The sequence below is a fragment of the Cohnella laeviribosi DSM 21336 genome (assembly GCF_000378425.1).
Classification (GTDB): Bacteria; Bacillota; Bacilli; order Paenibacillales; family Paenibacillaceae; genus Cohnella; species Cohnella laeviribosi.
The window spans coordinates 58,440-116,110 of the sequence record NZ_KB899815.1 but is presented as its reverse complement, the minus strand read 5'-3'; the positions used below and the strand labels follow the sequence as shown (position 1 = coordinate 116,110).

Below are 57,671 nucleotides of genomic sequence, written 5' to 3'. Positions count from 1 at the left end.
GCGCGACGAGAATCCCCGCGCCGGTGGCGACGGTCATAAACAGCGTGTTGAGCGCGTTGAACAGCTGATTGGCAAAGCCGACGACCGCCACGGCGTCGTCCGATATGCGGCTGACCATCACGGTGTCGACGGTGCCCAGCAGCGTTTGCAGCAGCAGCTCGATAAAGACGGGCCACGCCAGCGCCCACAGCGAATATTTAGGATTCACAAATGAAACCCCCTGACTGAACTTGTTGTCTAACCGCGATTGCGCCAGACAGCACGTTATATCCACAACAGATTATAGATGGTATACTGGCGGCGAAGGTTCATTTTTTAAACGGAAACATTCAATTTTGAAACCTGATTGGAAAGGAAGCGCTCCCATGAACCTGCTGGAGTTCACCGTGCCTCCGATGCCGCATTACATCGCAAGCGGGCATGCGGTTTTCGCACCGGGCGACCGGCACATGAGCCGGCGCCATATCCGGGTGTTCGATTTGCTGTTCGTCCAGAAAGGCTGCCTGTATGTCGGGGAAGAAGAGCGCCGCTACGAAGTGTCGTCGGGCTGCGCCCTTATTCTTCGGCCGGACTGCTTCCATTACGGCACGGAAGGCTGCAGGGAACGGACAGAATATTACTGGCTGCATTTTCAGGCGACCGGCTCATGGTCCGTAGCCGACAAGCCTTCCGAGCGATGCTGCGAACCTGAAGGCGTTCAAGCCGTCGACCCGTACGACGTGCGGCCGTTTTCCATCGCGCTGCCGCAATTCGTCAAGCTGGCTCAACCCGGGAAGGCCGAAGAGCTGCTTCAGCAGATCGGCCATCTGAATCCGAGCGCCCATTTGCCTCTCTCGCGTCTCAAGCAGCAGGCGCTGTTCCAGGAACTCGTTCACCAGCTTGCCGCATCGCAAAAGTCGAGCCGGACCTCCCCGGGAAGGGAATGCGCCGAGCAGGCCGCCGCTTATTTGCGCAGCCGCTATCGCGAGGACATCACCGTCCGCGAGTTGGGAGAGAAGCTGAACTTTCACCCGGTCTACATCGCGCGCTGCATGCAGAGGGAGTACGGCTGCACGCCGATGGAATACCTGCTCCGCTACCGGATCGAACAGGCGAAGCTGCTGCTGATGCAAACCGACTGGACGATCGCGCGCATCGCCGAGGAGGTCGGGTTCAACCAGGCGCCTTATTTCAGCTCCTGCTTTTCCCGGCTGGAGGGTTTGTCCCCGCGCCGGTTCCGCCAGCGGTTCCATCAAGGAACGGAATAAGGGAAAAACGCGAAGCCCTCGGCATACCGGACCCATCGATTGGCGACGGCCTGTGCGGCTTGTTGACAGGTTTGCCGCCTTGGGCTATGATCAAATAGTAAATTTTACGTAGAGTGAATCGATCATCCGCTTGAAGGCTTGCGCCTAGTCGGGGAAAGAAGGGATAGCGGTGTCCGAACAAGACCGGAACAACAGCCACGATCGCGATCATTCTCACGACCGCAAGGACGGCGGCGACAAAGTCCGGGAAATGATCGGGATCATGTCGCGCAACGGGTGGCGCATTACGGAGCAGCGCAGGACGCTGGCGCAAATTTTTTCCGCGACCGACGGTTACTTGTCTCCCAAGGACGTTTACGACCAGCTCGCGGTCAAATATCCGAGCGTCAGCTTCGATACCGTCTACCGCAATCTGCGCATGTTGAGCGAAATGGGCGTGTTGGAGCAGTTTTACTTTTTGGAGGGCGGGCTGAAATTCAAGGCTTCCTGCCTGAACCATCACCATCATCACCTCATTTGCACGAATTGCGAGAAGACGGAAACGTTCGAATATTGCCCGATGAACGATAAGCTGAATTTGCCGGGGAATTACCGAATTTTGAGCCACCGGTTCGAAATTTACGGCCTTTGCGAGCAATGCCGGCACGAAATGGCGAACGATCAGGCGTAATCCGGTGCGCGAATGCGGACGGCGGAATCCGCATTTGTTCGCTTGTTTATTAAGTGTAAAATTTACGAATATATGGAACGGATACTGGACGGGCTTGGCGGCAGGCTGAGAAAAAGCGCCATCGTTACGGGAGCGCATACCGTCCGGAGCCGTCTTCGCATGATGCAAAAAGTTGAGGTGAAGCAGGTGCAATTGGCAACGATGCGGGAGGTCATGTTCGGGTACGCGGATGTCCCGTGTCTGGAGGATGTGACCGTCGATATTCGATTCGGCGAATTTGTGGCCGTGACCGGCCCGAACGGCGCGGCGAAGACGACGCTGCTGAAGCTGATGCTCGGCCTCCTCAGGCCCTGGTCGGGCGAAGTCCGGCTTGCGGCCAAGGGGACGGACGGCCGAAAGCTGGTCGTCGGCTACGTTCCGCAGCAGATCGCCGCCTTCAACAGCGGCTTTCCGAGCAAGGTGCTGGAGTTCGTCCTGTCCGGACGTTTCGCCCAAGGCTCGTGGCTGCGCAGGCTGCGGGCGGAGGACAGGGAGCAGGCGGAACGCGCGCTGCGTCAGGTCGGGATGTGGGAATGGCGCAACCGCCGGATCGGCGAGCTGTCGGGCGGGCAGAAGCAGCGGATCTGCATCGCCCGCGTGCTGGCAATGGAGCCCGATCTGCTCGTCTTGGACGAACCGACGACAGGCATGGACAAGGACAGCCGGCTCGGATTTTACGAGCTGATGAGCCGTCAGGTCCGGGAGCACGGCCGGACCGTCGTGATGGTGACGCACGGACTGGCGGAAGCGGCTCCGTATCTGGACCGGGTTATCGAATTGCGGCGGAAGGAGGACGGAGGATGGAAATGCTGCACTACGACTTCATGCAGAGGGCATTTTTCGCCGGCGCTCTGATCGCGCTGATCGCCTCGGTGCTGGGCGTCTATTTGCTGCTCCGCCGGCAGGCGCTGATGGCGGATATGCTGTCGCACGTGTCGCTGGCCGGCATCGCCGCAGGCGCGCTGCTGCATTGGAATCCGACGGCGACCGGATTCGCGGTCGCGCTGGCGGGGTCCGTCGCCGTGGAATGGGTACGCCGCACGTACAAAACGTACAGCGAAATCTCGATCGCCATCATCATGATCGGCGGCTTGTCCTCGGCCGCGATTCTGATGAGCCGGAGCAATGCCTTGAACAAAAGCTTTTCTTCCTATTTGTTCGGCTCGGTCGTCGCGGTCAACCGGACGGAATTGATCCTCATGGCCGCCGCAGCCGCGGTCGGCGCCGTCTTTTTCCTTCTGCTGCGCCGTCCGCTCTATCAATTGACTTTCGACGAGGATACGGCGAAGACCGCCGGACTTCCGGTCAAATGGCTTTCCATGGGCTTTAGCGTCTTGACCGGCATGATCGTGTCGGCGGCGATGCCGATCGTGGGCGTGCTGCTCGTCTCGTCGCTTATCGTGCTGCCCGCGTCATTGGCGATCCGCATCGCGCCGAGCTTTGCGGCGGCCGTCTGGATCGCGATGACCGTCGCGCTTGGCGGCGTCTTTGCCGGCTTGACGGCTTCTTACGCCTTCAGCATGCCTCCGGGAGCCAGCATCGCGATGACGCTGCTGCTGATCCTGCTGGCCGGCATTGGGGCGCAGAAGGCGTTCGTCAAGCTCGGCAAGCGGATCCATCGACCCCGTGATCGATCGGAGAAGGAGAGTCCGTCTCGAATTCCCCGTTTATCAAATAAATACTCGTATATGCAGTCGGGAGGAGAAGAGAAATGAGCAAAAAGCCGATTACGCTGTCGCTGCTGCTCGCCTTGTTCGCATGGGCTTTGGCGGGCTGCGGGGGAGGAGGTACGAACGCAGAGGCGAGTCCGTCCGGTTCCGCAGGCGGGTCTTCGGCATCCGAGGCGTCCGCCGGTGCCGCCGCGGAGCGAGAAGGCAAGCTGAAGGTGGTGACGACCTTCTATCCGATGTACGAATTCGCCCGTCAGGTGGCGGGGGAGCATGCGGAGGTCGTCGCGCTAATCCCGGCAGGGGCCGAGCCGCATGACTGGGAGCCGTCCGCGAAGGATATGGCGCAAATCAGCAATGCCGACGTGTTCGTCTATAACGGGATCGTCGAAGGATGGGTCGACAGCGCGCTGAAGAGCGCGGCCAGCGCCGACCGCATCGTCGTCAAGGCGAGCGAAGGCATCGAGCTGCAGGAAGGCGAAGCCGACCATCATCACGGCGAAGACGGCGGCGGGCAAACGCATGAAGAGGAGCATGCGGGCGAAGAAGCGCATGCCGGCGAAGATGAACACGGACACGAAGAAGAGCAGCTCGATCCGCACGTATGGCTGGACCCGGTGCTCGCCCAGCAGGAAGTCCGGAACATCGAGGCGGCGCTGGCGCAAGCCGATCCGGCGTACAAAGACGACTACAAAGCCAACGCGGACGCCTATATCGCGAAGCTGCAGGAGCTGGATCAAGCGTTCCGCGACGCTCTCCAAAACGCCAAACGCAAGGAATTCGTCACGCAGCACGCGGCATTCGGCTATTTGGCCAAACGCTACGGCTTGACCCAGATTCCCATCTCCGGCTTGTCGCCCGATCAGGAGCCTTCTCCGGAACAAATGGCGCAAGTCGTCGAATTGGCGAAGGAGCACGAGGTCAAAACGATTTTCTTCGAAACGCTGGTCGACCCGAAAGTGGCGCAGACGATTGCGGATGAAGTCGGAGCCGCGACGGACGTCTTGAACCCGCTGGAAGGGCTGACGAAAGAAGAACTGGACCGACATCTCGATTATCTCTCCGTCATGCGCAACAACCTGGAAGCGTTGAAGAAAGCGTTGAACGGATGACCGCAGCTCACCCGAACGGCCCTACCGCCTAACTTTCCGATCTGCGTAACAAACGCAGCGATCAAGGCGGGTGTTCGGGATTTTTGTTCCGATAAAATAGTAAAAATTACGATAAAGGAGGCGCGCAACTTGGCGCAAACCAAAATTCCGGTGACGGTGTTAAGCGGATACTTGGGGGCGGGCAAGACCACGATCCTGAATCACGTTTTGAACAACCGCAACGGGTTAAAAGTCGCCGTCATCGTCAACGATTTGAGCGAGGTCAACATCGACGCCGATTTGATTCGCGACGGAGGAGGTCTGTCGCGCACGGAGGAAAAGCTGGTCGAAATGTCCAACGGCTGCATCTGCTGCACGCTGCGCGAGGATTTGCTGCGCGAAGTCGAGCGGCTTGCGAAGGAGGGGCGCTTCGACTATATCCTGATCGAATCGACCGGCATTTCCGAGCCGGTGCCCGTCGCTCAAACGTTCAGCTACGTCGACGAGTAGATGGGGATCGATCTGACCCGGTTCTGCCGGCTCGATACGATGGTGACCGTCGTGGACGCCTACCGGTTCTGGCATGATTTCGCTTCCGGAGAAACGCTGCTGGAACGCAAGCAGGCGGCCGGGGAAGACGACACGCGGGAAGTCGTCGATCTGCTGATCGACCAGATCGAGTTTTGCGACGTGCTCGTGCTGAACAAGTGCGATAAAGTGGAGCCGGACAAGCTGGACGAACTGGAACGGCTGCTGCGCAAGCTGCAGCCCCGCGCACGCTTCATTCGCAGCGTGCAGGGCCGGATCGATCCGGCCGAGATTTTGAACACCGGGCTGTTCGACTTCGAGGAAGCGAGCCGGTCCGCGGGCTGGATTCGGGAGCTGGAAGCGCCGGCGCATACGCCGGAGACGGAAGAATACGGGATCGGTTCGTTCGTATACGAACGCGTCCGTCCGTTTCATCCGGAGCGCCTCATGCGCTGGATCAACGAATGGCCGGAATCCGTCGTCCGGGCCAAAGGGGTGATGTGGCTGGCGACCCGCAACGATATCGCCCAAAGCTTCAGCCAGGCGGGGCCGTCGATCCAAATGGGGCCCGCCGGATATTGGGTCGCCGCCCTGCCGAAAGCGGAGCAGGCGGCCATCCTGCGGGAAGAGGCCGATCTTGCCGGCTCGTGGCATCCGGTCTACGGAGACCGGATCACCAAAGTCGTGTTTATCGGCATCGGGCTTGACCGGGACCGCATCGAAGCCGGACTGGACGATTGCCTGCTGACGGAGGAAGAAATGGCCGGCGATTGGAGCAGGCTTTCCGACCCCTTTCCGCAAGCGCCCGGCGAATGGGCCGAACCGGCATCCGCAAGCCGCCCGCAGTAACCTTTCAAAACCGAAAAAAAGCTGCCTGCAAGGCGACGGACGCCTTGCCGGGCAGCTTTTCCATTTTATTCGAGGTTCGCGTGTCTGGCGAACATGGCGGAAGCGTCGATCGACCGGATCTCCATCAGCATCAGGACGACGGCATCGAGCGTAACCAGCAGGCTCTGCTCGAAGAGGGACCCCATCGGCTGAACGCTGGGGGAGGAGACGGTTTGCTCCTTCGCGGCGGCGGGAATCGGTACGATCACATCCGCGATCCGGCCGATGGGGGAATCGGCGGCGGTCGTCAGCAAGGCGATGCCCGCCCCAAGCCGCTTCGCCTTCTCGGCCATGCCGAGCAGGCTTTGCGTCGATCCCGAGCCGGAGCCGATGATGAGCAGATCGCGCTCCCGAATCCCCGGCGTGACGGTTTCGCCGACGACGTACGTCTCGATGCCCAGGTGCATGAGCCGCATGGCCAGCCCCCGCATGACAAGTCCCGATCGGCCGGCGCCCGCCGTGTAGACGCGCTTGGCCTGCAGGATGCGTTCGGCCAGACTCGCAAGCGCTTCGTCGGGTACGGCGGAAGCCGTGCGGGACAGTTCGCGGAGGATGAGCTCGGCGTAATGGCCCGGTTTCGAATCAAGTCGGTTCGCCATAAGCTTTACCCTTGCCGGATGATCCGCTGCATTTCGGCCGCCGTCGCCGCTTTGTCCGCTTGCCCGGTAATGCCGCCGCCGACAATGACCAGATCGGGCTTAGCCGCCACGACTTCCGGCAGCGTGCCGAGCTTGATGCCGCCGGCGATGGCGGTTTTCGCGTTTTTGACCACCCGCTTGATGGCGGCCAAATCCGCGAACGAGTTCAGCCCTGCCGCCTGATGATCGTAGCCCGAATGCACGGCGATGTAATCCACGCCGAATCCGTCGATTTCCCGCGCCCGCTCTTCCAGGTTTTTGACGTTGATCATGTCGACCATAATCTTTTTATTCCGCTTCTTGGCTTCTTGGACCGCTCCGGTAATGGTCGAGTTGTCCGATACGCCCAGGACGGTAATGATATCCGCGCCCGCCTCGGACGCTTTCTGCACCTCGTATCCGCCCGCGTCCATAATTTTCAGGTCGGCCAGCACCGTCAAATTCGGGAACGCTTCTTTTACCGCCTTGACCGCATGAAGCCCCTCGTTGATGATGACCGGCGTGCCGATTTCGACGATATCGATAAACGGTTCGACCTCCCGAACCAGCTCGATCGCTTCCGGAATGCCTACCAAATCCAGCGCCAATTGCAGCTGCATGTTCCTTTCCTCCATTTCGGTTATTGTGTTGTTCGATTTCAGGAGTTATTCTAATCTCATAGTTTCGATTTCGGAAGAACGCACTTTGCCGTAATGTAGTTACCTTCAGGATACTATTGGACCAATCAAGCTTAAAGAAAGGATGGGTGAACCATGGCCACCGTATTGAAAGAACGGATCAACTTGAAGGAAATCAACTGCGAAAAAGAACTGACGCTCGCGGTGATCGGAGGCAAGTGGAAGCTGATCATTTTGTGGCATCTCGGGCTTGGGGGGACGAAGCGGTTCAGCGAGCTCAAGCGGCTGATTCCGTCCATTACGCAGAAGATGCTGACGAACCAGCTCCGCGAATTGGAGGACGACGGCCTCGTGCACCGCAAAGTGTACGCCGAAGTCCCGCCCAGGGTGGAATATTCGCTTACGGAATACGGCGAAAAGCTGATGCCGATCTTGAAGCTCATGTACCAGTGGGGCAAAGAGTACGGCGAGAAATTCGTATGGAAATAACATGAACAAGGGGATTAGGACGATGAAGATAGACGCAATCCAGCCGTACGCCAAACAGTCCGACGGCGTGTTTCGGTCCGTCTGCTCGCTCGATTGTCCGGACCAATGCGGGCTGCTCGTGCACAAAAAGGACGGGAAAATCGTCAAAATCGAAGGCGACCCGTCCCATCCCGTCACGCAGGGGGCGATCTGCAACAAGGTCCGCCATTTGGCGGAGCGCATCTACGATCCGAAGCGGCTGCGCTATCCGTTGAAGCGGGTCGGTCCGAAGGGAGAGGGCAAGTTCGAGCGCATCTCCTGGGACGAAGCGCTGGCCACGATCGCCGGCCGCTGGAAGCGGCTTATCGCCGAGTACGGGCCGGAATCGATTATGCCGTACAGCTTTTACGGGAATATGGGCCGGATCGGCACGGAAGGGATGGACCGGCGTTTCTTCAACCGTCTAGGAGCGACGGAGCTCGAGCAGACGATCTGCGAGGCGGCGGGCTCGGAAGGCTACAAATATACGATGGGCGGCAGCTTCGGCACCGATCCGGAGGACACCGTTCACGCCAAGCTGATCGTCATGTGGGGCATCAATGCCGTGAGCACGAACATGCACCAGGTCGCCATCGCGGAGAAAGCCCGCAAAAACGGGGCGACCGTCGTGGCGATCGACGTGCACCGCAACCGCACCGCACGCTGGGCGGACTGGTTCATTCCGATTCGGCCGGGCACGGACGCGGCGCTCGCGCTCGGGATGATGCACGTGCTGTTTGCGGAAGGGATGGAGAACGAAGCCTTTTTGCGCGAATACACGGTCGGCCACGAGGAGCTGCGCGCGCACGTGCGGCAGTACGATCCGGTTACGGTATCGGGCATTACGGGCGTTCCCGCCGAGGATATCGTGCGCCTCGCCCGGATGTACGGCAGCGTGACGCCCGCTTTTATCCGCATCGGCAACGGGCTGCAGCATCATGACAACGGGGGCATGTGCGTCCGCACGATCGCCTGCCTGCCCGCCATAACGGGGCAATGGCTGCTCAAGGGCGGCGGGGCGATCAAGGGCAACGGCGGACACGTGTCGCATAACGCCGCGGCGCTGACGCGGCCGGATTTGCGCCGGGGGAAGGCGCGGTCGGTCAACATGAACCGGCTGGGACGCGCGTTGCTGGAGCTCGACCCGCCGATTCGCTCGCTGTACGTATACAACTCGAATCCCGCGGTCGTGGCGCCGGAGACGAACAAGGTCCGCGCGGGGCTGGCGCGGGAGGATCTGTTCACCGTCGTTCACGATCTGTTCCTGACCGAGACGGCGGCGTATGCGGATATCGTGCTGCCCGCGACCTCCTCATTGGAGAACACCGATTTTTATCATTCCTACTGGCATCATTATCTGCAAATTCAGGAGCCGGTCATCGAACCGTACGGGGAAAGCAAGTCCAACGTCGAGACGTTCCGGCTGCTGGCCGAAGCGATGGGCTTCGAAGAGCAGGCGTTTAAGGATACCGAGGAGGACCTGATCCGGCAGGCGCTGGATTATCCGGACAATCCGGCGTACGAGGGCATAACGCTGGAGGAGCTGCGGGAAAAGTCGTACGTCAAGGCGAAGGTGAAGCCGCTGTTTCCCGGCAAGCTCCGCACGCCGAGCGGCAAGATCGAGCTCTACTCCAAGGCGATGGAGCGCAAGGGGCTGCCGCCGCTGCCGACCTACACGCCGCTTAAGGACGACGGGGATTTGCCGTTTTTGTTTATTCCGGGGCCGAACCATAACTTTCTGAATTCGACTTTCTCGAACAACGAAAAGCACGTGAAGCTGGAAAAAGAGCCCAAGCTGTTCCTGAACGCCGACGACGCGGCACGGCTCGGGATCGAAGACGGTGACACCGTGCGGGTATGGAACGAGCGGGGCGAATGCGAGCTGACCGCTTCGGTCGGCCGGGACGTTCTGCCCGGCGTCGCCGTCAGCCAAGGGCTGTGGGCGGACGCTCCCGGGACGAAGCGCTCCGTCAATGCGCTTACGCCCGACCGGCTTGCCGACATGGGCGGGGGAGCGGTGTTTTTCTCCGGCCGGGTCGGCGTGGAGAAGAAGGCTGCAAGCGCAGCCGGAAAGAAGGAGACGGCATTATGAGCGGAAACGGGCAAAGACCGGGCGGCCGGGAGGTTCAGCTTCCCGCCCGCTGCGGTTTTATTTACGCGCATCCCGACGACGAGACGTTCCTGAGCGGGGCGCTCATCCGCCGTCTCGCGGACGACGGGGGCAAGCCGGTGCTTCTGCTCGCCACGCGCGGAGACGCCGGCCGCAAAAACGGGGATTACGCCCACCTGTCCAACGAAGAGCTGGGCGCCCTCCGCGAACGGGAGATGGAGCGGGCCGCCTCCGTGCTGGGGCTTGCTGCGGTCGAACAGCTGGGGTACCCGGACGGCAGGCTGAAGGAGGCCGAGGAGCGCGAAGCGGTGGAAGCGATCGTCCGTTTCGTGAACAAGCACAGGTTGGAGGCGGTGTTCACCTTCCCCGAGGACGGCGGCAACGGCCACCCGGATCATGTCGCCATTTCGCGCCTGGCGACGGTGGCCGTCCGCACCGGGCGCTGCCCGACGGTCCGCGCGCTGTACTATGCGGCGCCGGATGTGTCTTCGGCGCCGATTCGGATCGACGCGCAGCCGTATTGGCCGGTCAAAGCGGAGGCTCTGCGCGCACACGAATCGCAAAAGTACGCGATCGCGCGCTATTTCGGCCCGTTGGACGCCTGTCCGCCGAACCGGCGGTTCGAGTGCTTTGTTCCGGCCTGGGAGGCTGACCCGGTTCATTGACAAAACGGAAACTTTAATATAAATTTTAGACTAAGTATAATTATCAAAAAGGGGGGCAGTCCAATGACCCGAAAAGGCTTGACTGCGCCGCGCAAGCTTGTGTTCGATATCGTGAACAATTCGCACGACCACCCGACCGCCGCCGATATCATCGATCGCCTGAAGGCGGAGGGGCGCAGCGTCGCATATGCTACGGTTTACAATTCGCTTCGGTATTTGACCGAAGAAGGTTATATCCGCGAGCTGAAGCTGGAGGGGGATGCGAGCCGTTACGATTCGCGGACGGAGGACCATCACCACATCGTCTGCACGTCCTGCGGACGCGTGGACGAAGTGATGACCGGCACGCCTTCGGATTGGCTCGAGCGCATCGCCGCCGAGACCGGGTATGCCATAACCGAAGAACAGTTATTGTTCAAGGGGGTGTGCTCCGCATGCAGAACGTCCAAGGGATCGAACAAGTAAGCGCGCCTTACGGCGCTTATTGCGAAACCACGCGCCGCATCGTGATTATCAGTCCGTTCCCGGCGCGGCTGCAGGAGCTCGTTTCCGAGCTTACGCTCAAGTGCTATGACGTCCTGGTGTTCCATCACGAAAGCGAGCCGCTTCTGGCCAGCCTTCACCGCGATTTGATGATTATCGACCGGACGATGGCTCCCGCCTATCCGGAATCGCAGGAGGCGCCGCTATCGGCCGGGGCCGTCTTGTACCTCGTCTCCGATCCCGCGGACGCTCCCGCAGGCGCGGAGCACATCCAGATTTGGCCCGGACCGATGCGGGAGACGGTCGAGCGCATCGGCGAGCTGGTCGAGCGGAGCGAGCCGATCTCCGCGGAAGCTGCGGATATGCTGCTGTTCCGGGATATCCGCATGGATTTGAAAAAGATGACCGTCCACAAAGGAAGCCAAAAAATCGAGCTCACCCGCATGGAATACGATCTCCTGAAGGCGCTTCTGAAAGCGGACGGCGTCATGTCGCGGCAGGAGCTGATGGAAGCGATCTGGGGTGAAACCTATTTCGGGGGCAGCAACTCGATCGACGTCCATATCAAAAGCCTGCGCAAAAAGCTCGGGGACGATCCGCGCAATCCCGGTTATATTCTAACCGTAAGAGGGATCGGATACCGGATGGCGGACTGAATCGCATATTCGGAATACGTACGGCATATCGCCGCCTTGGCCAACGGTTCATGAAACCTTCATGATGTCTTCATTTCATCTTCATGCAACCCGGCCGGGCGGATGGTATGCTATTTTTGTAAGAAATATTTGAACTTATTCTAAATACAAAAAGGAAGGAGCGACCGCCATGCGCAAAACGATTATTATCGGCACGGGTCCCGCCGGACTGACGGCCGCCATTTATCTGGCCCGGGCCAACCTGAACCCGCTGGTGATCGAAGGGCCGGAACCCGGCGGACAACTGACGACGACAACGGAAGTCGAGAACTTCCCCGGCTTTCCAGAGGGAATACTGGGGCCCGAATTGATGGACAATATGCGGAAACAGGCAGAGCGATTCGGCGCCGAATTCATCCGGGGCTGGGTGACGAAAGTCGATTTGTCCAAACGTCCGTTTACCTTGACGGTAGAGGGGACGGGCGAGCTTAAGGCGGAGAGCGTCATCGTTTCCACCGGCGCTTCCGCGAAATACTTGGGCATTCCCGGAGAAAAGGAAAACGTGGGCCGCGGCGTCAGCACATGCGCGACATGCGACGGATTTTTCTATCGCGGCAAAAAGATCATCGTAGTGGGCGGCGGGGATTCCGCCATGGAGGAAGCGAATTTCCTGACCCGCTTCGCGTCGGAAGTCGTTCTGGTGCATCGCCGCAACGAGCTCCGCGCCTCCAAAATCATGCAGGACAGAGCGCGCGCCAACGAAAAGATCAGCTGGAGCCTGAACCGCACGCCGCTTGAAGTCGTCGCCGACGAAACCGGCGTCAAAGGGCTCAAAGTCCGCAACAACGAGACGGGACAGGAAGAGCTGATCGAGGCCCAAGGCGTCTTCGTCGCGATCGGGCATACTCCGAACACGAAGTTTCTCGACGGGCAGCTGGAGACGGACGAAGCCGGCTACCTGGTCGTAAAGCCGGGCTCGACGGAAACCAGCGTTCCGGGCGTGTTCGCCTGCGGCGACGTTCAGGACACCAAGTACCGCCAGGCGATCAGCGCCGCGGGAACCGGCTGCATGGCCGCTCTCGATTGCGAGAGATTTCTGGAAGCCGCGGAGCAAGCTGCGGTAACTTCGCGTTAAAGGAGGAGAAACGAGTGTCTGCTGCGCCCGTTATCATCTACACCAGCACGCATTGCGTGTTCTGCAAAAAAGTAAAGTCGTTTCTGGCCGAGCAAAACGTAGCTTACGAGGAACGCAACATCGATCTGGATGAGAAATATGCGGAAGAGCTGTGGAATTCCGGCATGCGTTCGGTTCCGGTCACGGTGATCGGGGAACGCAAAATTTTGGGCTTCAACCAGGCCGAGCTGTCCCGCGCTCTCGAAGCATATCAATCCTAACCCCAATCATAAGGAGGCAACCTACATGACGGTACAAAACGTTCAATATCCGTTCGCCAAAGTCGGCCTGCCGGCCCCTTCCTTCAAACTGCTGTCCACCAAAAACCTGGAAACGCTCGAAGAAACGGTCGCCCTGGAAGATTACCGCGGCAAATGGCTCGTCTTCTTCTTCTGGCCGTACGACTTCACCTTCGTCTGCCCGACCGAAATCATCGGCTTCAGCGACGCCTACGATCAATTCAAGGCGCTGAACTGCGAAATCGTCGGCGCTTCGGTCGACAGCGTCTACACCCACCGCGCCTGGATCCAGACGCCGCGCGACAGCGGCGGCATCGGCGACATCCGCTTCCCGATCGCATCCGACTTTACCAAGGAAGTCGCCCACGTTTACGGCATTCTGGACGACGCGTCCGGAGCGGCGCACCGCGGCCTGTTCATCATCGATCCCGAAGGCATTTTGCGCTACCAGGTCGTAACCGACATGAACGTCGGACGCAGCGTGGACGAGACCTTGCGCATTTTGCAGGCGCTGCAATCCGGCGGTCTGTGCCCGGTGAACTGGAAGCCCGGACAAAAGACGCTGTAAGCGCCCCGGCGCCCGGCGCCGCGTCCAATCGTTTCGATCCGAAGGACTCGCCTTCGGACTTCACATAAACGGAGGGAAGCCGAGTCTTCCCTCGGGCGGGGGCTGCCCCATAAGCGGATCCATCTGCTGAGGGGGCGGCCCTCTATTTGCCGGATCGCGGAGGTTTACCGCTTTGCCGATTTGCCTGCCTCTCGTTTATCCCGCGTACAACGCTTATCCCGCTTCTATCGCCGGTTCCACTTACCTCATTTATCCCGCTTTTTCCTCTTAGGTCGCTTATTCCGTCTGCCTTACTTCCCCAGCTTTTTCCGTTTATCTCCCCCAAAAAAGCTGCGAAAGCAGTTGCGCAAACAGCAACTGCATGGCTCGTTCACCATATTTTCGCGTAGGCAGTTGCTTTTTTAGCAATTGGAAGGTCCGCCTTCGCGAACGGCGATGTGAAACGGGGAACCGCATCCGGAAAAAGTAAATCGTTTAGTAAGCTGACCGGCACGGTCGTTGCGGATGCGGGATACGGCGGCAAAGAAACCCGCGCTGATTCGAAGGGGCAGCAATTTGCCGCTTGGGCGAAGTATGGTACATATCGCAAAAAAACGTCGGCGTTCTGGCAGAAGGATAGCGGGAATGGAGACCGTCCCCAAAGCGGCAGCCGGCGAAAAAACGAAATGGGATGAGCAGAGAAAATCTTCTGCACGATCCCATTTGGGTTGGTTTGGCTGGCTTCATTCGGTTGACTTTACCGCCTCTGCGGCTGAATGTCACCGCTTGGGAACGGTTGTTCAGGGCAGCCTCTTGAATCAGCCGTTTCAGTCATCCTTCCTGAACCAACATACCTGAACCAACTTTCTTGAACAACTTTTCTTGAATCATCCTTCATAGAGCCTCTCTCTTTGGAAGACAGCTCTTTTGGAACATTCCACTTGAATCATTTCGCTTGAAACATTTCGCTTGAATCATTCCACTTGAATCATTTCGCTTGAAACATTTTCGCTTGGAACATTCCTCTTGAGACAGCCCCTGCACGGCGGGAACGCGGGGCCATTGCCGCGTTCAAGCTCTGCCTGCGACGGACGGCTCTTGCTCCGGCTTGCGCCGCTCCTTGCTCCGCAGTCTGTGCAGGTACAGCTTGAGCAGCGGGGATACGACCAGGAAAATGAAGAGCACGCGGAACAACTGGTACCCGGCCACGATCGTCATGTTTCCTCCGACTTCATGCGCAATCAGGCTCATCTGGTCGAGTCCGCCCGGCATCAGGCTAAGAAAGCTCGTCTGCGGAGACAGCGGATGGAGCCGCCTGAGCAGCCAGCTCAATCCCCCGGCCGCGGCGATGAGCGCGGCGCCGCTGGCGACGGCCAGGCCGAGCGTCCGCAGCGTTTTGCGCGTGAGGCTGTCCGGCTTCAGCAGCAGGCCGACATAACCGCCGATCAGAAACTGGGCGGCGTTCAGTACGGGGTACGGCAGAGCCGGCGCTTCGAAGCCTGACAGATGCACCGCAGCCACGCCGATCAACGGCCCCAGCATCATGGCCGTCGGCAGCTTGATTCGTTGCCCGATCCAAGCGCTGGCAACGGCCACGGCGGCGAATGCGAAAATATTCGGAAACAGCCCGCTCCATTCGGCTGCGCGTGCGGCGGCGGCCGTACCCGCACCCGACGCGGCGTCGGGCGCGACGCCGGCCGGATGAAACAGCGGGCTGAACACGAGCAGCGGCACGCACAGCACGATCATCATGAGCCGGGTGATTTGAAGGAGCGACACCACGGTCAAGTCGGTATCCTTCGTTTCCTCGGCGAGCACGATCATTTGCGACAAGCCGCCGGGAATGCAGCCCGTCAGCGCGGTCGGAAACGAGATGCCGGCAAGGCGCGACAGGATGACGGCAAAAATCAGGCAAACCAGCAGCAGAAGAACGCTCATCAGCAGCATGGTCGGCAGCTGTCTGGCCATCTCGGCCAGGAGCGGATACGTAAACGACATCCCGATCGAATAGCCGACGACGATCATGCCCGCATTGCGCAGCGCTCCGGGCCAGCGAAGCGGCGCCCGGACCAGCTTGGAAGCGGCGAACAAAGCCAGCATCGGGCCGAGCAGCCACGGGATCGGCAGGCGGACGATCGTGCAAACGAGTCCTCCCGCGAGCGCAATGGCCAAGGCCGTACTGACAGCGGCTGCCGGATGGCGGCGGTCCGGGCGCGGCGAGAAGGCGGTTATCTCGGTCTGGCTCACGCTTCGGAAGCCAGTTCGGCAATGCGTTCGTTTGCGTTCTCCCGGTACCAGCCGCCATGGTAGCAGATGACGCTTTGAATATCGAATGAGGCCAGCTTGCGCAGCGACCTTAGCGCGGAGTTCATGTCCGGCGTGACCGCAGGATTCGGACCGAGCAGGCGGCCGCCGTTTACGATCATCGCGTCTCCCGCGATAAGAGTTTTGCTGCGGTGATGATAAAGGCAAATATGTCCCGGCGTGTGGCCGGGCGTATGGATAACGGTCAGGCCGCCGTCCACGTTCAACTGATCCCCGTCCTCCAAAATCCGGGTTACATTCGGGCGCGCCGACGGAGAGAACGCTCGCTCGAAACGGAGCCGTTCTTCTGCCGACAGGCCCTGCATGAACGCGGACAGCCGCTCGGCATTCAGCTTGATCAGCGGTTTGACGCCGTCGATATACGGCTTGTCGGCGGGATGCGCCCGCACTTCGACCGCGGTTTTGGCCTCGTGAAGCAGCTCGGGCAAGCCCCCGATATGGTCGATGTCCTGGTGCGTCAACACAATATGGCTCAGCCGCTCAAGCGGTACCCCGGCTTTCTCGAACTGTTCGCGAAGCTTGTGCGTCGGGCCCGGCATGCCGGTATCGACAAGTACGACCGTTTTCTCGTCCCAAACAAGCGTCGGATGAATCGAAATCGGCTTCCCCGGCGCGCTCATGTCCAATTCCAGTTTTACAAGAGGCATCGCATCCACGCTTTCGTTTAGTTTATTGGTAAGATAATTATAGCATAATCAATTCGGGCGAATGAAGCCACAGTTATCGGTCATCGCGGAATAAGGAGGATAACCGGGCGGTAAGAGGAGAGGGGTTGGACCGGAGGGATGAAGCGAGGGTTAAAGAGAGGGATTTCCGCTTGCCGTTAGCGTTCTTGCCAAATTGCTTGGAACGGACGCCCGAAAAACCAAACGCGCGCCCAAAGGCGCGCGCGGTCTTGCAGCCCGGCAACCGGGACGCCCCCCCGGACTGCATGCCGGGCCCCCGGTCAAGCCGTCCGGGCTTATTCGGCGTTTCCTCCGAGAGGCTCCAGAGGCTTGTGGTTGCCGTACGTCGGATACTCGCGGCCGGTCGGGGCCGCCCATTTGACGGCATTGCGGATGACCGTCCGCACCTGCTCGTTGTAATACGTCGGATACGTTTCGTGACCCGGACGGAAATAGAAAATTTTCCCCTGGCCGCGATGGAACGTGCAGCCGCTGCGGAACACCTCGCCGCCTTGGAACCAGCTCACAAAGACGAGTTCGTCCGGCTGCGGAATATCGAAATGCTCCCCGTACATTTCCTCCTGGGGCAGCTCGATGTATTCGCCGATGCCTTCGGCGATCGGATGGCCGGGCGACACGACCCACAGCCGCTCCTTCTCGTCCGCTTCCCGCCATTTCAAGTCGCAGGAGGTGCCCATGAGCGTCTTGAAAATTTTGGAGAAGTGGCCCGAGTGCAGCACGATGAGCCCCATGCCCCGCAGCACCCGCTGCTTGACGCGCTCCACGATCTCGTCCTTCACCTCGTCGTGGGCCGTATGCCCCCACCAGATCAGGACGTCCGTCTCCGCCAGCCGGGCTTCGGACAGGCCGTGCTCCGCATCCTGATCGAGCGTGGCGTACGCGACGTCCGCAATTCCGCCGAGCCCTTCGCCGATGGCGGCGTGAATGCCGTTCGGGTAGATGCTGCGGACTTTCTCGTTCTCGTTTTCGTGCCGGAATTCGTTCCAAATGGTCACTTTTAGCCGTTTCGTCATCCGGAATTCTCCTTTCTCTCCAATCGATTCGCGTGTTCCATGCGCCTCTGAACAAGGGCTTGCGGTCAGCTTCGTTCCCAGTATAGAAAATCGTCCGGAAATTCGATATGTCCAAATTGAACGCTTTTTTATTCAAAAGTGGTATACTTGCTTTTGCATCGAATCACGCAGTTGGAAAGGTGGGGTCCGCATGCCGCATCCGCAACCTCCCGCCGATACGTTGGTCCAAGCCGTCAACGAACAGGTGGTCTATCAAAATCCGCTGCTGTTTCTGAAAGTATGGGAGATTTGCGACGGCTCGGACCGAAGCGGCACGCCCGAGGCATGGCCGTGGCATTACCATAAGGAAGCCGAGTTTTTGGCGATTTCGGAGGGCCGTCTGCGCGTACAGACGCCGCTGGCTTCGCGCACGCTCGGGCCGGGCGACGTGATGGTCATCGGCTCCTCGGGACTTCACCGCACCGCCAAAGCGTCGGAAGAACCGCTGCGCTACGTGGTGTTCCAGGTGGAGCTGACCCGCCACTTCGACCCCGGCATGCTGCCTTATTTGAACAGCTTCTCCGAGCTGATCGTCCCGCTGGAGCAGGTCAATTATATTTTCGAAGAGCAGCCCTCCGCGAAGCGGGAAGCCCATGCGCTGGTGACGGATATTTACCGGGAATCGGCGGAAAAGAAAATCGGCTACGAGATGGCCATCAGCTCGTCGGTCAAGCGGCTTTTGCTGCTGCTGCTTCGCCACGACACCCGCCGGCTGCTGCGGCGCGCCGACGACGCGGGGCTTGCGCGCTTCCGCCCGGTGCTGGATTACGTCGACCGGCATCTGAGCGAGAAAATCTCGGTCGACGACGTTCGCGTTCTGCTGGGCATGAGTTACCACCATTTCATCAAATCGTTCAAAAAGGTGATGGGCGTCCCGTTCGTGGATTACGTCAACTACAACCGGATCAAGAAAGCCGAGCGGCTGCTGGCGACGACCGACTTGAGCATCCTGGAAATCGGGTTCGAGGTGGGCATCTGGAACATGGCCCAGTTCTATAAATTGTTCCGCAGATACAATCCCCATTCGCCCAAAGAGTTCCGCCAACGGATGCGCGGCTGAGACCGCGCCGCATCGAAGTAAAGCGTCCAAAGTCCTGTTTTTTAGGGGGGACGCCATGCCTATTTTGAACGTCTATTCTTGACAAACACAATATATTGATATAAATTTGATTAAGCCATCAATATGTTGTTTGATCGGCCGAGAGACCGAACGGTTGCAGAACGTTTAATATGGAAAGACACGCAAATAAAACGGACGCGCATCCCGCCTGCGGCAAGGGCGGGATCGCGTCTTCGGCGCCCTTAGTCTTATCGCAATATGCTGAGCGGCGTGTCCGGCAAGAGGCTTGAACCGGATGCGCCGTTTGTTTTCGGAAATTGAGGAGAGGAGCTCGAACGAAGATGCTGATTGCCTACGATTCCAAGACGGGCAACGTCCGCAGATTCATTTCCAAGGTCGATATGCCCGCCGTTCAAATCGACGAGGAGATGAGCTTGGACGAGCCGTTTGTGCTGGTTACCTACACGACGGGCTTCGGACAAGCCCCCGAGCGGGTCCTGAAGTTCCTGAAGCGGAATTACCGGCAGCTCAGGGGCGTGTCGGCCAGCGGCAACCGCAACTGGGGAGACGGCTTTGCGAAGAGCGCAGACAAGATTGCCTCGATGTACGGAGTCCCGGTCATCACCAAGTTCGAGCTTTCGGGCACGGCCAAGGACGTTGAGCATTTTGTGCGGGGAGTGAACGCAATTGAGTCAGTTAAAGCATATTGAGCTGAACAATCTGTTGATGCAAAGGGGTCCGGACGGATTTTTCCAACTGGAGAAGGACCAGGAAGCGATCGCGGCGTTCATGGCGGAGGTCGAGTCGAAGACGCTGCATTTCGATTCGCATTTGGCCAAAGTCCGCTACATGATCGAAAACGACTTTTACGAGGACGTTTTCCTCAAATACACCGAATCCGAGGTCGAGCAAATTTACGAGCTGACGCACAGCTACAACTTTAAATTCCCGTCCTATATGGCCGCATCCAAGTTTTATTCGGACTATGCCGTAAGAAGCAACGACAAGAAGCTGTACCTGGAGCATTATCCGGATCGGGTGGCGATCGTGGCCCTTCACCTGGGCAGAGGCGACTTCGCGACCGCCCGCATGCTGGCCGCCTCCATGATGGAGCAGCGGCTCCAGCCGGCGACGCCGACGTTCCTGAACGCGGGCAAGAGCCGCCGCGGCGAAATGGTGTCCTGCTTCCTGCTGGAGATGGACGACTCGCTCAACTCGATCAACTACGTGCTGGCCACCTGCATGCAGCTGTCGAAGATCGGCGGCGGCGTCGCCGTCAACCTGTCCAAGCTGCGCGGGCGCGGCGAGCCGATCAAAGGCGTCGAAGGCGCGGCCAAGGGCATTATGCCGGTGCTGAAGCTGATGGAGGACGCGTTCTCCTATGCCGATCAGATGGGGCAGCGCAAAGGCTCCGGAGCGGCTTACTACAATATTTTCGGCTGGGACGTCATGGAATTCCTCGATTCCAAAAAGATCAACGCCGACGAGAAAACGCGCCTGCAGACGCTGTCGATCGGCCTGATCGTGCCGAACAAGTTCTATGAGCTCGCCGAGCAGAACAAGCCGCTGTACGTGTTCGCTCCGTATTCGGTATACCGTGCGTACGGCCAGCACCTCGACGACATGGATCTGGACGTCATGTACGAGAAGCTGCTCGAAGACGACCGCGTCATCAAGAAGTCGCCGCTCAGCGCCCGCGAAATGCTGACGAAGATCGCGACGATCCAGCTCGAGTCGGGCTATCCGTACATCATGAACAAGACGAACGCCAACAAGGCGCACGCGCTGAAAGACATCGGCTCGATCAAGATGTCCAACCTGTGCACGGAGATTTTCCAACTGCAGGAGACATCCGAAATTACCGATTACGGCGAGGAAGACATCATCCGCAGGGACATCAGCTGCAACCTCGCTTCGCTGAACATCGTGAACGTGATGGAAAGCGGCAAAATCAAGGAGTCCGTGCACGAAGGCATCGTCGCGCTGACGGCCGTCAGCGACATGACGACGATCATGAACGCGCCGGGCGTGGCCAAGGCCAACGCCGAGCTGCATTCGGTCGGCCTCGGCGCCATGAACCTGCACGGCTATCTGGCCAAGAACCACATCGCGTACGAAAGCGAGGAGGCCAAAGACTTCGCGCGGACGTTCTTCATGATGATGAACTTCCACTCGCTCGAGAAAAGCTGCGAAATCGCCGAGAAGACGGGCGTTACGTTCGCCGGCTTCGAACGGTCCGAGTACGCGAAAGGCACTTACTTCGACAAATACCTGGAGAACGACTACCGTCCGCGGACGGACAGGGTGAAGCAGCTGTTCGCCGGCATCGACATCCCGGGTCCCGCCGATTGGGCCGTTTTGAAGGAAAAAGTCATGAAGCACGGGCTGTATCACGCCTACCGGCTGGCCATCGCGCCGACGCAAAGCATCTCGTACATCCAGAACGCGACGTCCAGCGTCATGCCGATTGTCGAGCCGATCGAAACGCGTACATACGCCAACTCGACGACGTATTATCCGATGCCTTATATGAATGCGGAGAACTTTTTCTACTATAAATCCGCTTATCAAATGAATCAGTTCAAAATTATCGATCTGATCGCCGAAATCGCCGAGCATGTCGACCAAGGCATCTCGACCGTGCTGCACGTCAACAGCGATATCACGACGCGCCAACTGGCCCGGTATTACATCTATGCCGCGCGCAAGGGACTGAAGTCGCTCTACTACACCCGGACGAACCGTCTGAGCGTCGAAGAGTGCGTAAGCTGCGCCGTGTAAGCCGGCGACATGCCGGATGCGAACGCCATGCCCGAGCATCGCGGCAACCATGGAACGTTGACCGGCCTTTGGCAGGTCCCGCCACCTTTAGACCAAAAGCCCGCGCTGCGGGCTTTTCTATCCCCGCCAAGGGGGAAAGAGAGGAGCGCCACCGATGAAAGCCGTAAACTGGAACCGACCTGACGACGACTATACGATCATGTTCTGGAAGCAGAACATTATGCAGTTCTGGACGGACGACGAAATTCCGCTGTCCGACGACAAAATGACCTGGATCAAGATGAGCGAAGCGGAGCAGGAGGTATACATCAAAGTGCTGGGCGGCCTGACGCTGCTCGACACGCTGCAGGGCGGCGTCGGCATGCCGGGCATCAACGAGCACGTCGAAGGGCTGCAGCGCAAGGCGGTGCTGTCGTTCATGGGAATGATGGAGCAAATTCACGCCAAGTCGTACAGCAGCATCTTCACGACGCTCGCGACCACCGAAGAAATCGACGCCGTATTCCGCTGGGTCGAAAACAACAAGCATCTGCAGACGAAGGCGGAGACGATCGCCCAATACTATACGAACATCCGTACGCAAAAGGATCTCTTCCTCGCGATGGGCGCGTCGGTGCTGCTCGAAAGCTACCTGTTCTACAGCGGTTTCTTCTATCCGCTTTATTTGGCCGGCCAGGGCAAAATGACAAGCTGCGGGGAGATCATCGACCTGATTTTGCGCGACGAAAGCATTCACGGTCTGTATGTCGGCGTGCTGGCCCAAGAGGTGTACGCGAAGCTGGACGAGGACGAGCAGCAGGCGGCTTACGAGACGCTGGTCGGCCTGTTCAGGTTCCTCCACCAGAACGAAGAGGAATATACGGACGAGCTGTACACCCCGATCGGCCTGCAGGACGAAGTGAAGGCGTTCCTGCGGTACAACGCGAACAAGGCGTTCATGAATTTGGGCTTCGAGCCGCTGTTCCCGGAAGAGGAGATCAATCCGATCGTATTGAACGGCATCAGCACGAAGACGAAGCAGCACGACTTTTTCTCCAAAAAAGGTAACGGCTACGTGCGCGCGACCAACGTCGAGCCGCTCACGGACGAGGATTTCATTTTTGACTGAACAAAATGCGATCATGCTGCGCAGACATGCCGGAAGCTACGGGCTTCCGCTTGTCTGCGTTTTTCGTTTCGGAATGTCAAAGGGGAACGGGCCGACCGAGGCTGCGATGCGCCGTGCGGACGGCTGGGGCAGGGGGAGGCGTAAGAACGCCGGATAAGGGCCGAAGACTCCCTCTTGTCACGTTCCCGCGCCCTTCTCGTTTAAGACCTGCTCCACTTTGGCGATATGCAGCTCCATGCGGGATTTGGCCTCCGCCGCATCGCCTTCGGCGATCGCCTCGTAGATGGCGCGATGCTCCTCAAGCAGGCGCTGAGCGGTGGATCGCTCCGCGTAAAACCACAGTGCCCGCGTATCGCGCATGCTGTCGTGCAGACGCAGCGACATCGATTCCATCAGCTGCATGAGCAGCGGATTTCGCGTAGCGGCGGCGATCTGCTCGTGAAAGCGGACATCGGCCTGTTCGTTGAACGCTTCGTCGTCCATGCGGGCTTCCATTTCGTCCAATATCGCCGACAGCTTGCCGAGATCGTCCCCGGTCCGGTTCGCGGCGGCAAGCGCGGCGCACCCGGTTTCCAGCACCCGCCGCACCTCCAGAATATGACGCAGCGTCAGCGCCCGGTCCGCCCAGGCTTCGGGATGCAGCATGCCGGGATGGGACGGCGCGGTTTCCGGCTGCGCGGATTTGACGAAGGTGCCGCCTCCCTGGCGGATGTCCAGCATGCCCATCGCTTTCAGGGCGCTTAGCGCTTCGCGGATCGTCGAGCGTCCGACGCCGTAGCGCTCCGCCAGCTCGACGACCGACGCCAGCCGGTCCCCGGGAGCCAGGCTTCCTTCTTCAATCTGTCTCTTCAAGTCGTTCATGACCCATTCGTGGCTTTTCAACGGCCGGTTTTCGTTCATAGCAGCTCCTTTGCAAGCGTTCGCCGATCGATTCGGCGGCGTGGCGGTCCGGCGGCCTTCCGTTCGCCTTGCCTTCCGGACTTTCCGCGAGAATACGCTTTCCAACGTTTTTATTTTAGTGTATACTACAAACCGACAAAAGTCATCAGATGACCTGATTAATTTTGCGTTCAAATGAATCTTGATCGAGAGGGAGTGTCCGGCTTGCTGCCCGAACAAGCAAAGCGCGAACTGATCGCCATTCTCGGCGACGCCGATTTCAAGGATGACCCGCAGTCGCTTGTCACCCATTCCTATGACGGGACCGCCATGCAGCAGGCGCTGCCCGACGCCGTCGTGTATCCCCGCGACACCGCCCAGGTTTCGGCGGTCATGAAGGTGCTGAACAAGCACCGCATACCGCTTGTAACCAGGGGATCGGGCACGAATCTGTGCGGCGGCACCGTGCCGGTGAACGGGGGCGTCGTCATGGTGATGCACCGCATGAACCGGATTTTGGAGATCGACCTCGAGAACTTGACGGCCGTCGTGCAGCCGGGGCTGAATACGAAGCAGTTCAGCGCCCATGTGGAGAGCCTCGGACTGTTTTATCCGCCGGACCCGAGCAGCATGGCCGTCTCCACGATCGGCGGCAACATCGCGGAGAACTCGGGCGGCTTGCGCGGCCTCAAATACGGCACGACCAAGGACTACGTGATCGGACTGGAAGCGGTGCTGGCCAGCGGCGACATTATCCGGACCGGCGGCAAGCTGATGAAGGACGTGGCCGGCTACGATCTGACCAAGCTGCTCGTCGGATCGGAGGGAACGCTCGCGATCATTACGGAAGCGACGCTCAAGCTGATTCCGCCGCCGAAAGCGAAAAAGACGATGCTCGCCATGTACGCCGATCTTTACGACGCGGCTCGGACCGTATCCAAAATTATCGAAAACCGCATCATCCCGGCCACGCTGGAGTTTCTCGACAATCCGACGATCCGGGTCGTGGACGATTTCGCCAAGCTCGGCCTGCCGCTGGATATGGAAGCGATTTTGCTGATCGAGCAGGACGGCGAGCCGGAAACGGTGGAACGCGACATCGCCCGGATCGAGGAAATTTGCAGAGGGGAGAACGCGGCCCGGATCAGCGTCGCGGCGACGCCGGAGGAGGCGAACAAGCTGCTAGCGGCGCGGCGCAGCGCCTTCACGGCGCTCGCCCGGCTGCGGCCGACGACGATACTCGAGGACGCCACGGTGCCGCGCTCGAAGATCGCCGACATGGTGCTCGAAATCAACCGGATCGCCCGCAAATACGGCGTCAACATCTGCACGTTCGGCCACGCCGGCGACGGCAACCTGCATCCGACGGCGACGACCGACGCCCGGGATCTTGACGAGGTGCATCGCGTTGAGGAGGCGTTTGCGGAAATATTCGAAGCGGCCATCGCGCTCGGCGGCACGATCACCGGCGAGCATGGCGTCGGGATCGTCAAAGCGCCGTTCCTCGAATGGAAGGTCGGGGCCGCGGGCATCGAGGTCATGAAGGGGATCAAGGCGGCTTTCGACCCGCACAATCTGCTCAACCCCGGCAAAATGTTCGCCAAGCAAACGCGCAAAAGGGTGGTGATCCATCATGGCTAATCCGCAGCTTGCGGCGAAGCTGAAGATCACGCTGGACGAAGACCAGCTCACGAACTGCATGCGGTGCGGCTTCTGCTTGCCCGCCTGTCCCACGTTCCGGGAGACGGGAATCGAAGCGGAATCGCCCCGGGGGCGGATCGCGCTGATGAAAGCGGTGGCCGACGGCCTGATGGACCCGGACGAAGCGTTTGAGGAGCAGATGTATCATTGCCTCGGCTGCCGGGCGTGCGAGCCGGCCTGTCCGGCCGACGTGAAGTACGGGCGGCTGCTGGAGCAGGCGCGCGACGCGATCGAGGACCATACGAGGAGCCACCGCTTATGGGTTAAAGGGGTGCGGCGTCTCGTCTTCAAGGAGCTGTTCCCGAAGCAGGGCCGGATGCGGCTGGCCGGCAAAGCGTTGCGCTTCTACCAGAAATCCGGGCTGCAGCGGGTTGCGCGAACGACGGGGATCCTGAAGCTGCTGCCGAAGCAGTTGGCCGATATGGAAAAAATACTGCCGGAAGCTTCCGGGCAAGGCGTCATCGAACGGATCGGCGGGCGCCACCCGGCCAAAGGCGAGCGAATCGCCACCGTCGGCCTGTTCCGCGGCTGCCTGATGGATACGCTGTTCGCGGAGACGAACGTGCATACGGTGGAACTGCTGACGGAAGCGGGATTCGAGGTCGTCATCCCGCGAACGCAGAACTGCTGCGGCGCCCTTCACGCCCACAGCGGCGAGCTGGACGACGCGCGCGAGCTCGCCCGTCGCAACGTCCGGGCGTTCAAGGAAGCCGGCGTCGATTACATCGTATCCAATGCCGGCGGCTGCGGAGCGCTGCTGGCCGAATACGATCATTTGCTGCACGATGATCCGGCCTGCCGGGAGGATGCGGCCTGGTTCGCCGGACGGGTCAAGGACGTCAGCGACATCCTTTTCCGGCTTGGCCGGCTTCCTTCTTTCGGCGATCCCGCGGCGCCGGGCGGCCCGGTGCGCATCACCTATCAGGACTCCTGCCATTTGCGGAACGTCATGCGTTCGTCCGATGCGCCCCGCCAGCTCTTGCGCCGGGTGTCCGGCGCGGAATTCGTCGAGATGCACGAGGCGGACCGCTGCTGCGGCTCGGCCGGCATTTACAACCTGACCCAGCCGGAGATGGCGGACCAAATTCTGGAGCACAAAATGGAGCACGCAAACGCGACGCGGGCCCATTATTTGCTGACCAGCAATCCGGGCTGCCTGCTGCAGATGAAGCTCGGCGTCGAGCGTTACGGCGACGGCGGCGGCATGAAGGTGGCGCATATTGCCGACTTTTTGCACGAGCGGATGAAGAAAGGGGACTGAACGCTCCCGAACCGGGCGATCGGTTGGAATTGGAATTTTCAGGGTTGACTGCACAGCTTTTGGGGTATATGATTCAATCATACTAAACCGCTTGGAAAAGTGAAGTTAATAGGCCGACTAGTTGACTAGAGGTTTTTGCGACGGCATCCGGCGCCGTTGCGAAAACCTCTTTTTGTTGGGAGCCGATGACGATGAAACCGGACGTGGAGCGAAGGGGGAAGCATCATGACTGAACGACGCGAGAAATCCGATCGGTATTGGATCGAGCGGGCGTATTCGTTGCCGCACACATTGGAGGAACTGAAGGAAAGGCGGCTCGGGCTGTTCGGCCTTCACGGCGGACAGTCGGCTTTCGGCGAAGGGCTGGCGGATTATGCGCACGCCTTGCTCGCCGGCTGGTTCGAGCACAAAGAGACGCAGCCGTTTCGGGATATCGCCCGTTTTCCGCTGTCCGCTCAGCTGATTTACGAGCGAAGCCGCAAGGAGCTCGGCCTGATGACGACTTCGCTGCAGCGGATCCGGCCGTTTCGTTCGGCAAACGGAACGATTCCCGTCGTCGAGCGGAATTCGGAGGGGATCGCGGTAAGCGGCAGCCAGACGTTTGCCGCCGACGCCGCCCATGCCGGGCAACTGCTCGTTTGGATCCGGGAATACGGGGACGAAGCGCCCACGACGCTTGCGCTGGTGCCGACCGGCAGCGAGGGGCTTAAGATCAGGCTCCACCCGGAAACTTCGTCGTGGACGACCGTCCTTTACGACCGGGTGTTCATTCCGCAGGAGCGAATTTTGCTGGACCGCAACGCGGCCGGAGCCGAGCTGATCCGCTCGCACCCGTTCGTGCAGGCGCTGGCGGGCTACCAGTGGGCGGCCAGGCAGTTGGACGCCCTCGAGCTGTTGACGGGGACCGCATTCGCCCTGGCTGATCAAACGGGCTTGAGCAAGGACCCCGACATTCAATACGAGCTCGGCCTTTTGATTCAGGAGCTCGAGTCGCTTAAAGCGCTGCTTTACGCCGCCGAGCTGGAAGCCGAACGGAGTCCGGCGGGGGCGCTGCTGCCTGCGCCGGTGCCGGTCGCGGCCGCCAAGCGGGTCGGCGGCGACGGTTACCGCCGCGCGTCCGAGCTCATTCACCGGATCGGAGGGACGGAACTGCTGGACGCGCCGGATTTCGCCGCGCCTTCCGAACGATCGGAATTTCACCGTGCGAAATCCCGCGAGCACGACATTCGCCGTTTGGCCTGGCGCCTTGCGGGCGATGAAGAGGCCGCAAGGCGCAGGCAGCACGAGCGCTTCGCCTTCGGGGATCCGATCGAGCGCTCGAAAGAGCTGTACCGGCATTACCCGCAGCATCAGCTTCGCGAACGCTACCGGGCTTTTCGCCGGGCGATCGACGCTCAGGCGTACGAACCGCAAGGGAGGTGAGCGAATTGACGGACAAAATAACGGCCGAAAACCTGGAGATGCGCTATACGGTAAGAAACGAATCGGGGCGGAAGGAGACCGTGTCCGTGCTGAAGGAATTTTCCCTTTCCGTCCGGGAGGGAGAATTTCTGGCCATTCTCGGCCCGAGCGGCTGCGGCAAGTCCACTTTCTTGAACATCCTGGCCGGCTTGGCGCGCCAATCGGGCGGGAAGCTGGCGATCGGCGGGGAGCCGGTCAACGGGGTCAATCCCAAGCACGGCGTCGTTTTTCAAGGTTATGCTCTGTTTCCGTGGAAAACCGTGCTTCAAAACGTCGAGGTCGGCCTGCACATCCGCGGCGTCCGCAAAAAGGAGCGCAGACGGATCGCGCTCGACTATATCCAGCTTGTCGGCCTGCAATCGTTCGAGCACCGGTATCCGCACGAGCTTTCCGGCGGGATGCGGCAGCGGGTGGCGATCGCCCGGGCGCTCGCCTACGAACCCGACGTCCTGCTCATGGATGAGCCGTTCGCGGCGCTCGATGCGCAGACGCGGGAGATTTTGCAGTCGGAGCTTCTGCGGATTTGGGAAGCCCGCAAGGTGACGATCGTTTTTATTACGCACAGCCTGGACGAAGCGATCTTCCTTGCCGATCGGGTGGCGGTGATGACCGCAAGGCCCGGCCGCGTCAAAGAGATCATCGATGTTCCGTTGGAGCGGCCCCGTTCCGCCGAGATCCGCAATTCCGAAGCTTTCGTCAAGCTGCGGCAGCGGGCCTGGACGGTGCTGAAGGACGAAGTGGAGCAAACGCTGCGCCTTAGCGCCTCCGCTTCCTCGGCGGCGGGAACGGCGGCGACAGAAGCGCAGGCCTCGGAGACATCCAAGCCGGCGGCAGCGGCGGAGCCGGCCGGCGCCGTGCCGGAACGGATTACCGGATAGTGAACATAGGGAGCATAAGAGGTGAAGCGACTTGAGCGCAACGTCGGGCAGCCGTTATTTGCAGAGACTCGCGCAGCAGCGTAACGTTTGGCTTGACGGTGAAGTCGTTCGCGATCTTGCCCGCCATCCGGCCTTTGCCGGAACGGTCCGCTCGGTGGCGGCGCTGTTGGATTTGCAGGACGATCCGGTCCGCAGCTCCGAGTTGACCTTTACGACGGAAACGGGGGCAAAGGCCAATCTGGCTTTTCTCGTTCCGAGAGAACGGGACGATATTTTCCGAAGAGGACGTTCCTTCCGCGTCTGGTCGGATGCGACGTTCGGGGTCATGAGCCGGGTGGCGGGATTTTATCGCGCCCAATTGACGGGCTGGCATATCCGGAGTAATCTGATCCGGCAAGAAGAACCTCATTTTCCGGACAAAATCGCCCGTTATTACGCCGACTTGAGGGACCGCGACCTGCTGCTTACGGCGGCGGGGCACGATCCGCAAATCGACCGGACGAAGCTCGCATCCGAGCTCGGCGATTTGTATACGGCGCTGCGGGTCGTCAAGGAAACCGAAGAAGGGATCGTGGTCAGGGGCGCCAAAATGATCGCGACCGGCGGGCCGTATATGGATGAAATTATGGTCTCTCCGCACAGCCCGAAGACAGCCGAGGAAAAGCACTACGCCGTGATGTTCGCCATCCCCGCCAGCCATCCGGGCGTGCATTTGATTTGCCGCGAGCCGTTCGCGTCCGAACGAACCGAAGATCACCCGCTTAGCTCGCGCTACGACGAGATGGACGCCGTTCTCGTCTTCGACGATGCGCTGATCCCGTGGGATCGGGTATTCATCCGGAACAATCCCGAGGCGATTTGGAAGATCCGTTCGGATCGGTTCGTGAGCGCGATCAGCCTCCATGAGAACGTTGCCCGGCTGGCAAGCAAGCTGGAGTTCGTAGCCGCCGTCGGCGTGGAACTGGCCGCATCGATCGGCATCGCCCGGTTCTCCCATGTTCAGGATAAGCTGGCCGAGCTGTTTCTCCAACTGGAGACGGTCGAAGCGCTGCTGAAGTCCGCCGAGCACCGCTGCGCGCTTCATCCCGACGGCGTGTGGGAGCCCGAGCTTCAGCCGCTGGTCACCGCCAAAAATTTGGGCAACCGTTATTATCCCCGGGCCATCGAGATTTTGCAGCTGCTGTCGGGAGCGGGCATGCTGCAGGTGCCGTCAACGCTGGCCGAGCTGCACGGTCCGCTCGGTTCCCGGCTGCGCAACATTTACCGGGGAGCCGACCGCGACGCCGAGGAGAGAGTCAAGCTGCTCAAGACGGCCTGGGATTTGGCGGGCAGCCGGCTGGGGGCCCGGCACGAGCTTTATGAACGCTTCTATGCGGGAGACCCGGCGCGAACGTACGCGGCGCAATATGCGGAATACGACAAGCAGGCGCTGCTGGACCGGGTGGCGCGGCATATCGGATGAAGAGCGTTCCCGAAGCGTTAAGCGTTTTTGTCCGGGTATTCGTTCTCCTCGTTGTTTTTTTATGGGTTTCGGTTCCGGGCGCCGCCGCCCATTCGACGCTGCTTCGGGCTTCTCCCGCGCCGGACGGCAGGCTTGCGGAACCGCCCGATCAGGTCGTTCTGACATTTAACGAGCGGCTGGAAAACCGGCTGTACCGAATCGGCGTTTATGACGAAAAGGGACTGCCGGTTGCGGACCGGCCTGCGGAGATGGACCGGAACCGGAAAATCGTCCGGCTCGCCCTGCCCAAGCTCCCGGACGGAAGCTACACCGTCTCGTACCGGATCGTATCGGCGGACGGCCACCCGGTGCAAGCGTCCTACGTGTTCACGGTGGGCAGCCGTACGGAAGCGAAAATCGGCTATACTTCGGCTTCCAAGCTTCATGAAGAGCACGAACTGGGCAAGAACGTTCCCTACTGGCTGATCCGGATTTTCTATTATGCCAGCTTGCTTGCGGTCACCGGCTGGGCCGGAATCCGCGTTCTCGTCCGCGGGATTGGAGACGGTTCTCCCGCCCGCTTCCGGTTCGTCTTCCGCCTGCTGCTGGGACTGCATGCGGCCGCTCTGGCGCTTATCGCCTGGAAAGACCTTCTCCGTCTGGGAACCGGCTTCGGGAAGGCGGAACAAGTCTCCCTGCTGCTCGGAACGTCCATCGGCTTGTCCTATTTGCTGGCGTTCTCGGCAGTCGCGGTCGGCTTTGCCGTCGCGGGAAAACGGAGGCTGCCGGACGCGGTCTGGATCGCGTTCATGTTTGCCGCCAAAGGGCTTAACGGCCATGCGATGGGGTATGCCGTGCCGGCCGCAACCTTTGCGCTCGACGTGCTTCATCTGTTCGCGGCGAGCGTCTGGACGGGCGTTCTGCTCGCCGTCGCCCTTCACTGGCGCAAACGGGAGCGGGAACGCATTCTTCCTCATCTTCCCGCCCTGTCCCAGGCGGCGTTGGCGGCCGTCGCGCTGCTGACCGTCAGCGGACTGGCCGCAGCGTACCTGTATTCGGACGGCTTCCGCCACTTGACGTTGACATGGTGGGGCAAGCTTTTGCTGGCCAAATCGGCGGCCGTTCTGCTTGTCGTTGCGGCAGGCTATGGGCTGCGCCGGCGGGTTCGCGCGCAAAGATGGTCCGGATTCGGCGGTTGGCTGTCGCTGGACATCGGTCTGCATGCTCTTATTGTTTCAATTGCCGGAATATTCACATTTCTTAATCCGCTTGCCGCGACCGGTCCGCTGTTTTGGCACGAAAATGTGAACGGCGTCCATATCGCCGCGATCGTGACGCCCAACGAGCCGGGGGCCGTCAACCAATTCAACGTATCGGTGGGCGGGACCGGCCGGGACGGGGGGCTGAAGCGCGTAACGCTTAAACTGGCTTATCTGGACAACCCGGACATCGCTCCGATCGAGGTGCCGCTTTCGCAGGTGGAGACGAACGGCAGTCCGCTGCGGCTTTACGATCATCATTACAGCGCGGAGGGCAAATACCTGGCGTTCGCCGGAAAGTGGAGGCTTGAAGTCAGCGTGCTGGACCGTTCGGACAACGAATACGTCACGACAAAAGTTTTTTACAACGAAAGAAGATAACGAAAAGTTAAGCAAGCGAAGAAAGGAGAGGAGAAAGGCGATGGGGATTCCGCATAAAATCGCTGTTCTTACGCTGGCGGCTTCGCTGGCGTTCGCAGGTACCGCCTCCGCGCATGTGACCGTGCTGCCGGCGGAAACGAAACAGGGAGCTTACGAAGTCTTTACGGTTCGGGTTCCGACCGAAAAGGAGGCGGCGACGGTCAAGCTGGAAGTCCGTTTCCCCGAAGGGATAACCGTCAGCCGGGTGCAGCCGGTGCCGGGATGGACCTACGCATTCGCGGCGAACGGGGACGGATCTTACACCGGAATTACGTGGACGGCCGTAGACGGAGGGCTTAAGGAAGGCGAATTCGGAGAATTTCGCCTTCAGGGGCAGGTTGACGAGGACGCCGGCTCTTCGCTCGCGTGGAAAGCCTACCAGACGTATGCGGACGGCTCGGTTGTCGAATGGGTCGGCGGAGCGGGCACGGACGAACCGGCTCCCGTGACGAAGGTGCTTGCCGCGGACGGAACGGGCTCGGGCGATCACCATGCCGCATCCCCCGCCGGCAAGGAAGCGGAGGATGCCGATCGAGCCGGTTGGCTGTCTTCGCAAAGCGTCCGTTCCCCTTCTTTCTATGTCGCGTTGCTCGCGCTTGCGGCCGGCCTCGTTGCGGTTTCGGTGTCGCTGCGGCGCGGCAAGCGGACCGTCTGAAGCATGGAAAGGCGTCTGCGGGCGTTGTTGGATGACGCGGCTTCGCAAGGAGAGACGAAGCGCAACGCAGCCGCGGTGATCGTGCTGCTGGTTTTGCTCGGCTTAGGGCTTTACATGCATTTCGGCAGGTCCGGTCCGCAAGCTGCTGGGCAAGAAGCCGAAGCCGAGAACTTCGCGCTCGAGCGGCTGGAAGGAGGACTCGCCAAGCTGTCCGATTACCGGGGCAGGCCGGTGCTGGTCAACTTCTGGGCGAGCTGGTGCCCGCCGTGCAAGGCGGAGATGCCCGAGCTGGCCGCCTTCGCCGCCGCGCATCCGGATGTTGCCGTGTTGGCCGTCAATTTGACGTTTACCGAAACCGGCCTGGAAGAGGTGGCCGAATTCGCGCAAGGTTTCGGAAGCGAGGTTTCCGTTCTGCTTGACGAGACCGGTTCGGCCGCGAAGCGATTGCAGGTGGCCGCTTACCCGACCTCGCTCGTATTCGACAAAAGCGGCGTTTTGCGCGAGACCCTGGTCGGCCAGACCGACCGGAAGCGGCTGGAGCACGTTTTTTACGGGGAAAAGGGAAAGGTTGATTCGTAATCGCGAAAGGAGAGAGCTGAACCATGAAGGGATCGAAGTCCCGGTTACGCATGCAGGTCATCGCGTTGGCCGCGCTTCTCGTCGGCGCGCTTGCGCTGTCCGGCTGCGGCGGCGCCGGCAAGGAGGCGGGCGCGGACGATGCGCCGGGCTCCAATAACGGAGACCGGGAGGTTGTCGAATTCAAGTACCCGGACAATCCCGGATTTGATCTGGTCTATCTGGCGGATGAGCTGGGGTATTTCGAAGGCACGTCGACGCGGCCGAAATATGTGGGGAAGGTGGCCGCTCCGCAGATCATCCCGCTCGTCGGCACGGGAGACCTCGATTTCGGGACGCGCATGGTGCCGCTTGTGATTTCGGCGATCGCCAGCGGCGCGGATATCAAGGTCATCTCGGCGGGCGGCAAGACGCTGGAAGAGGCGCCGCATATGAAATATTTCGCCCGCAACGACGGCAGCGTGAAGACGCCGAAGGATCTGGAAGGCAAGACGATCGGCTTCAACAGCTTCGGAGCGTGCGCCGAGTTTGTCTCCAAGAAGTGGTTCCGCGAGCAGGGCGTCGACGTCAGCAAAATAAATTTTCTCGTCGTCCCCGACGACAAGCAGGAGCAGACGCTGGAGCAGGGCGGCATCGATCTGGCGATCATCCACGCCCCGTTTTCGGGCAAAGCCGAGCACAACGACAAGCTCGTCAAGCTGTGGAGCGACTACGATCTGGACGGCGGGCTTGGCGGCATGGCGCCTTACAGCGTCAACGGCAAGTTCGCGCGGGAGCATCCGCAGGCGGTTAAAGATTTCGTAACGGCGATCGCCAAGACGGCCAACTGGGTCAACGAGAATCCGGAGGAAGCCCGGAAGATCATTGCCAAGCGGCTGAACATGGATGTCAAATATATCGACCGCTTCGCTTACGTGGAAAATCTCGTCATTACCGAGCCGCCGATCCAGTATTACATCGACATTTTGGAGCAGGAAGGCAAAATTCCAAAAGGCAAAGTCAACGTCAAGGACGTATACACGAACGAATTCAATCCGTTCGCTTCCGGTCAAGCGTCCCCGGACCAAACCGCCGGTGCGGATGCTTAAGCCGCAGGCGCGAAGCCATCATGACAACGGGAGAGAGGCCGTCCATGAAAAACGGGTATCGCTTGTTCACGAACATAACGGATCGCGGACTTGCCATTGCGGCATTCATCGTCGTCTGGGAGCTGTTGCCCCGGCTGGGTATCGTCAACCCGGCTTATTTGAGCCCGCCGTCCCAGGTAATCGTATCGATCGGCAGGCTGTTGTCGACGGGCGATTTATGGGTGCATTTGACGAAAAGTTTGCAGCGCTCGCTGTCGGGCTTGCTGCTGGCGATTGCGGCGGGGACGCTGATCGGGCTGTTGCTCGGCTGGTTCAAGCGCTTTGAGGCCATTGTCGATCCGCTGCTGCAACTGTTCCGCCAAATTTCCGCGTTCGCGCTGTTTCCGGTGTTCATTCTGTTTCTCGGCATCGGCGAACCGTCCAAGACGGCGATTATTTTCTGGGCGTCGTTCTGGCCGATTCTGTTGAACACGGTCAGCGGGGTCAAGCATGTCGACAAGCTGCTGATCGATTCCGCGCGGTCCATGGCCGCATCGCAGACGTACATTTTTTTCCGCGTTGTGCTGCCGGCCGCTTCGCCCAGCATCTTTACCGGCATCCGTCTGGGCGGCGCCTACTGCATCACGGCGCTCGTCGCCGCCGAAATGATCGGCTCATCCGCCGGGCTCGGGTTTTACATTTTGAATTCCCAGGAAACGTTCCAGATACCGGATATGTATGCCGGCATCATCCTGCTTGCCTTCGTCGGTTTGCTGCTTAACTATATTCTGGCGCTGATCGAGGCGCGGTTCACCCGCTGGCGCAAAGGGCTGTCCGTGAATGCCTGACGGGCCGGAAGCGCGCCGCGGGATGCGCCGCCGGCGGGGCCTTGCGGTGCCGGTCGTGCTGATGGCTCTGTCGATGCTGTGCGCGGGCTGCGGCTTCGCGGCCGGGGGAACGAACTCCGCGGCGGTTCCGGCGCCGATCGACCCGGGCAAGCTCCGGATCGGATACGCGGAGCCGAATGCGGTCATGACCGTCCTGCGGGAAAAGGGGGAGCTGTCCGGCCGGCTCGCGGACTTGTCCGTCACGCCGGAGTGGCATGCGTTTGCGGACGAAGCGGAAGCGTTAACCGCCCTCCGCGAAGGCCGGATCGATCTGGCGGCGACGGGCGATGCGGTTCCGGCTTTTTTGCTCAAGGAAGGAGACCCGGTCGTCTATTTGGCGGCCGAACCGTCGAATCCGGCCGCTTATGCGGTGGTCGTTCCGCTGGAATCGGACATTTTGAATGTTTCCGATTTGAAAGGGAAGAAGATCGCTTACCCGCGTTACACCAACGAGCATCTGCTCCTCATGCAAATGGCCGATCGCGCCGGCCTGCCGCTTGCGGATATGAAGCTGGCGCCGGTTGCGCCGTCCGCGATGGAGCGGTCGTTTGCCGAACGAAAGGCCGATGCTTGGGCCGTCGCCGAACCGGTCCTGAGCCGTTTGCAATCGTCCGGTGTTCGAATCGTGGCAGACGGAACCGGACTGGTCGCCACCCGCGACGTCTATTTGGCGAATGCCCGCTATTACCGGGAGCGCGAGGAGGTGCTGGACGCCGCGCTTGACGCCATTCTCCGGCAGGAGGATTGGTTCGGAAGCGACGTGCACGGCGCCGCCGAATGGCTCAGCGCGCGCACGGAGGTGGAGCATATCGAATGGCTGACGGTATTCGAGCGCAAGCTGTTCGGCATCGCTCCATTGTTGGAGAGCATCGCCAAGGAGGAGCAAAACGTTGTCGACACGCTCGTTCGTTTGAAAGGCAGGAAAGAGACGTATGCGGTATCGGATTTTCTGCCCGATCCGCAGACCTGACGCAAGCGGGCCGTTCCGCAGGCAAGCGACGCCTGAGCGGAACGGCCCGTTTTAGCGGAACCATACCGAAGCCGATAAGGCGAAAAATTCTTTATACCTCCTATTTCTTCTCAAGGGAACCCGCGTCCGCTTCGGCGGCAGACACCCCCGGCGCGCCGGTGGAATGCCGCTCGACGAAACGGGTGTCGACGCGGATTTTGATGCGGGCGCCGCTGCTGCGGTCGTCCGGTTCCGTCAGGAGGTCCACGGCGAGCTGGGCCATTTTCTCCTTTTCGACATGGATCGTCGTCAGCTCCGGCGAGACGATGACGGATTCCGTAATGTTGTCGAACCCGATCACCGAGATGTCTTCGGGCACCCGGTAGCCCAGCTCGGACAAAGTCTTCATGGCACTGATCGCAATATAATCGCACTCGCAGAAGAGCGCGGTCGGCAGTCCTCCTTCCGTCCTGAGGCAAGCCTCAAGCTGCCGGCGCATCGAATCCTGCGACGAGAGGATGGTCGGTTCGACGGAAAACGTCCGGCTCGGGGCGATCTCCAGGTTTCGTTCCCGCAGAGCGGTTTGAAAGCCCAGCCTGCGTTCCTCAAAGTTATGAATCCGCACGTTGGAAGCGACATAGCCGATATCCCGGTGTCCGATGTCGCACAGATGCGAACCGGCCTGATAAGCGCCCATCGCGTTGTTGATGCCGATAAAATGCACCGGCAGCGTATCGAAGCACGTATCCAGCACGACAAGTTGCGGCAGCTGCGCCGCGATCTCGGCGATGTGATCGCGGCTTAGGTTGGTGCCGAGCAAGATGACTCCGCTGCCGCGATGGTCCTCTGCTACGGCGCGCACGTCCCTTTCGAAAAACTCCATGTTCACGGTCGAGAAAATGAGCGAATAGCCTTTGGAGCGGCAGCGCTCTTCGATAAAGTGAATCAGTTCCCGGAAAAAGGGCTGCTGATAATACGCTTCGGCAACGAACCCCAAGTTGGTGACGACAAGAAATACGAGCGATTTTGCGGACTTTTCCGTTGCGGAAGAAGCGCGCGGCTTGACCGAATAGCCCATTTCCCGGGCAATGCGCAAGATGCGCTCTCTCGTCTCGTTCCCGATTCCGGGCTTTCCGCTCAGGGCAAGGGAGACGGCCGATTTGGAAACCTGGGCCAACCTAGCGATATCTTCCATTTTCATAATTTATTCTCCGATCGATTCCGAAATCATAAGAGCTTGGAATACGTTTAGTTTACTATCAACATTCTCATTTTCGCAATCAAATAAACTAAATAAATTTAAAGATGGTCGAATAATTTTAGTAAATACAACTAAAAAACGAGGAATGAAGGACAAAATCCAGCCAAAAGATCGGAACAAAGCTGGGTGTTATGCACTATATTTAGATTGAAACGAATTGGTTTGGCTTGTTTAGTTTATTCGATTTTTCGATTTCAAAAGGCGGCAAAAGGGAAACCCGCGGCGTCGTTTCGCGCAACCGCGGCGGGAAGGCGGGACGAAGCCGGCCGCGCGGAACGGCAATTGCAATCGGGATGGGATCGTGGTAACTTGAGCTTGTCGTTTTGCAAACGGGACGCTATAATTTTGTGTAATCCTAGCGATTATATCGGAAATACGAGTTTATCAAGAAAAGGATCGTGATCGATAGTGGCCAAAATCGTCGTTATTGTCGGCAGCCCTTCCCAAAAGTCGAGACTTCATGCAATCGTGGACCGCATCGGAAAGCAAATCGAAGCGTCGGGGAACTCGCTTTCGGTCGTGCATGTGCGCGATCTGCCCGCCGAAGATTTGCTGCACGCTAAATTTGACAGCGAAGCGATCGTTTCCGCCAACCAAAAGGTCGCGGAAGCCGATGCGGTGATCGTCGCGACGCCGGTGTACAAAGCCTCGTTTACCGGCATTTTGAAAGCTTATCTCGATCTGCTGCCGCAAAAGGGGCTGGAAAACAAGGTCGTTCTCCCGATCGCCGTCGGCGGCACGATCGCGCATCTGCTGTCGATCGACTTCGCGATGAAGCCGGTGTTTTCGGTGCTTGGCGCGCGCAACATTCTGACCGGCGTGTTCGTGCTCGATACCCAGGTGACGTGGAACGACCAGGGCGGAGCCGATATTGCGGAAGAAGCGGCAAGCCGGCTGGACCAATCCGTCAGCCAGTTGCTTCAGGAAGCCGAGTGGCTGGCCAGCAAGTCCGGAACTTGAGCGCATAGCGGGGGCGGTTCCGGGACGACCGCCGTTCCGAAGCGTCCGATTCCCGCTGCCCGGGGCAAACGAAACGGTCGCAACGGGACTGTCTCAACGGATAAGCTCTGCAAGGCCGGCGCAAGAACAAACCGGCGAATGTTTGAACCTCCAAAAACCACTGTAGAAAGTGGAGATGGAGGTTTATCTTTTTGTATCGGGCCCGCCGGAGCGATCAGGCGGGAATGCAGTTGCTATAAAGGCAACTGCAAAGTCCGATTTCGCACGTTCCCGTGATTTAAGTGCCATATCGGCAATTATATTTGGCGCACAACCCGCCGGAGCGGTCGGGCGGCGATGCAGTTGCTATAAAGGCAACTGCAAAACCCGATTTTGCGCGTTCCCCCGATTTAAGTGTCATAGCGGCAATTAAATTCGGCGCACAACCCGCCGGGCCGGGCGTGCGGGATTGGGGCTGTCTCGCGTTTTTCCCGCTTGCGGGCGGCAGGCGGCTGTCCGTGCGGCACAGCGTCGCGGCATTGCCTCTTGTTAATCGAGCGGATTTCGTTATAAACTATGTAGCAAGTTCCTGTCAGATCCAGGATTTCTACTTGAGGAAGATTTCTACTTATATCAAAGGAGAATAAGGAATCATGAGCGCACACAGCAAAACGGGCCATTGCCGGATCGTTGACTGCACCGTTCGCGACGGCGGACTGGTCAACAATTGGGATTTCAGCATCGAATTCGTGCAGGATCTGTATCAGTCGCTGAATGAAGCCGGCGTCGAATACATGGAGATCGGCTACAAAAATTCCCCGAAGCTGCTTAAAGGGGCGGAGAACGCGGGACCGTGGCGTTTTCTCGACGACGATTTCCTGCGCAAGGTGATTCCGCAAAAAGGAAAAACGAAGCTGTCCGCCCTGGTCGATGTCGGCCGCGTCGACGAAAACGACGTGCTGCCCCGCAGCGAGTCGCTGCTCGACCTGATTCGCGTCGCCTGCTACGCGCGCGATACGGCGAAGGCGATCGAGCTAGCCACCTTGTTCCATCAACGCGGCTACGAGACGACGATCAATATTATGGCGCTTTCGAACGTCATGGACAACGAGCTGACCGAATCGCTCGCGATGATCGCCGACAGCCCGATCGATGTCGTCTACATCGTCGATTCCTACGGCAGCCTGGACCCGGACGACATCCGATACCTGGTGGAAAAATTCCGCCGCAACCTGAAGCACAAGCGCCTCGGCGTGCATACGCACAACAATATGCAGCTCGCGTTCGCCAACACGCTGGTGGCGGCGGAGATGGGCGTGGAGCTGCTCGACGCTTCCGTTTACGGCATGGGCCGCGCGGCCGGCAACTGTCCGACCGAGCTGCTGCTTGCCAAGCTGACCAAACCGGAGTACAATCTCCGGCCTGTGCTCGGCATGATCGAACGCCATATGGTGAAGCTTCGCGAGAAGGAAGAGTGGGGATATCTCATTCCGTACATGGTGACCGGCGCGCTCGACGAACATCCCCGTTCGGCCATGGCGTGGCGCGCATCGCCCCAGCGCGACGAGTACGTGAATTTCTACGACAAAATGACGACTCCGGAAGTGTACTCCAAGTAATCCGGCAGCTTAGCGGCAACGGCTCTCCGACGGGGAGCCGTTCGTTTCGTTTTGCGTCCCGCCTTCCCGCAAATGCCGGTGGAAGGCGAAAGCGGCCGGGAACGGAAGAACGGGGAAATCCGCCGCGGCCAGTCCGCCGCCGGCGCCTAGCGGTCCGCGTTCGGACTGTAGCCCTGCAGCTCGCCCTGTCCGCGTATGGCCGCCGCCTTGTGCCGGGGGTTGGGATGAAAATAGGCGTCCCCTTGCAAGCGCCTCCCGCCGATCGTCGTCGCTTCGACGATGACATCGATCTCCTCCGTTCCGGCGAAAAACGACAGAAGCCGCTCGTCGGTCACGCCTTCCACATCGATATACCACAAAAAAGTGCCGTACTCCTGAACGACCGTGAGCTTCGCGCGCGCAAACGGCAGCTTCCAGCTTCCGGCCGAATGGGTGACGGACAGCGACGCCAAATCGTAGCTTTTCACAAGCCTCATCCTTTTCCGGTCGAATTCGTTGCGATGGTAAAATTGTATCCGCTGCAAGGGTTGTTTGGCAAACGGCTGCGCTTTGGCCGGCGAACCCGCTGAGGAATTCGCCCCGCTCGCAGCTCCCGGCGCGCGGTGTGGCGCATGAGGAGCGCAAAGGAGGCGTTGGGCGATGTTACGCTTGAAAAGGAAGGTGTCGGCGATGAAACGGCCGGAAACACTGGGAACGCGCGGATCTTCTGTCCGGCTGTTTGTCTACGGAACGCTGCTGCCGGATTTTGAGGGCTTCAAGCTGATCGAGCCTTATTTGCTTACCGCGCCGGTACCGGGCCGGGTGCGGGGACGCTTGGTCGATGCCGGGGCGTACCCCGCTTTGTTGCTGGGGGAAACGAAGGAAAAAGGGAACGTGAAGGGATTGTGGTACGAGATCCGAAGGGAAGCTTTGGCCGAACTCGACGCGTACGAGGAGTTCCACGGCATCGAGGAGCCCAACGATTACGAGCGGGTCTGGGTGTCCGATGCCGAACGGCCGGAAGTGTCGGGATGGGCATACGTATGGGCGGATTCGCGCGGGCTTAGGTTCGCTTCGGCCGACTTTTGGCCGGACGTTTGCCGCCGCAGGCGCCGCGATTAGGGAGCGTGAGCGCACGGCGGCGGGCCCGGAGCGTTCGCGGCTTCCGCCCGCTGTCAAGGCCGCTTTGTCGGGTCATGGGTCCGTCCGCCTGCGCGAAACCGCTGCCGGAGGGAAGGTTGAACGGAGAGAACGGTTCGGGTACGATGGAAGTGCCTTGACGGTACGGAATGAGGCATATCTCCTTAAGGAGGGATTACGGTTCGTGTCGCGGTCTGCGTTACATTCGCGTTTGTTTGCAGCTTCTTTGTTGGGCCGGTGTTTGGCCGTTTCGATTCTCGTCTTCGCGCTGGTTTGCGGTTTTGCGGTTGAGCCGGCTTCCGCCCACGCCTCGCTGGCGAAGGCGACTCCGGGCCAGGACGACAAGCTGAGGGAAAGTCCCGGCTATGTCGAGATCCTCTTCAATGAGCGGCTGGACTCGGCGCAGTACGATTTGCGCGTGCTGGACGGTTCGTCCCGTTCGGTGACCGACGCGCGGCCGGAGCGGATCGAGAAGGGCAAGGGATTGAGGCTGACGTTGCCCAAGCTCGGCGAAGGCCACTATACGGTTACATACAGCGTCATTTCCGCCGACGGCCATCCGGTTTCCGGCGCTTATGTGTTTACGGTCGGCAATCCTCCGCAGCAGACGACTTCGGCACGTCTTGACCCGCATGCGCAGGTCGGACACGAAGGGCACGGCGCAAGCGGCAGCGGGCTGACCGTCGAGTCGTTCCTTCTGTATGCCTCCCGGATCGCGTATTACGCGGGGCTGATCGCAACGGCCGGACTGGCGGTATGGAGCCTGCAGCGCCGTGCCGAGCCGGCCGTAAGGGAGGCGCGCGAGAGGGCGCTCGCGTTCATGGGCAAGTATGCGCTGTGCGCGGCGCTCGTTTTTGTCGTTCTCCACCTTAACGCTTTAACGGAAGGGGAGCCGGTGTCGGAGTGGGGGCGGATTTTGACGCAAACGACGATCGGCAGGCTTTACGCGGCCGAGCTGCTGCTGGCGATGGCGGCTCCGCTGCTGGCTTCGATCGGCGTTTACGCCCGCCTGGTCTGGGCGGCGGCCGCGCTGTTCGCGGAGGCGTGGAGCGGGCATGCGGCGGCTTTTTCTCCGGTAACCTATACGGTGGGGCTTGACTTTGTTCACCTGGCCGGCGCCGCCCTGTGGGGCGGGGGGGTGCTGTTGCTTCTGCTTGTGTGGCGCAAGGAACGGACCGAGGCGGGCAGATTCGCGCTGCTTTTTTCCAGGTGGGCGCTGTACTCGTTTATTGCGCTGTGGGTCACGGGTGTGCTCAGCGTTTTGCAGTATTTGCCGTCCTTGACCTATTTGCTGTATACGTCCTGGGGAAAATGGCTGATCGCCAAAACGTCGTTGTCTTTGCTTGTCGTCGCCGCCGCCTTGTTGATCCGGCTGAGGCTGCGCAAGGGAGAGTTGCCGCAGCAGGCGGTGCTGAAGGCCGATGTGGGGCTGCTCGGAGCCATCGTGCTGTGCGTCGGCATTTTGACGTATCAGAATCCGCTTCCCGCCAACACTCCTTTGCATTATCACGAGATGGGAACGGACATGCACTTGACGCTGCGGATTACGCCGAATGCGCCGGGCGACAACGCGTTTACGGTCAAAGTATGGCTGCCCGAAGCGCTCGGCAAGCCGAAGCAGGTGCTGCTCCGCCTTCATCCCGAAGGAAAAGGGGAGGTCGGGACGATCGACGTTCCGCTTAAAGCGTACGAGGATCAGGAACTCGACGACTTCGCCGGCTTTGCGAAAGCGGCTTACCGGGCCCAAGGAACGTATTTGCCCTTCGCCGGCCGGTGGAAGGCCGAGGTGCGCGTGACGGATTCGAAAAACAACGAGCATGTGCGGGAAACGGCGTTCCGGATCTATTGATCCGGTGACAGGCCGGGGCGGGCAGCAGGCGGGAAGGAGGAGAACGGCATGCGCGACAAGCGGATCAAATGGCTCATCTTGTGGATCCCCACGCTGACGATCGGGCTGTGGGAATATGTGCGCCACGCGTTTTTGCTGCCGTACCTGTCGATGGAGCTCGGCAATCTGCTGGCTCCGTTTATCGTGCTCGCCGTCACGCTTACGCTTGTGCGCGGATTGTTTCACCGGCTCGAGCAATCGCAAAGCGAGCTGAACCGCGAAAAGGCCATGAAGGCGGCGCTGCAGGAGCGGGAGCAGCTTGCGGGACAGCTGCACGACGGCATCGCGCAGTCGCTGTTTCTGCTGGCGGTCAAGCTGGATCAGCTGGACCGGGTCGCCGACCGGGAGCCGGTTCGCGAACTGGCCGGACAGCTGCGCGAGACGGTTCGCGCCGTGCATGAGGATGTGCGGCAGGCGATCGCCAATTTGCGGATGCCGCCCTCGGCAGAAGATGCCGCGTGGGTGCTTCCGCTGCGGGAGCTTCTCGGGGAGACGGCCGGCATTCTCGACGCCGAGGCGGAGTTTCGTTGGAGCATACCCGACGGCAGCTTGTCCGGCAAGGAAAAAGTCGAGCTGCACGCCTGTCTGCGGGAGGCGCTGATCAACGTCCGCAAGCACGCGAAGGCGCAGCGCGTGACGGTGATCGGAGAGACGATCGAAGGGGGAGGCTTTCGCTGCCGGGTCGAGGATGACGGTGTCGGGTTTGCCGGCGATCCGCTGCAGGCGCCGGGACGCTTCGGCCTGCGCATGGTGCGGGAACGCGCCCGCAAGATGGGCTGGACGTTTAAGGCGGAGCGCCGGGGAGACCGCACCGTCTTCGAGCTCAGCAAGGAGGGGACAAAAAAACGATGAACCAGCCGTTCCGTGTGCTGCTCGTCGATGACCACCCGCATGCGCGGCAAGGCATGCGCGAAATCGTGTCGGCCGATTCCGATTTTATCGTCGTCGGGGAAGCGGCGAGCGGAGAAGAGGCGCTCTCGCTGATGGACGCCACGACGCCGGAGCTTGTGCTGATGGACATTTCCATGCCGGGAATGGGCGGTCTGGCGGCGGCGAAAGCGATCAAGAGCGCTTACCCCGACGTCAAGATCGTCATCGTGACCGTCTCCGACGAGCCGGCTCATCTGTTCGAAGCGCTGAAAAAAGGCGCGCAAGGCTACCTGCTCAAAAATTTGGAGCCCTCGGCCTGGCGCGAATATTTGCGCGCGGTCGCTCTTGACGAAGCGCCGCTCAATCCCGATCTGGCGCTGTCGATTTTGCGCGAGTTCGCCGGGAAGCCGCAAGCTGCGGCGAACCCGCCGCGCAGGCGCGCCGCGGGGGCCGAGGACGACGGCGACGGCGTCATCCGCGAGGGCTTGACGCCGCGGGAAAAGGAGATTTTGCAGGAGGTTGCGCGGGGCCGGACGAACCGGGATATCGCCGCCGCTTTGGGCCTTTCCGAGCACACCGTCAAAAACCATCTCAAAAACATTTTGCAGAAGCTGCATTTGGACAACCGGGTCCAGTTGACCCGGTATGCGTACGAACGGGGCCTGGTGGAGCCTTAAGAGGCATGGCGCATTGGCACGCATGGACGGCATTGCCTTAATATGGACACATTTTGGCCGGGGATTAGCCCTTTGGGGTCATGTCCGGCGATTGCGGAAGCCTTATACTGTGGGCATCTGCAATAAGACGGAAAGGGTTGGTCTTCAGTGAAAAAAAGCATGTCCCTGATCTTCGCGCTGTTTCTCGTCTTCGGCTTCGCCCAGGCGGCCAGCGCGCACGTTACCGTGTCGCCCAATGAGGCTGAGCAGGGCTCTTACCAGGTGTTTTCGATCCGCGTTCCTTCCGAGAAGGAAGCCGCTACAACGCAGGTGAAGCTTGACGTGCCGGAAGGCGTCGAAGTGCTGCGCTTCGAACCGAAGCCGGGCTGGACCTATCAAACGGAGACGAACGGCGACGGCAAAATCGTGTCGGTAACCTGGAAAGCGGACGGAGCGGGACTGGGCGCTTCGGAGTTCGGCGAATTCCGGTTTCAGGGGAAGGTGGCGGCCGACGCTACGGAGCTCGTATGGAAGGCTTACCAGACGTATTCCGACGGAAGCGTCGTGGAGTGGACCGGCGGCGAAGGCGCGGACACGCCGGCATCCGTCACCGCGGTCACGCCTTCGACCGGCGAATCGGACGGACACGGGCACGGAGATTCCCACGAAGCGGCAGCCGGCGAAGCCGCAGATGCGGACGATAGCGGCGATAGCCCCACGCAAATGCTCACCATGGTATTCTCGGCCGCAGCTCTTCTTCTTTCGCTGATTGCGCTGGTCGCCGTCATCCGCCGGAAGAAAGCGTGACGTTGACTGTTGTAAACGTTCATATTCTAATCGGAAGACCGTCGAGGGAAATGATTTTTCTCTCGACGGTCTTTTTTATTTACAACAACAATTATTGTTGTAAATAAAAAAGTTTGTCGATTTCAAGCTTTATGTTGCAATTAATATTGTTGGTTAATATAATAAAAGCGATTACAAACATGAATACATGTACCATAACCTAATTAATAAACAGTGAAACAATTATTGTTGTTGTAAATGGAGAAACGCAGAAGGGATGTTATGGGGATGAAAATCGAACAGGATTTTTCGAACCACGAGAAATTGAACCGCGCTTTGACGACGAACATCGATGAATTCATCAACATTGCGAAAGCGCTGTCAACGGAATTGCGGGTGAAGATTTTCAAAGAACTTCTTCACCGCTCCATGAATGTGGTTGAAATTTCGGAGAAATTCGGCATCCCGGCTTCCACGGCGGCCATCAATATCAAGAAACTGGAGGATGCCGGGCTGATTCAAACGGAGATGGTTCCGGGAACCCGCGGCACCCAGAAACTTTGCTCCGCTGTTTACAGCCGGATCGTGGTCGATTTCGCGCATTTCCGGGCGGAGCCCTCCGAGACCTGCGCTGTCGTTTCCCTTCCGATCGGGCAATTCGTCGATTCGCAATGTTCCGCTCCTTGCGGGATTTTGAGCGAGCACTCCATCATCGGCGAAATGGATGAGCCGCGCTCTTTCTTCGAACCGGAGCGTATCAACGCCCAGTTGATTTGGTTCCGAAGGGGTTACCTCGAATACCGTTTTCCGAACCGCGTGCCCAGAGGGTCGCAGATCCGGAACTTGGAGCTGTCTATGGAAATTTGCTCGGAAGCTCCGCTCCACAATCCGGATTGGCCATCGGATATCACCTTGTGGATTAACGGAAAGGAGGTGGGAACCTGGACAAGTCCCGGTGATTTCGGTGGGGAGAGGGGCATTCTGACTCCGCAATGGTGGGGCACCGAAAACACGCAGTACGGGCTTTTGAAAACGTGGCGCGTCCATCACGACGGTTCGTATATAGACGGCAGAAGAATTTCCGCCTTAACAGTAGATGAACTGGAATTGGACGGCAAACCGTACGTGACGGTCAGAATCGGGATCAAGCCGGACGCGAAAAACGATGGAGGCCTGAATTTGTTCGGCAGGAAATTCGGGAACTATGAAACAGACTTGAAAATGAAACTGGATTACGTGGGGCGAAACGATCCTAATTAAGTGCAGAGGATGGTTGGACATGAAAAGACTGAATCGTTTTGGTTTTACGGTAGCGATCCTGGTACTGGTGATGAGTCTGGTGCTGGCGGCGTGCGGCGGCAAAAAAGAATCGAACGGCTCTTCGGCATCCGCATCCGGATCCGCTCCCGCTTCTTCAGACAATTCGGGGGGCAAATCGGGAAGCAAAACGGAGCTTCTCTTCTGGACGCCGTTTTCCGGTCCCGACGGTTCTTTCATGAAAAGCATCGTGGACAACTACAACAAACAATCGGACAAATACTTCGTCAAATACCAGATTCAGCCGAACGGAGATTATTACAAATTGCTCGACAATGCGTTCGGCACGAAGAAAAACATGCCTGACTTCATGATCATGCACCTGGATTCGATTCCGACGTACGCGAAGAAAGATCTGCTTCTGCCGATGGACGATCTTGCCGCCAAAGCAGGCATCCAGAAATCGGACTATGTCGAAGCCGCGGTCGACTATGCGAACATCGACGGCAAATGGATGGGCATTCCGCTCGACATTCATCCGCTGATCATGTACTACAACAAAGACCTGTTCCAAGCTGCCGGGATTACGGCTCCTCCGACCAACAAGGAAGAGTTCCTTGCAGCCGCCAAGAAACTGACGGACCCTTCCAAAGGACAATGGGGTTACGTCATGCCGACCCAATGGCCGCAGCAGTTCCTGTTCCCATCCCTGGTCTATCAGCAAGGCGCGGATTTGGCGGATGCCGACGGCAAACCGACTTTGAACACGCCGGCAGCCGTTGCCGCTCTCGAATTTGAAAAAAGCCTGATCTTCGAACACAAAGTTTCTCCCCAAAAAGTCGCGCAGGACGGAGAAGTGAAGCTGTTCCTGCAAGGCAAGAACGCCATTCAGTTCAACGGTCCCTGGATGAAAGACCAGTGGGATAAAGCGAAGCTGAACTACGGTGTCGCTCCAATCCCGGTATTCTTCGACAAGCCGGGCGTGTTCGCGGGTTCTCATAACTTTGTCGTGCCGAAGTCCCAGACAGACCCGAACAAGCTGGACGGGATCGGAGATTTCCTGAAATACGTCGCCGGCCACTCGATCGACTGGGCCAAATCCGGCCAGGCGGTCGCCTCCAAGGCGGTCCTGAACAGCGAAGAGTTCAAAGCACTGAATACCCAGCAAACCGAGGTGGCCAAAGAATTCGATTACGTTCACTTCGCGCCGCCGGTACCGAACTGGGGCTCGTACGTAGGCGAGCTCTGGAAGCAAATCAACCTCGTGCTCCTGAACGACGGCGACGTGAAGAAAGCGCTCGACGAAGCTCAGGCCAAAGCGGAGCAAGCCGCAGCAGCCAATAAATAATAAAGCGCGGTGGGGCGGGGGAGCGCGACCCGCTCCATCCTAAATCAAGGGTGGTGAACGGGATGAAAGGGAGCTTGAGATCGAGACTAACATCCAGTTTGTTTGTGCTCCCGTATTTCCTTTGCTTTTGCGTTTTTCTTCTCTATCCGCTGATCTCGGGAATCATTTTAAGTTTGCAAAACAACGATATGTTGGGCACGCACGAGTTCGTCGGGCTTCAAAACTACATCGACATTTTCACGCCAGGAACCTATATCCACGACGCGTTTTTCCGGGGGTTGTGGGGGACCGTCAAATTCGTCGTTTATTCCGTACCATTTTTGATTCTGGTAGGCCTTGCGCTGGCCCTGCTCGTCAACTCGCTGAATGCCAGGGTACGCGGCGTTTTCCGGACGATTTTCTTTATTCCGTATGCCATTTCGGCAACCGTAATGGCGACGATTTGGATGCGGGTGTTCGATACAGACTCCGGCTTCCTGAACCTGATGCTGGATAAGCTCCATATTCATCATCAACAGCACATCGGGTGGTTCACCGATACTCCCTGGGTTTGGATCGCGCTGGTCGTCTCCACGATCTGGTGGACGATCGGCTTCAACATGATGCTCTTCATCAACGGCTTGAACGAAGTGCCGGAAGAATTGTACGAAGCGGCCAAGCTGGACGGCGCGAACGCGTGGAACAGGCTGACCCGGATCACGCTCCCGTCCATTAAAAACGTGACGGCCGTTGTCATGGTCATGACGATCATCGCTTCGTTTAACGTTTTTGCCCAGCCGAACCTGATGACCCGCGGCGGTCCGGGTTTCGAAACAACGGTTATGCTTATGAACGTGTTCGATGTGGCTTACGGTCAGCATCAGGGAGGAGCCGCTTCCGCCATGGCGATTCTGCTGGGATTGATCATGATGATCGTTTCCGCTGCCGTATATCGTCTGTTGTTCAGAAAGGAGGCGTAAAGATGGGGACGAAAGCGAAACAGGCAGGTCTCATCTTGATCGCAACCGTTCTGGGAATCTTTTTTATCGTCCCGGTGATCTGGATGGTCACCATCTCCCTGAAATCGGACGCAGAGGCGTTTCTCCCGAATTTGAACTTCATTCCGGACGATCCGACGATCGTGAACTACACCGATGCCTTGAGCGGAGGAGATCTGAATGTGCCGATCCTGCGATGGATCTACAACTCCTTGCTCGTATCGGTCGCCGGCACCCTGATCGTTCTGGCCGTCGACGCGTTGGCCGCTTACGGGCTGGCCCGTCTGGACGTGCCTTTCAAAAAATGGCTGCTGTCCTTGTTTCTCAGCACGCTGATGATTCCGGGAATCATCTGGTTTGTCCCCCAATACGTGCTGTTCCAGGATTTGGGCCTGATCGGCACCTATCACGCGTTTTATTTGCCGTTTACCTCTTCCGCGTTCGGGGTGTTTCTGCTGTATCAATTTTTCCGCGGTTTTCCGAAAGAATTGGAGGAAGCGGCGCACATCGATGGAGCGAACAAATGGAAAATCTTCTATGCCGTGCTGCTTCCGTCTTCCAAATCCATTTTGTCGACATTGGCTGTTCTGACTTTCATGGGGATTTTTAACGATTATATCTGGCCATTCTACGCTTCCGGCGGAAACGATACGATGCAGACGCTGACATCGGGTATCGCCGTGATGACGCAAGGCAGCTATGTGAACTCCCCGAATAAGCTGATGGCTTTGTCGACGATCGCGACGATCCCGGTCCTGGTTGTGTTTTTGCTTGCGCAAAAAGCGATTGTCAGAGGGATTACGCAGTCGGGGATCAAATGAGATGAAGAAAGCCGCGACGTTTACATTTGTTGCTGCGACGCTTCTGCTTCTGATCATCGGATGCTCGAAAACAGTGCAACCGGCCGGCTACCGAAACCCCGTGTTCAAGCCCGTATTTGCCGATCCTTCCATCATCAAGGCGAAGGATGGCCTCTATTATGCGTACGGCACGGAGGATACCTGGGATGACGGCATCAACCACCTCATTCCGGTCATCCGCTCTTCGGATTTGCGAAATTGGGAATTCGTGCGCGACGCGTTCGACGTCAAGCCGGCCTGGAAATCCGACGGCGGATTGTGGGCGCCGGACATCTCCGTTCACCGGAACGGAAGATATTATTTGTACTATTCGTTTTCCCTGTGGGGCGATCCGAATCCCGGCATCGGGGTGGCCACTGCAGACAAGCCGGAAGGGCCGTTTGCCGATCACGGAAAATTGTTCGACAGCGACGAAATCGGGGTCTCCAATTCGATCGATCCCTTTTATTACGAGGATGATGACGGCAAAGCGTACTTGCTCTGGGGAAGTTTCCACGGCATATTCGGAATCGGCCTTTCCGAGGATGGATTGAAGACGGCAGGGGACAAATTCCCGGTTGCGGACATTCAGTACGAAGCGCCCTATTTGGTGAAGAGAGACGGCTACTACTATTTCTTCGGTTCCAGCGGTTCCTGCTGCGAAGGAGCTTTCAGCACCTATCACGTCAAAGTCGGACGCTCGAAATCGATTCAAGGTCCTTACCTGGACAAAAACGGCGTCGATTTAACGGCGGGCGGAGGCACGATTCTGCTGCAGGCGAACGCCGAACCGGACGAGAACGGAAAGCAATTCATCGGTCCCGGACATAACTCCGTAATCACGGATGACCGCGGGCAAGATTGGATCGTTTACCATGCCATCGACCCGAACGATCCTACTCTGATGAATGGGGCCAGCAAACGGCCGATGATGATCGACCCGTTGGATTGGAAAGACGGATGGCCGGTGGTCGCCAGCGGCGAACCGGGAACGAAGCCGAAGCCGGGTCCCTATGTGAAAAAATAACAGACATCACAATTTGCAGAGAGAATCCAAAGACGAAACCATTAGGAGTGGTATCATGGCAGGGCGAACCGAATACCCGAGACCGCAATTTGTCCGGGAAGAATGGCAAAACCTTAATGGAACCTGGCAGTTTGAGTTTGACGACAACAATGTCGGCGCAGCGGAAAAATGGTTCGAAACCGGAAGGGAGTTCTCGAGGAAGATCGAGGTTCCGTATGCCTACCAATCCCCGCTCAGCGGCATTCACGATGCGGCTTTCCACGATTGGGTATGGTACAAACGGAATTTTAACGTCAACCCTGCCTGGAAGGGCAAAAGGGTATGGCTTCATTTCGGAGCCGTCGATTACCGGGCATGGGTTTACGTAAACGGAAAATACGTCGGCATGCACGAAGGGGGGCATACGCCTTTTCAATTCGATATCACCGATGAGCTGACCTGGCAGGAGGAACAAGTGGTTGTACGGGTGGAGGACCCTTCGACGGATGAGACGATTCCGAGAGGAAAGCAGTTCTGGGTCGAAAAATCTGCCGGCATCTGGTATACGCGAACAACCGGCATTTGGCAGACGGTATGGCTGGAGCCGGTTGACGCCGTCCATCTTGAAAAAGTCAGATTTTTTCCGGATATCGACCGCGGCGACATCGCTATCGAGTTCGAGTTTGCGGGAAACGCCGCGAGATCGGAACTGGACGTTGAAATCTCGTTTCAAGGCCGTTCACTGGTGAAGGACCGAATCACGGTACATGAGCGTTACGTCAAAAGGTCCTTTAACCTGTTCGGTCATGAAATTTTCCGGACGGGATTTCATCATGAGGGCTGGACGTGGACGCCCGAAAATCCGAATTTGTTCGACGCGGCGTTCACGCTGCGGCAAAACGGACGGACGGTGGACAGCGTACGCTCTTATTTCGGCATGCGAAAAGTGCATATTGAAAACGGCATGGTCTATTTGAACAACAAGCCTTATTATCAAAAGCTTGTCCTTGACCAGGGCTATTGGCCGGACGGATTGTTAACCGCGCCCGCCGACGAAGACCTTCGCAAAGATATCGAATTGGCCAAAGCCATGGGTTTTAACGGCTGCCGCAAACATCAGAAGGTGGAAGATCCGCGGTTCCTGTACTGGGCGGACAAATTGGGATTTATCGTATGGGGCGAATGTGCCTCTTCGCCGTCCTTCAACAATAACGCCGTGGCCCGATTGACGAAGGAATGGATCGAAATCGTCGAACGCGATTTCAACCACCCGTCCATTCTGGTGTGGGTTCCCCTGAACGAAAGCTGGGGCATCCCGCATGTCCGCAGCGACAGCCGTCAGCAGCATCACAGCCTGGCCATGTACAGCCTGATCCATTCGCTCGATCCGACCCGACTGGTCGTTTCCAACGACGGCTGGGAACTGACCCGTTCCGACATTTGCGCCGTGCACAACTACAACCACGGAATGCCGGACGAAACCGCGAAATACGAGGAATTCAAGCGCTCGATCGCGACGAGAGAGCAAATTCTGCAGTCCAAACCGGCCCTTCGAGGCGTATACGCCAACGGTTTCAGCCATCAGGGCGAGCCGATTCTGCTGACGGAATTCGGCGGAATCGCGTACAAGATCGGTTCGGAAGCAGGCTGGGGCTACACGTCCGTAAGCACGGAGGAAGATTTCGTCAAGGAGTACCGCCGTGTGCTGGAGGCGGTCTACGCATCCGGCATCCTTCACGGTTTCTGTTATACCCAGCTGACGGATGTAGAGCAGGAAGTGAACGGTTTGCTGACGTATGATCGCAAGCCGAAATGCGATTTGGAGGCGATCCGGCAAATCAATGCCATGTGGCATCCGTCCGTCATCCGGGAATAACGGGTGCCAGGGAGGGGACAACGTATGGAAAAAGGCTTTCGGACGATCAAGACGGTGGATACGGGCGACATTCATATGCGCGATCCGTTCGTGTTCCCGTACGTAGCCGAGCGGAAATATTATTTGTTCGGCACGACTTTCGCGGACGGCTGCGGGGACAAAGACCCCCTGTTCGAGGTCTATGTAAGCGACGACATGAAGCGGTGGACAGGGCCGTATGCGGCCTTTCAGCCGCCTAAAGGATTTTGGGGCGTGCGGCATTATTGGGCTCCGGAAGTGTTTGAGATCGACGGCAAGTTTTATATGTTCGCCTCGTTCAAAGGCGGCATCGGAGAAAACCGCGGAACCGGCATTCTGATCGCAGACCATCCGGCGGGGCCCTACCGTCCGCACAGCGACGGCGCGGTCACCCTCGCCGGCAGCGAATGTCTGGACGGCACCTTCTATGAAGACGGCGAAGGGCAGCGGTGGATCGTATTTTGTCATGAATGGACCGAACTGTACGAAGGGAAAATCAAAGCTCTCCGGCTGACGCGCGATCTCAAGTCTTCTTACGGAGAGCCGGTCACCCTCTTGAATGCGGCGGACATGAAGTGGATCCGGTTGTTCGGAGATCCGCGGATCGAGAAAACGGGCTATCTCACCGACGCTCCGTTTCTGTACAAGGCCCGAAACGGCGAACTTCTCTTGTTATGGTCCAGCTACTCGGTCCCCGGTTACAGCGAAACAGGGCTCGGCGGATATACGGTGGCGATTGCCCGTTCGGCCACCGGACGCATCGAAGGACCATGGACGCACGACGATCGGCTGTTCATGGACCGGAATGCAGGCCACTCCAGCCTGTTTCGTGATTTTGAAGGCCGGCTCTGGATCAGCACGCATTATCCGGATACGCCGCATGGACACGAGCGGCCGCTGTTCCTGCAGGTGGAAGAACTGGACAACGGATTGGCGTTAAAAAACGGCGAAGAACGATGAAATGCGCCAAGCCTCCGGGCCCGCCATTTTGGGGCGCCGGAGGTTCGGCGCAGCGATAGAGGAAGGTGCGGAAACGCGACTTGCGCACCCGATCTCGCTTGCCCTATAATGATTGGTATATGTTCCAAATGCATTGATGGAGACAAGTACGCAGCGCCTTCCTGCAGGGAGGGAACGCCGGGGACTGGAAGCGTTCCTAGGAAACCAGGCTGCCGAAATTCACTCCGGAGCAGTCCCTTGAAACGGAGGAGCCGCGGCTTTACCGTGCTTCCGCCGCCAGTAGAGGGAACCGGCCGCGGTCCGTTACGCCGCCAAAAGCGGGAATGCCGCTTGGCCTCGGCGCAGCAGATCCGGATGGGACGCGCGGCGGTAAAGACAGCCCGACAGGGCCGACGCATTCCAACAAGGGTGGTACCACGGTTCTTTCGTCCCTTAGGGGAGAAAGGGCTTTTTTATTTTTCGCACAAGGAGAGAGACGCGAATGAAGGAACGATTGGAGGCGCTTCGCCAGGAAGCGCTGGAGCAGTTGTCGCAGGTTGCCGACGCCGGCCGGCTGAACGAGCTGCGCATTCAGTATTTGGGCAAAAAAGGGCAGCTTACGGAAGTCTTGCGCGGCATGGGGGCTTTAAGCGCGGAGGAACGGCCGGTGATCGGCCAGGTGGCCAACGAGGTGCGCGCGGCGATTGAAGCCGTTATCGCGCAGAAGCAGGAGGCGTTCGAACGGGAGGAGACGGCCCGCCGCCTTCAGGCGGAGACGATTGACGTCACGCTTCCGGGCAAAGCTCCGTCCGTCGGGTCCATCCATCCGCTGACGAAGGTGACGCAGGAAATCGAGGATATTTTTATCGGCATGGGGTATCAGATCGCGGAAGGCCCCGAAGTGGAGACGGACTTCTTCAACTTCGAAGCGCTGAATCTGCCGAAGGATCACCCGGCGCGCGACATGCAGGATTCGTTCTACATCACCGACGAGATTTTGCTGCGGACCCAGACGTCGCCGATCCAAATCCGGGCGATGCAGCAAGCCGGAGGCAAGACGCCGCTGAAGATCATTTGCCCGGGCAAAGTTTACCGCCGCGACGACGACGATGCGACGCACTCGTTCATGTTCCATCAGATCGAAGGGCTCGTCGTCGGTCCGAATATCCGAATGAGCGACCTGAAGGGCACGCTGCTGCAGTTCGTGCAGAAGATGTACGGCCCGCAAGTCCAAATCCGGCTGCGGCCGAGCTTCTTCCCGTTCACCGAACCGAGCGCGGAAGTCGACGTGACCTGCGCCCAATGCGGCGGACACGGCTGCCGGATGTGCAAGCAGACCGGCTGGGTCGAAATTCTCGGCTGCGGCATGGTGCATCCGAAGGTGCTGGAATACGGCGGCTACGATCCGAAGGAAGTATCCGGCTTCGCGTTCGGCATGGGCGTGGAGCGGATTGCGCTGCTGAAGTACGAGATCGACGATATCCGGCACTTCTACTATAGCGATCAGCGGTTTTTGAGCCAGTTCAATCGAATGTGACGGAGGCGGACCCGACATGAACGTATCTTACAATTGGCTGAACGAATATATCGATTTGGAAGGCATAGAGCCCGCGCGGCTCGCGGAGTTGATGACGAGCGGGGGCATCGAGATCGACTCGGTGCCGGCGCGCAATCAGGGCGTAAGCAAAGTCGTCGTCGGCTACGTGAAGGCGAGGGAGAAGCACCCCGACGCCGACAAGCTGAGCGTCTGCACGGTCGACGCGGGGCTTGGCGAAGATCTGCAAATCGTCTGCGGCGCGGCGAACGTCGCCGCCGGACAGAAGGTGCCGGTGGCGCTGGTCGGCGCGAAGCTGCCGGGCGGCGTGCAAATCAAGCGGGCCAAGCTGCGCGGCGTGGAGTCGCAGGGAATGATCTGCTCGGCGCGCGAGCTGGGCATCAACGACAAGCTGCTGCCGAAGGAGCAGCAGGAAGGCATTCTGGTGCTTCCGGACGATCTGGAAATCGGCCGGGACATCGTGAACGTGCTGGGGCTGGACGATCACGTGCTGGAGCTGGACCTGACGCCGAACCGTTCCGACTGCCTCAGCATGCTGGGCGTCGCCTACGAGGCGTCGGCGCTGACCGGGCGGCCCTTGCGCCTGCCCGATCCGGCCGCCGATCTGATCGTCTCCGCGGAGAAGACGTCCGATTACGTCAAAGTCGGCATTACGGCCAAGGAACAATGCCCTCATTACGCCGCGCGGTATATCAAGGGCGTGAAGATCGGCCCGTCGCCGCTTTGGCTGCAAAACCGGCTCATCGCCGCCGGCATTCGCCCGATCAGCAACGTCGTCGACATTACCAACTATGTCATGCTGGAATACGGTCAGCCGCTGCACGCGTTCGACGCGTCCAAGGTAGCCGGCGGACGCATCGAGGTTCGTCTCGCGAAAGAAGGCGAAACGATGGTTACGTTGGACGGCCAGCAGCGGAAGCTGGAGCCGCACATGCTGGTCGTCGCCGATGCGGAGAAGCCGATTGCGCTGGCCGGCGTCATGGGCGGGCTCGACTCCGAGGTGACGGGCGATACGGTCGACATTATTCTGGAATCGGCCCGGTTCGCCGGCGCGACGGTGCGTGCCGCTTCGCGCCAGCTCGGGCTGCGTTCCGAAGCGTCGGCCCGATTTGAAAAGGAAGTCGATCCGGCACGCGTCATTCCGGCGCTTGACCGCGCCGCGGGGCTGATATGCCGAATTGCGGGCGGCCTCGTGACGGAAGGCATCGCGGAAGCCGGAAGCGCCGAGGCGGAGCCGGCCCGGATCGCCATTTCGCTGGACCGCATCAACCGGTACCTGGGCACGTCGCTGTCTTCGCTCGAAATCAAGACGATCTGGTCCCGGCTGGCGTTCGAAGCCAGCGAAACGGAGCCGGATTCCTGGATCGTCACCGTGCCCACGCGGCGCCCCGGCGTCACCAGGGACGTCGATCTGATCGAGGAAGTGGCCCGTCTGCACGGCTACGACAACATTTTGGCGACGCCGATCGAGGGGCCGACGACGACCGGCGGCTTGACGAAGCCGCAGGCGATCCGCCGCGAGCTGCGCGCGACGCTGACGCGCGCCGGGCTGCATGAAGCCATCTCCTATTCGATCACGTTCCCGCAGCGCGCCGCTTTGTTCCCGCAGCTCAGCGGCGCAGGCGAAGGCATCCGGCCGATTCCGCTGTTGATGCCGATGAGCGAGGATCGCAGCGTGCTCCGTACGACGCTGCTGCCCAGCCTGCTGGAAGCGGTCGTGTACAATAAAGCCCGCAAAACCCATGACGTCGGGCTGTTCGAAATCGCGAACGTCTACCACACGGCGGAGGAAGTGCTGACGAAGCTTCCCGGCGAGAAGCCGCGCCTTGCCTTCGTGCTGACGGGCAACCGCCGCAAGGCGTCCTGGAACGGCGAGGCGGAACCGTACGACTTTTACGACGCCAAAGGCATTCTCGAAGCGGTGTTCGAACGCCTCGGCCTGACGGATGCGATTGCGTACGAAGCGGCGCAGCCGGAGCATTTTCATCCCGGCCGCACCGCGGCGGTAAGGCTTGCAGCGGGCGGCGAAAGCCTGCTCCTCGGCTATGTCGGCCAACTGCATCCCGATCTGCAGCGGGAATTCGAGATCGGCGACGCGTTCGTCGCGGAAATCGAGCTTGCTCCGGTTTACGAGCATGCGGCAAGCCGGATCGAATATCGCGCTCTCCCGCGTTTTCCGGCGGTGGAACGGGATCTGGCGGTCGTCGTCGGCCGCTCCGTGACGGCAGGCGAGCTGGTATCGGCGGTCCGGGAGGCGGCAGGCGAGCTGCTCGAGTCCGTGCGCGTTTTCGACGTTTATACCGGCGAGCGGATCGGCCCGGACAAAAAGAGCGTGGCGCTCGCGCTCGTTTACCGGCATGCGGATCGCACGCTGACCGATGAAGAAGTGACAGCGGCCAACGATCGGGCGCTGGCAAAATTGGAACAATCTTTCGGCGCCGAACTGCGGAAATAAGCAGGAAACGGGCCGAAGCGCAGCGAATACATCATTGCGCCCGTCAATAGGCGGCAGGCCCGCTTGCCGCGC

The 57,671-nt window shown here is 59.3% G+C and carries 53 protein-coding genes and 1 pseudogene (1 of these 54 only partly in view); 45 read left to right on the top strand and 9 right to left on the bottom strand.

Annotation, left to right across the window (positions count from 1 at the left end; all coding sequences use genetic code 11):
- Positions 1-208, bottom strand: partial view of an MATE family efflux transporter gene (locus F560_RS0107530; RefSeq protein ID WP_019005113.1) — the beginning only. It extends 1,157 nt beyond the left edge of the window; 208 of the gene's 1,365 nt are visible here — the first part of the coding sequence; its start codon is at positions 206-208; its stop codon lies off the left edge, out of view.
- A gap of 157 nt (positions 209-365) precedes the next feature.
- Between F560_RS0107530 and F560_RS0107525 the strand changes: the two genes are divergently transcribed.
- The 6 genes and pseudogenes from F560_RS0107525 (at position 366) to F560_RS24165 (ending at position 6,091) form a co-directional block, all read left to right on the top strand.
- On the top strand, positions 366-1,247 hold the full coding sequence (locus F560_RS0107525) for a helix-turn-helix transcriptional regulator (RefSeq protein ID WP_019005112.1): 882 nt from the start codon (positions 366-368) through the stop codon (positions 1,245-1,247).
- 169 nt (positions 1,248-1,416) lie between these two features.
- Positions 1,417-1,917, top strand: coding sequence for a Fur family transcriptional regulator (locus F560_RS0107520; RefSeq protein ID WP_019005111.1), 501 nt, complete (start codon positions 1,417-1,419; stop codon positions 1,915-1,917).
- Between the two features lie 186 nt (positions 1,918-2,103).
- On the top strand, positions 2,104-2,811 hold the full coding sequence (locus tag F560_RS0107515) for a metal ABC transporter ATP-binding protein (protein WP_156828922.1): 708 nt from the start codon (positions 2,104-2,106) through the stop codon (positions 2,809-2,811).
- Positions 2,757-3,671, top strand: a complete 915-nt coding sequence (locus F560_RS0107510; protein ID WP_019005109.1) for a metal ABC transporter permease — start codon at positions 2,757-2,759, stop codon at positions 3,669-3,671. Before F560_RS0107515 ends, F560_RS0107510 begins: the two co-directional genes overlap by 55 nt.
- Positions 3,668-4,735 (top strand): metal ABC transporter substrate-binding protein, encoded by a 1,068-nt coding sequence (locus F560_RS0107505; protein WP_019005108.1) that lies wholly within the window; start codon positions 3,668-3,670, stop codon positions 4,733-4,735. Before F560_RS0107510 ends, F560_RS0107505 begins: the two co-directional genes overlap by 4 nt.
- Before the next feature lie 129 nt (positions 4,736-4,864).
- A pseudogene (locus F560_RS24165) lies at positions 4,865-6,091 on the top strand (GTP-binding protein).
- Positions 6,092-6,156: 65 nt separating this feature from the next.
- Here the strand turns inward: F560_RS24165 and hxlB are convergent.
- Complete coding sequence (hxlB, locus tag F560_RS0107495) at positions 6,157-6,729, bottom strand: 6-phospho-3-hexuloisomerase (protein ID WP_019005105.1); 573 nt, start codon at positions 6,727-6,729, stop codon at positions 6,157-6,159.
- A gap of 5 nt (positions 6,730-6,734) precedes the next feature.
- Complete coding sequence (hxlA, locus tag F560_RS0107490; protein WP_019005104.1) at positions 6,735-7,367, bottom strand: 3-hexulose-6-phosphate synthase; 633 nt, start codon at positions 7,365-7,367, stop codon at positions 6,735-6,737.
- Between the two features lie 153 nt (positions 7,368-7,520).
- Between hxlA and F560_RS0107485 the strand changes: the two genes are divergently transcribed.
- The 8 genes from F560_RS0107485 to F560_RS0107450 all read left to right on the top strand — a co-directional run bounded on the left by F560_RS0107485 (position 7,521) and on the right by F560_RS0107450 (position 13,766).
- Positions 7,521-7,874: a winged helix-turn-helix transcriptional regulator gene (locus tag F560_RS0107485; RefSeq protein WP_019005103.1), complete on the top strand. Its 354-nt coding sequence runs from the start codon at positions 7,521-7,523 to the stop codon at positions 7,872-7,874.
- Between the two features lie 22 nt (positions 7,875-7,896).
- Complete coding sequence (locus F560_RS0107480; protein ID WP_019005102.1) at positions 7,897-9,984, top strand: molybdopterin-containing oxidoreductase family protein; 2,088 nt, start codon at positions 7,897-7,899, stop codon at positions 9,982-9,984.
- A complete protein-coding gene (locus tag F560_RS0107475) occupies positions 9,981-10,667 on the top strand; it encodes a PIG-L deacetylase family protein (protein WP_019005101.1) in 687 nt (228 codons plus the stop codon). The genes F560_RS0107480 and F560_RS0107475 overlap by 4 nt, the downstream gene beginning before the upstream one ends.
- Positions 10,668-10,730: 63 nt before the next feature.
- Entirely contained in the window at positions 10,731-11,132 is a 402-nt protein-coding gene (locus F560_RS0107470; RefSeq protein WP_019005100.1) for a Fur family transcriptional regulator, read from the top strand.
- The gene (locus tag F560_RS0107465; protein WP_019005099.1) at positions 11,102-11,806 is read left to right on the top strand and encodes a winged helix-turn-helix transcriptional regulator; all 705 of its coding nucleotides are present in this window, start codon (positions 11,102-11,104) and stop codon (positions 11,804-11,806) included. Before F560_RS0107470 ends, F560_RS0107465 begins: the two co-directional genes overlap by 31 nt.
- 169 nt (positions 11,807-11,975) lie before the next feature.
- On the top strand, positions 11,976-12,920 hold the full coding sequence (trxB, locus tag F560_RS0107460) for a thioredoxin-disulfide reductase (RefSeq protein WP_019005098.1): 945 nt from the start codon (positions 11,976-11,978) through the stop codon (positions 12,918-12,920).
- Positions 12,921-12,934: 14 nt separating this feature from the next.
- On the top strand, positions 12,935-13,180 hold the full coding sequence (locus F560_RS0107455) for a glutaredoxin family protein (protein WP_019005097.1): 246 nt from the start codon (positions 12,935-12,937) through the stop codon (positions 13,178-13,180).
- Between the two features lie 25 nt (positions 13,181-13,205).
- Positions 13,206-13,766, top strand: coding sequence for a peroxiredoxin (locus tag F560_RS0107450; RefSeq protein WP_019005096.1), 561 nt, complete (start codon positions 13,206-13,208; stop codon positions 13,764-13,766).
- Between the two features lie 1,050 nt (positions 13,767-14,816).
- Here F560_RS0107450 and F560_RS22760 read toward each other — a convergent pair.
- The 3 genes from F560_RS22760 to F560_RS0107430 form a co-directional block, all read right to left on the bottom strand.
- Entirely contained in the window at positions 14,817-15,992 is a 1,176-nt protein-coding gene (locus tag F560_RS22760; RefSeq protein ID WP_245554825.1) for an AbrB family transcriptional regulator, read from the bottom strand.
- A complete protein-coding gene (locus tag F560_RS0107435) occupies positions 15,989-16,717 on the bottom strand; it encodes an MBL fold metallo-hydrolase (protein WP_019005093.1) in 729 nt (242 codons plus the stop codon). The genes F560_RS22760 and F560_RS0107435 overlap by 4 nt, the downstream gene beginning before the upstream one ends.
- A 314-nt stretch (positions 16,718-17,031) precedes the next feature.
- The gene (locus tag F560_RS0107430; protein WP_019005092.1) at positions 17,032-17,769 is read right to left on the bottom strand and encodes a ThuA domain-containing protein; all 738 of its coding nucleotides are present in this window, start codon (positions 17,767-17,769) and stop codon (positions 17,032-17,034) included.
- 190 nt (positions 17,770-17,959) lie between these two features.
- Between F560_RS0107430 and F560_RS0107425 the strand changes: the two genes are divergently transcribed.
- The 4 genes from F560_RS0107425 to nrdF all read left to right on the top strand — a co-directional run bounded on the left by F560_RS0107425 (position 17,960) and on the right by nrdF (position 22,757).
- Positions 17,960-18,868 carry an AraC family transcriptional regulator gene (locus tag F560_RS0107425; protein WP_019005091.1) on the top strand — a complete coding sequence of 303 codons (909 nt, stop codon included), beginning with the start codon at positions 17,960-17,962 and terminating at the stop codon, positions 18,866-18,868.
- A gap of 341 nt (positions 18,869-19,209) precedes the next feature.
- Positions 19,210-19,578, top strand: a complete 369-nt coding sequence (nrdI, locus tag F560_RS0107420) for a class Ib ribonucleoside-diphosphate reductase assembly flavoprotein NrdI (protein WP_019005090.1) — start codon at positions 19,210-19,212, stop codon at positions 19,576-19,578.
- 16 nt (positions 19,579-19,594) lie between these two features.
- Positions 19,595-21,649 (top strand): class 1b ribonucleoside-diphosphate reductase subunit alpha, encoded by a 2,055-nt coding sequence (gene nrdE / locus F560_RS0107415; protein ID WP_033395917.1) that lies wholly within the window; start codon positions 19,595-19,597, stop codon positions 21,647-21,649.
- Positions 21,650-21,803: 154 nt separating this feature from the next.
- Positions 21,804-22,757, top strand: coding sequence for a class 1b ribonucleoside-diphosphate reductase subunit beta (nrdF, locus tag F560_RS0107410; protein ID WP_019005088.1), 954 nt, complete (start codon positions 21,804-21,806; stop codon positions 22,755-22,757).
- Positions 22,758-22,934: 177 nt separating this feature from the next.
- Here nrdF and F560_RS0107405 read toward each other — a convergent pair whose 3' ends face one another.
- A complete protein-coding gene (locus F560_RS0107405) occupies positions 22,935-23,657 on the bottom strand; it encodes a FadR/GntR family transcriptional regulator (protein WP_019005087.1) in 723 nt (240 codons plus the stop codon).
- Between the two features lie 204 nt (positions 23,658-23,861).
- Between F560_RS0107405 and glcD the strand changes: the two genes are divergently transcribed.
- The 11 genes from glcD (at position 23,862) to F560_RS0107350 (ending at position 36,212) form a co-directional block, all read left to right on the top strand.
- Positions 23,862-25,277, top strand: coding sequence for a glycolate oxidase subunit GlcD (gene glcD, locus F560_RS0107400; RefSeq protein WP_019005086.1), 1,416 nt, complete (start codon positions 23,862-23,864; stop codon positions 25,275-25,277).
- Entirely contained in the window at positions 25,270-26,598 is a 1,329-nt protein-coding gene (locus F560_RS0107395; protein ID WP_019005085.1) for a (Fe-S)-binding protein, read from the top strand. Before glcD ends, F560_RS0107395 begins: the two co-directional genes overlap by 8 nt.
- Before the next feature lie 225 nt (positions 26,599-26,823).
- Positions 26,824-28,020, top strand: a complete 1,197-nt coding sequence (locus F560_RS0107390; protein ID WP_019005084.1) for a 4-hydroxyphenylacetate 3-hydroxylase C-terminal domain-containing protein — start codon at positions 26,824-26,826, stop codon at positions 28,018-28,020.
- 5 nt (positions 28,021-28,025) lie between these two features.
- Entirely contained in the window at positions 28,026-28,937 is a 912-nt protein-coding gene (locus tag F560_RS0107385; protein WP_019005083.1) for an ABC transporter ATP-binding protein, read from the top strand.
- A gap of 31 nt (positions 28,938-28,968) precedes the next feature.
- Entirely contained in the window at positions 28,969-30,399 is a 1,431-nt protein-coding gene (locus F560_RS0107380) for a 4-hydroxyphenylacetate 3-hydroxylase family protein (protein WP_019005082.1), read from the top strand.
- The gene (locus F560_RS0107375) at positions 30,396-32,018 is read left to right on the top strand and encodes a copper resistance CopC/CopD family protein (RefSeq protein WP_019005081.1); all 1,623 of its coding nucleotides are present in this window, start codon (positions 30,396-30,398) and stop codon (positions 32,016-32,018) included. Before F560_RS0107380 ends, F560_RS0107375 begins: the two co-directional genes overlap by 4 nt.
- A 40-nt stretch (positions 32,019-32,058) precedes the next feature.
- A complete protein-coding gene (locus F560_RS0107370) occupies positions 32,059-32,712 on the top strand; it encodes a YcnI family copper-binding membrane protein (protein ID WP_019005080.1) in 654 nt (217 codons plus the stop codon).
- Between the two features lie 3 nt (positions 32,713-32,715).
- A complete protein-coding gene (locus tag F560_RS22755) occupies positions 32,716-33,291 on the top strand; it encodes a TlpA family protein disulfide reductase (protein ID WP_019005079.1) in 576 nt (191 codons plus the stop codon).
- Between the two features lie 23 nt (positions 33,292-33,314).
- Positions 33,315-34,376, top strand: coding sequence for an ABC transporter substrate-binding protein (locus F560_RS0107360; protein WP_019005078.1), 1,062 nt, complete (start codon positions 33,315-33,317; stop codon positions 34,374-34,376).
- Positions 34,377-34,420: 44 nt separating this feature from the next.
- Positions 34,421-35,203: an ABC transporter permease gene (locus tag F560_RS0107355; RefSeq protein ID WP_019005077.1), complete on the top strand. Its 783-nt coding sequence runs from the start codon at positions 34,421-34,423 to the stop codon at positions 35,201-35,203.
- The gene (locus F560_RS0107350; RefSeq protein WP_083932036.1) at positions 35,196-36,212 is read left to right on the top strand and encodes an ABC transporter substrate-binding protein; all 1,017 of its coding nucleotides are present in this window, start codon (positions 35,196-35,198) and stop codon (positions 36,210-36,212) included. Before F560_RS0107355 ends, F560_RS0107350 begins: the two co-directional genes overlap by 8 nt.
- Before the next feature lie 100 nt (positions 36,213-36,312).
- Here F560_RS0107350 and F560_RS0107345 read toward each other — a convergent pair whose 3' ends face one another.
- A complete protein-coding gene (locus F560_RS0107345; RefSeq protein ID WP_019005075.1) occupies positions 36,313-37,392 on the bottom strand; it encodes a LacI family DNA-binding transcriptional regulator in 1,080 nt (359 codons plus the stop codon).
- 468 nt (positions 37,393-37,860) lie between these two features.
- Between F560_RS0107345 and ssuE the strand changes: the two genes are divergently transcribed.
- A complete protein-coding gene (gene ssuE / locus F560_RS0107335; protein WP_019005073.1) occupies positions 37,861-38,412 on the top strand; it encodes an NADPH-dependent FMN reductase in 552 nt (183 codons plus the stop codon).
- 632 nt (positions 38,413-39,044) lie between these two features.
- The gene (locus F560_RS0107330; RefSeq protein ID WP_019005072.1) at positions 39,045-40,010 is read left to right on the top strand and encodes an aldolase catalytic domain-containing protein; all 966 of its coding nucleotides are present in this window, start codon (positions 39,045-39,047) and stop codon (positions 40,008-40,010) included.
- A 146-nt stretch (positions 40,011-40,156) separates the two neighbouring features.
- On the opposite strand, the gene F560_RS0107320 is transcribed toward F560_RS0107330, so the two are convergent.
- Positions 40,157-40,477, bottom strand: coding sequence for a hypothetical protein (locus tag F560_RS0107320; protein ID WP_019005070.1), 321 nt, complete (start codon positions 40,475-40,477; stop codon positions 40,157-40,159).
- A 172-nt stretch (positions 40,478-40,649) separates the two neighbouring features.
- Here F560_RS0107320 and F560_RS0107315 point away from each other — a divergent pair, with 172 nt between their 5' ends.
- The 14 genes from F560_RS0107315 (at position 40,650) to pheT (ending at position 57,599) form a co-directional block, all read left to right on the top strand.
- Positions 40,650-41,111, top strand: a complete 462-nt coding sequence (locus F560_RS0107315) for a gamma-glutamylcyclotransferase family protein (RefSeq protein WP_019005069.1) — start codon at positions 40,650-40,652, stop codon at positions 41,109-41,111.
- Between the two features lie 202 nt (positions 41,112-41,313).
- Positions 41,314-42,978 (top strand): copper resistance CopC/CopD family protein, encoded by a 1,665-nt coding sequence (locus F560_RS0107310; RefSeq protein WP_019005068.1) that lies wholly within the window; start codon positions 41,314-41,316, stop codon positions 42,976-42,978.
- Positions 42,979-43,026: 48 nt separating this feature from the next.
- Positions 43,027-43,869 carry a sensor histidine kinase gene (locus tag F560_RS0107305; RefSeq protein WP_019005067.1) on the top strand — a complete coding sequence of 281 codons (843 nt, stop codon included), beginning with the start codon at positions 43,027-43,029 and terminating at the stop codon, positions 43,867-43,869.
- Positions 43,866-44,564: a response regulator gene (locus F560_RS0107300; RefSeq protein ID WP_019005066.1), complete on the top strand. Its 699-nt coding sequence runs from the start codon at positions 43,866-43,868 to the stop codon at positions 44,562-44,564. Before F560_RS0107305 ends, F560_RS0107300 begins: the two co-directional genes overlap by 4 nt.
- A 147-nt stretch (positions 44,565-44,711) precedes the next feature.
- Entirely contained in the window at positions 44,712-45,350 is a 639-nt protein-coding gene (locus F560_RS0107295) for a YcnI family copper-binding membrane protein (RefSeq protein ID WP_019005065.1), read from the top strand.
- Positions 45,351-45,617: 267 nt separating this feature from the next.
- Positions 45,618-46,589 (top strand): ArsR/SmtB family transcription factor, encoded by a 972-nt coding sequence (locus F560_RS0107290; RefSeq protein WP_019005064.1) that lies wholly within the window; start codon positions 45,618-45,620, stop codon positions 46,587-46,589.
- Positions 46,590-46,608: 19 nt separating this feature from the next.
- Positions 46,609-47,934 carry an ABC transporter substrate-binding protein gene (locus F560_RS0107285; RefSeq protein ID WP_019005063.1) on the top strand — a complete coding sequence of 442 codons (1,326 nt, stop codon included), beginning with the start codon at positions 46,609-46,611 and terminating at the stop codon, positions 47,932-47,934.
- A 173-nt stretch (positions 47,935-48,107) separates the two neighbouring features.
- Positions 48,108-48,893: a carbohydrate ABC transporter permease gene (locus F560_RS0107280; protein ID WP_245554824.1), complete on the top strand. Its 786-nt coding sequence runs from the start codon at positions 48,108-48,110 to the stop codon at positions 48,891-48,893.
- A 2-nt stretch (positions 48,894-48,895) separates the two neighbouring features.
- A complete protein-coding gene (locus tag F560_RS0107275) occupies positions 48,896-49,732 on the top strand; it encodes a carbohydrate ABC transporter permease (protein WP_019005061.1) in 837 nt (278 codons plus the stop codon).
- A gap of 1 nt (position 49,733) precedes the next feature.
- Positions 49,734-50,777, top strand: a complete 1,044-nt coding sequence (locus tag F560_RS0107270) for a family 43 glycosylhydrolase (protein WP_019005060.1) — start codon at positions 49,734-49,736, stop codon at positions 50,775-50,777.
- A 55-nt stretch (positions 50,778-50,832) separates the two neighbouring features.
- The gene (locus tag F560_RS0107265) at positions 50,833-52,632 is read left to right on the top strand and encodes a glycoside hydrolase family 2 protein (protein WP_019005059.1); all 1,800 of its coding nucleotides are present in this window, start codon (positions 50,833-50,835) and stop codon (positions 52,630-52,632) included.
- A 24-nt stretch (positions 52,633-52,656) separates the two neighbouring features.
- Positions 52,657-53,610, top strand: coding sequence for a glycoside hydrolase family 43 protein (locus tag F560_RS0107260; RefSeq protein ID WP_019005058.1), 954 nt, complete (start codon positions 52,657-52,659; stop codon positions 53,608-53,610).
- A gap of 481 nt (positions 53,611-54,091) precedes the next feature.
- Positions 54,092-55,126 carry a phenylalanine--tRNA ligase subunit alpha gene (pheS, locus tag F560_RS0107255; RefSeq protein WP_019005057.1) on the top strand — a complete coding sequence of 345 codons (1,035 nt, stop codon included), beginning with the start codon at positions 54,092-54,094 and terminating at the stop codon, positions 55,124-55,126.
- Positions 55,127-55,142: 16 nt separating this feature from the next.
- Positions 55,143-57,599: a phenylalanine--tRNA ligase subunit beta gene (pheT, locus tag F560_RS0107250; RefSeq protein WP_019005056.1), complete on the top strand. Its 2,457-nt coding sequence runs from the start codon at positions 55,143-55,145 to the stop codon at positions 57,597-57,599.
- Positions 57,600-57,671 lie beyond the last annotated feature (72 nt).

Coding starts and splice junctions, on each gene's coding strand:
- F560_RS0107330 (WP_019005072.1), top strand. CDS start 39,045: ATGAGCGCACACAGCAAAACGGGCCATTGCCGGATCGTTGACTGCACC.
- pheT (WP_019005056.1), top strand. CDS start 55,143: ATGAACGTATCTTACAATTGGCTGAACGAATATATCGATTTGGAAGGC.
- hxlB (WP_019005105.1), bottom strand. CDS start 6,729: ATGGCGAACCGACTTGATTCGAAACCGGGCCATTACGCCGAGCTCATC.
- F560_RS0107525 (WP_019005112.1), top strand. CDS start 366: ATGAACCTGCTGGAGTTCACCGTGCCTCCGATGCCGCATTACATCGCA.
- F560_RS0107345 (WP_019005075.1), bottom strand. CDS start 37,392: ATGAAAATGGAAGATATCGCTAGGTTGGCCCAGGTTTCCAAATCGGCC.
- F560_RS0107285 (WP_019005063.1), top strand. CDS start 46,609: ATGAAAAGACTGAATCGTTTTGGTTTTACGGTAGCGATCCTGGTACTG.
- F560_RS0107405 (WP_019005087.1), bottom strand. CDS start 23,657: ATGAACGAAAACCGGCCGTTGAAAAGCCACGAATGGGTCATGAACGAC.
- F560_RS0107290 (WP_019005064.1), top strand. CDS start 45,618: ATGAAAATCGAACAGGATTTTTCGAACCACGAGAAATTGAACCGCGCT.
- F560_RS22755 (WP_019005079.1), top strand. CDS start 32,716: ATGGAAAGGCGTCTGCGGGCGTTGTTGGATGACGCGGCTTCGCAAGGA.
- F560_RS0107390 (WP_019005084.1), top strand. CDS start 26,824: ATGACTGAACGACGCGAGAAATCCGATCGGTATTGGATCGAGCGGGCG.
- F560_RS0107465 (WP_019005099.1), top strand. CDS start 11,102: ATGCAGAACGTCCAAGGGATCGAACAAGTAAGCGCGCCTTACGGCGCT.
- F560_RS0107430 (WP_019005092.1), bottom strand. CDS start 17,769: ATGACGAAACGGCTAAAAGTGACCATTTGGAACGAATTCCGGCACGAA.
- F560_RS0107375 (WP_019005081.1), top strand. CDS start 30,396: ATGAAGAGCGTTCCCGAAGCGTTAAGCGTTTTTGTCCGGGTATTCGTT.
- F560_RS0107505 (WP_019005108.1), top strand. CDS start 3,668: ATGAGCAAAAAGCCGATTACGCTGTCGCTGCTGCTCGCCTTGTTCGCA.
- F560_RS0107435 (WP_019005093.1), bottom strand. CDS start 16,717: ATGCCTCTTGTAAAACTGGAATTGGACATGAGCGCGCCGGGGAAGCCG.
- F560_RS0107510 (WP_019005109.1), top strand. CDS start 2,757: ATGGAAATGCTGCACTACGACTTCATGCAGAGGGCATTTTTCGCCGGC.
- F560_RS0107275 (WP_019005061.1), top strand. CDS start 48,896: ATGGGGACGAAAGCGAAACAGGCAGGTCTCATCTTGATCGCAACCGTT.
- F560_RS0107450 (WP_019005096.1), top strand. CDS start 13,206: ATGACGGTACAAAACGTTCAATATCCGTTCGCCAAAGTCGGCCTGCCG.
- F560_RS0107270 (WP_019005060.1), top strand. CDS start 49,734: ATGAAGAAAGCCGCGACGTTTACATTTGTTGCTGCGACGCTTCTGCTT.
- F560_RS0107300 (WP_019005066.1), top strand. CDS start 43,866: ATGAACCAGCCGTTCCGTGTGCTGCTCGTCGATGACCACCCGCATGCG.
- F560_RS0107485 (WP_019005103.1), top strand. CDS start 7,521: ATGGCCACCGTATTGAAAGAACGGATCAACTTGAAGGAAATCAACTGC.
- nrdI (WP_019005090.1), top strand. CDS start 19,210: ATGCTGATTGCCTACGATTCCAAGACGGGCAACGTCCGCAGATTCATT.
- trxB (WP_019005098.1), top strand. CDS start 11,976: ATGCGCAAAACGATTATTATCGGCACGGGTCCCGCCGGACTGACGGCC.
- F560_RS0107425 (WP_019005091.1), top strand. CDS start 17,960: ATGCCGCATCCGCAACCTCCCGCCGATACGTTGGTCCAAGCCGTCAAC.
- F560_RS0107265 (WP_019005059.1), top strand. CDS start 50,833: ATGGCAGGGCGAACCGAATACCCGAGACCGCAATTTGTCCGGGAAGAA.
- F560_RS0107475 (WP_019005101.1), top strand. CDS start 9,981: ATGAGCGGAAACGGGCAAAGACCGGGCGGCCGGGAGGTTCAGCTTCCC.
- F560_RS0107355 (WP_019005077.1), top strand. CDS start 34,421: ATGAAAAACGGGTATCGCTTGTTCACGAACATAACGGATCGCGGACTT.
- F560_RS0107370 (WP_019005080.1), top strand. CDS start 32,059: ATGGGGATTCCGCATAAAATCGCTGTTCTTACGCTGGCGGCTTCGCTG.
- F560_RS0107470 (WP_019005100.1), top strand. CDS start 10,731: ATGACCCGAAAAGGCTTGACTGCGCCGCGCAAGCTTGTGTTCGATATC.
- F560_RS0107480 (WP_019005102.1), top strand. CDS start 7,897: ATGAAGATAGACGCAATCCAGCCGTACGCCAAACAGTCCGACGGCGTG.
- pheS (WP_019005057.1), top strand. CDS start 54,092: ATGAAGGAACGATTGGAGGCGCTTCGCCAGGAAGCGCTGGAGCAGTTG.
- nrdE (WP_033395917.1), top strand. CDS start 19,595: ATGCAAAGGGGTCCGGACGGATTTTTCCAACTGGAGAAGGACCAGGAA.
- F560_RS0107350 (WP_083932036.1), top strand. CDS start 35,196: ATGCCTGACGGGCCGGAAGCGCGCCGCGGGATGCGCCGCCGGCGGGGC.
- F560_RS0107395 (WP_019005085.1), top strand. CDS start 25,270: ATGGCTAATCCGCAGCTTGCGGCGAAGCTGAAGATCACGCTGGACGAA.
- F560_RS0107360 (WP_019005078.1), top strand. CDS start 33,315: ATGAAGGGATCGAAGTCCCGGTTACGCATGCAGGTCATCGCGTTGGCC.
- F560_RS0107315 (WP_019005069.1), top strand. CDS start 40,650: ATGTTACGCTTGAAAAGGAAGGTGTCGGCGATGAAACGGCCGGAAACA.
- hxlA (WP_019005104.1), bottom strand. CDS start 7,367: ATGCAGCTGCAATTGGCGCTGGATTTGGTAGGCATTCCGGAAGCGATC.
- nrdF (WP_019005088.1), top strand. CDS start 21,804: ATGAAAGCCGTAAACTGGAACCGACCTGACGACGACTATACGATCATG.
- F560_RS0107305 (WP_019005067.1), top strand. CDS start 43,027: ATGCGCGACAAGCGGATCAAATGGCTCATCTTGTGGATCCCCACGCTG.
- F560_RS0107260 (WP_019005058.1), top strand. CDS start 52,657: ATGGAAAAAGGCTTTCGGACGATCAAGACGGTGGATACGGGCGACATT.